47 protein-coding genes and 10 pseudogenes (1 of these 57 running past the window's edge) are annotated in these 57,671 nt (G+C 63.6%); 29 read left to right on the top strand and 28 right to left on the bottom strand.

What is annotated here, in order from left to right:
* The 5 genes and pseudogenes from QMK17_RS23030 to QMK17_RS23010 all read left to right on the top strand — a co-directional run.
* Window positions 1-158, top strand: partial view of an IclR family transcriptional regulator gene (locus tag QMK17_RS23030; RefSeq protein ID WP_283511620.1) — the 3' end only. The gene continues 526 nt to the left of window position 1, outside the view; only the last 158 of its 684 coding nucleotides appear in the window; its start codon lies beyond the left edge, outside the window; its stop codon occupies window positions 156-158.
* Between the two features lie 188 nt (window positions 159-346).
* Window positions 347-1,693, top strand: a complete 1,347-nt coding sequence (locus tag QMK17_RS23025) for an MFS transporter (RefSeq protein ID WP_283511623.1) — start codon at window positions 347-349, stop codon at window positions 1,691-1,693.
* Between the two features lie 44 nt (window positions 1,694-1,737).
* Window positions 1,738-2,239 (top strand): annotated as a pseudogene (locus QMK17_RS23020) (homogentisate 1,2-dioxygenase); the annotation flags it as partial.
* Window positions 2,232-2,495, top strand: a pseudogene (locus QMK17_RS23015) (DDE-type integrase/transposase/recombinase); the annotation flags it as partial. The pseudogenes QMK17_RS23020 and QMK17_RS23015, both read left to right, overlap by 8 nt.
* Window positions 2,496-2,640: 145 nt before the next feature.
* Window positions 2,641-2,814: pseudogene (locus tag QMK17_RS23010) on the top strand (IS30 family transposase); the annotation flags it as partial.
* 82 nt (window positions 2,815-2,896) lie between these two features.
* On the opposite strand, the pseudogene QMK17_RS23005 reads toward QMK17_RS23010, so the two are convergent.
* Together QMK17_RS23005 and QMK17_RS23000 are read right to left on the bottom strand one after the other, a co-directional pair.
* Window positions 2,897-3,593, bottom strand: a pseudogene (locus QMK17_RS23005) (IS6 family transposase).
* Window positions 3,594-3,653: 60 nt separating this feature from the next.
* Window positions 3,654-4,058, bottom strand: a pseudogene (locus tag QMK17_RS23000) (MFS transporter); the annotation flags it as partial.
* Between the two features lie 44 nt (window positions 4,059-4,102).
* On the opposite strand from QMK17_RS23000, the pseudogene QMK17_RS22995 reads away from it, so the two are divergent.
* Window positions 4,103-5,346 (top strand): annotated as a pseudogene (locus QMK17_RS22995) (IS4 family transposase).
* A gap of 1,150 nt (window positions 5,347-6,496) precedes the next feature.
* Here the strand turns inward: QMK17_RS22995 and QMK17_RS22990 are convergent.
* Window positions 6,497-6,853 carry a cold-shock protein gene (locus QMK17_RS22990; RefSeq protein WP_283511619.1) on the bottom strand — a complete coding sequence of 119 codons (357 nt, stop codon included), beginning with the start codon at window positions 6,851-6,853 and terminating at the stop codon, window positions 6,497-6,499.
* Between the two features lie 542 nt (window positions 6,854-7,395).
* Between QMK17_RS22990 and QMK17_RS22985 the strand changes: the two genes are divergently transcribed.
* Together QMK17_RS22985 and QMK17_RS22980 are read left to right on the top strand one after the other, a co-directional pair.
* Entirely contained in the window at window positions 7,396-7,596 is a 201-nt protein-coding gene (locus QMK17_RS22985; RefSeq protein ID WP_283511618.1) for a hypothetical protein, read from the top strand.
* A 44-nt stretch (window positions 7,597-7,640) separates the two neighbouring features.
* A complete protein-coding gene (locus tag QMK17_RS22980; RefSeq protein WP_283511617.1) occupies window positions 7,641-8,648 on the top strand; it encodes a DUF4192 domain-containing protein in 1,008 nt (335 codons plus the stop codon).
* An 87-nt stretch (window positions 8,649-8,735) separates the two neighbouring features.
* On the opposite strand, the gene QMK17_RS22975 is transcribed toward QMK17_RS22980, so the two are convergent.
* Entirely contained in the window at window positions 8,736-8,891 is a 156-nt protein-coding gene (locus tag QMK17_RS22975; RefSeq protein WP_168708374.1) for a hypothetical protein, read from the bottom strand.
* Between the two features lie 304 nt (window positions 8,892-9,195).
* Here QMK17_RS22975 and QMK17_RS22970 point away from each other — a divergent pair, with 304 nt between their 5' ends.
* Genes QMK17_RS22970 through QMK17_RS22960 form a run of 3 tightly spaced genes read left to right on the top strand, consistent with a single transcriptional unit; the run spans window position 9,196 to window position 10,362 of the window.
* Window positions 9,196-9,747, top strand: a complete 552-nt coding sequence (locus QMK17_RS22970) for a DnaB-like helicase N-terminal domain-containing protein (RefSeq protein WP_283511616.1) — start codon at window positions 9,196-9,198, stop codon at window positions 9,745-9,747.
* Window positions 9,744-10,001, top strand: coding sequence for a hypothetical protein (locus QMK17_RS22965; RefSeq protein ID WP_283511615.1), 258 nt, complete (start codon window positions 9,744-9,746; stop codon window positions 9,999-10,001). The genes QMK17_RS22970 and QMK17_RS22965 overlap by 4 nt, the downstream gene beginning before the upstream one ends.
* A 25-nt stretch (window positions 10,002-10,026) precedes the next feature.
* Window positions 10,027-10,362: a hypothetical protein gene (locus QMK17_RS22960; protein ID WP_283511614.1), complete on the top strand. Its 336-nt coding sequence runs from the start codon at window positions 10,027-10,029 to the stop codon at window positions 10,360-10,362.
* Window positions 10,363-10,556: 194 nt separating this feature from the next.
* On the opposite strand, the gene QMK17_RS22955 is transcribed toward QMK17_RS22960, so the two are convergent.
* Both QMK17_RS22955 and QMK17_RS22950 read right to left on the bottom strand, forming a co-directional pair.
* Window positions 10,557-10,760 (bottom strand): hypothetical protein, encoded by a 204-nt coding sequence (locus QMK17_RS22955; RefSeq protein WP_283511613.1) that lies wholly within the window; start codon window positions 10,758-10,760, stop codon window positions 10,557-10,559.
* Between the two features lie 261 nt (window positions 10,761-11,021).
* The gene (locus QMK17_RS22950; RefSeq protein ID WP_283511612.1) at window positions 11,022-11,510 is read right to left on the bottom strand and encodes a hypothetical protein; all 489 of its coding nucleotides are present in this window, start codon (window positions 11,508-11,510) and stop codon (window positions 11,022-11,024) included.
* Window positions 11,511-11,750: 240 nt separating this feature from the next.
* On the opposite strand from QMK17_RS22950, the gene mobF reads away from it, so the two are divergent.
* Both mobF and QMK17_RS22940 read left to right on the top strand, forming a co-directional pair.
* Window positions 11,751-15,788: a MobF family relaxase gene (gene mobF, locus QMK17_RS22945; RefSeq protein WP_283511611.1), complete on the top strand. Its 4,038-nt coding sequence runs from the start codon at window positions 11,751-11,753 to the stop codon at window positions 15,786-15,788.
* A gap of 131 nt (window positions 15,789-15,919) precedes the next feature.
* On the top strand, window positions 15,920-16,963 hold the full coding sequence (locus QMK17_RS22940; protein ID WP_283511610.1) for a hypothetical protein: 1,044 nt from the start codon (window positions 15,920-15,922) through the stop codon (window positions 16,961-16,963).
* 231 nt (window positions 16,964-17,194) lie between these two features.
* Here QMK17_RS22940 and QMK17_RS22935 read toward each other — a convergent pair whose 3' ends face one another.
* The 15 genes from QMK17_RS22935 to QMK17_RS22865 form a co-directional block, all read right to left on the bottom strand.
* Window positions 17,195-17,821, bottom strand: coding sequence for a hypothetical protein (locus QMK17_RS22935; protein ID WP_283511609.1), 627 nt, complete (start codon window positions 17,819-17,821; stop codon window positions 17,195-17,197).
* Entirely contained in the window at window positions 17,818-19,665 is a 1,848-nt protein-coding gene (locus QMK17_RS22930; protein ID WP_283511608.1) for a type IV secretory system conjugative DNA transfer family protein, read from the bottom strand. The genes QMK17_RS22935 and QMK17_RS22930 overlap by 4 nt, the downstream gene beginning before the upstream one ends.
* Entirely contained in the window at window positions 19,662-19,856 is a 195-nt protein-coding gene (locus QMK17_RS22925) for a hypothetical protein (RefSeq protein ID WP_283511607.1), read from the bottom strand. The genes QMK17_RS22930 and QMK17_RS22925 overlap by 4 nt, the downstream gene beginning before the upstream one ends.
* Complete coding sequence (locus tag QMK17_RS22920) at window positions 19,853-21,349, bottom strand: ATP/GTP-binding protein (protein WP_283511606.1); 1,497 nt, start codon at window positions 21,347-21,349, stop codon at window positions 19,853-19,855. The genes QMK17_RS22925 and QMK17_RS22920 overlap by 4 nt, the downstream gene beginning before the upstream one ends.
* A 16-nt stretch (window positions 21,350-21,365) precedes the next feature.
* Window positions 21,366-22,946, bottom strand: coding sequence for an SCO6880 family protein (locus QMK17_RS22915; RefSeq protein ID WP_283511605.1), 1,581 nt, complete (start codon window positions 22,944-22,946; stop codon window positions 21,366-21,368).
* 3 nt (window positions 22,947-22,949) lie between these two features.
* Complete coding sequence (locus QMK17_RS22910; RefSeq protein WP_283511604.1) at window positions 22,950-25,142, bottom strand: hypothetical protein; 2,193 nt, start codon at window positions 25,140-25,142, stop codon at window positions 22,950-22,952.
* 8 nt (window positions 25,143-25,150) lie between these two features.
* Window positions 25,151-25,879 carry a hypothetical protein gene (locus tag QMK17_RS22905; RefSeq protein WP_283511603.1) on the bottom strand — a complete coding sequence of 243 codons (729 nt, stop codon included), beginning with the start codon at window positions 25,877-25,879 and terminating at the stop codon, window positions 25,151-25,153.
* 77 nt (window positions 25,880-25,956) lie between these two features.
* On the bottom strand, window positions 25,957-26,358 hold the full coding sequence (locus QMK17_RS22900) for a hypothetical protein (protein WP_283511602.1): 402 nt from the start codon (window positions 26,356-26,358) through the stop codon (window positions 25,957-25,959).
* A 42-nt stretch (window positions 26,359-26,400) separates the two neighbouring features.
* Window positions 26,401-26,997: a hypothetical protein gene (locus tag QMK17_RS22895; protein WP_283511601.1), complete on the bottom strand. Its 597-nt coding sequence runs from the start codon at window positions 26,995-26,997 to the stop codon at window positions 26,401-26,403.
* On the bottom strand, window positions 26,994-28,676 hold the full coding sequence (locus QMK17_RS22890; protein WP_283511600.1) for a peptidoglycan DD-metalloendopeptidase family protein: 1,683 nt from the start codon (window positions 28,674-28,676) through the stop codon (window positions 26,994-26,996). Before QMK17_RS22890 ends, QMK17_RS22895 begins: the two co-directional genes overlap by 4 nt.
* A 141-nt stretch (window positions 28,677-28,817) precedes the next feature.
* Window positions 28,818-30,911, bottom strand: coding sequence for a cutinase family protein (locus tag QMK17_RS22885; RefSeq protein WP_283511599.1), 2,094 nt, complete (start codon window positions 30,909-30,911; stop codon window positions 28,818-28,820).
* Between the two features lie 38 nt (window positions 30,912-30,949).
* Complete coding sequence (locus QMK17_RS22880) at window positions 30,950-32,263, bottom strand: MinD/ParA family ATP-binding protein (RefSeq protein ID WP_283511598.1); 1,314 nt, start codon at window positions 32,261-32,263, stop codon at window positions 30,950-30,952.
* Window positions 32,260-32,919, bottom strand: a complete 660-nt coding sequence (locus QMK17_RS22875; RefSeq protein ID WP_283511597.1) for a hypothetical protein — start codon at window positions 32,917-32,919, stop codon at window positions 32,260-32,262. Before QMK17_RS22875 ends, QMK17_RS22880 begins: the two co-directional genes overlap by 4 nt.
* A gap of 78 nt (window positions 32,920-32,997) precedes the next feature.
* Window positions 32,998-33,612 (bottom strand): hypothetical protein, encoded by a 615-nt coding sequence (locus tag QMK17_RS22870; RefSeq protein ID WP_283511596.1) that lies wholly within the window; start codon window positions 33,610-33,612, stop codon window positions 32,998-33,000.
* 47 nt (window positions 33,613-33,659) lie between these two features.
* A complete protein-coding gene (locus tag QMK17_RS22865; RefSeq protein ID WP_283511595.1) occupies window positions 33,660-34,952 on the bottom strand; it encodes a hypothetical protein in 1,293 nt (430 codons plus the stop codon).
* 756 nt (window positions 34,953-35,708) lie between these two features.
* Between QMK17_RS22865 and QMK17_RS22860 the strand changes: the two genes are divergently transcribed.
* The 8 genes and pseudogenes from QMK17_RS22860 (at window position 35,709) to QMK17_RS22825 (ending at window position 43,047) form a co-directional block, all read left to right on the top strand.
* Window positions 35,709-36,209: a hypothetical protein gene (locus QMK17_RS22860; RefSeq protein WP_283511594.1), complete on the top strand. Its 501-nt coding sequence runs from the start codon at window positions 35,709-35,711 to the stop codon at window positions 36,207-36,209.
* Entirely contained in the window at window positions 36,206-36,619 is a 414-nt protein-coding gene (locus QMK17_RS22855) for a hypothetical protein (protein WP_283511593.1), read from the top strand. The genes QMK17_RS22860 and QMK17_RS22855 overlap by 4 nt, the downstream gene beginning before the upstream one ends.
* A 44-nt stretch (window positions 36,620-36,663) precedes the next feature.
* Window positions 36,664-37,146 (top strand): hypothetical protein, encoded by a 483-nt coding sequence (locus tag QMK17_RS22850; protein WP_283511592.1) that lies wholly within the window; start codon window positions 36,664-36,666, stop codon window positions 37,144-37,146.
* An 8-nt stretch (window positions 37,147-37,154) separates the two neighbouring features.
* Entirely contained in the window at window positions 37,155-38,285 is a 1,131-nt protein-coding gene (locus QMK17_RS22845; RefSeq protein ID WP_283511591.1) for a DUF6545 domain-containing protein, read from the top strand.
* Window positions 38,282-39,685 (top strand): cytochrome P450, encoded by a 1,404-nt coding sequence (locus QMK17_RS22840; RefSeq protein ID WP_283511590.1) that lies wholly within the window; start codon window positions 38,282-38,284, stop codon window positions 39,683-39,685. The genes QMK17_RS22845 and QMK17_RS22840 overlap by 4 nt, the downstream gene beginning before the upstream one ends.
* 197 nt (window positions 39,686-39,882) lie before the next feature.
* A pseudogene (locus tag QMK17_RS22835) lies at window positions 39,883-41,059 on the top strand (integrase).
* Window positions 41,060-41,295: 236 nt separating this feature from the next.
* A complete protein-coding gene (locus tag QMK17_RS22830) occupies window positions 41,296-42,120 on the top strand; it encodes a TIGR02391 family protein (protein WP_336620182.1) in 825 nt (274 codons plus the stop codon).
* A 204-nt stretch (window positions 42,121-42,324) separates the two neighbouring features.
* Entirely contained in the window at window positions 42,325-43,047 is a 723-nt protein-coding gene (locus QMK17_RS22825) for a hypothetical protein (RefSeq protein WP_283511589.1), read from the top strand.
* Window positions 43,048-43,546: 499 nt separating this feature from the next.
* Here the strand turns inward: QMK17_RS22825 and QMK17_RS22820 are convergent, their stop codons facing one another.
* The 4 genes from QMK17_RS22820 to QMK17_RS22805 all read right to left on the bottom strand — a co-directional run bounded on the left by QMK17_RS22820 (window position 43,547) and on the right by QMK17_RS22805 (window position 49,981).
* A complete protein-coding gene (locus QMK17_RS22820; RefSeq protein ID WP_283511588.1) occupies window positions 43,547-47,047 on the bottom strand; it encodes a DEAD/DEAH box helicase in 3,501 nt (1,166 codons plus the stop codon).
* The gene (locus tag QMK17_RS22815) at window positions 47,032-47,952 is read right to left on the bottom strand and encodes a hypothetical protein (RefSeq protein WP_283511587.1); all 921 of its coding nucleotides are present in this window, start codon (window positions 47,950-47,952) and stop codon (window positions 47,032-47,034) included. Before QMK17_RS22815 ends, QMK17_RS22820 begins: the two co-directional genes overlap by 16 nt.
* A 531-nt stretch (window positions 47,953-48,483) precedes the next feature.
* Window positions 48,484-49,560, bottom strand: coding sequence for a GmrSD restriction endonuclease domain-containing protein (locus QMK17_RS22810; RefSeq protein WP_283511586.1), 1,077 nt, complete (start codon window positions 49,558-49,560; stop codon window positions 48,484-48,486).
* A gap of 349 nt (window positions 49,561-49,909) precedes the next feature.
* Window positions 49,910-49,981: an excalibur calcium-binding domain-containing protein gene (locus QMK17_RS22805; RefSeq protein WP_283511621.1), complete on the bottom strand. Its 72-nt coding sequence runs from the start codon at window positions 49,979-49,981 to the stop codon at window positions 49,910-49,912.
* Window positions 49,982-50,000: 19 nt separating this feature from the next.
* Here QMK17_RS22805 and QMK17_RS22800 point away from each other — a divergent pair, with 19 nt between their 5' ends.
* Window positions 50,001-50,177, top strand: coding sequence for a hypothetical protein (locus QMK17_RS22800; protein WP_283511624.1), 177 nt, complete (start codon window positions 50,001-50,003; stop codon window positions 50,175-50,177).
* A gap of 469 nt (window positions 50,178-50,646) precedes the next feature.
* On the opposite strand, the gene QMK17_RS22795 is transcribed toward QMK17_RS22800, so the two are convergent.
* The gene (locus QMK17_RS22795) at window positions 50,647-50,943 is read right to left on the bottom strand and encodes a hypothetical protein (RefSeq protein ID WP_283511585.1); all 297 of its coding nucleotides are present in this window, start codon (window positions 50,941-50,943) and stop codon (window positions 50,647-50,649) included.
* A 91-nt stretch (window positions 50,944-51,034) separates the two neighbouring features.
* Between QMK17_RS22795 and QMK17_RS22790 the strand changes: the two genes are divergently transcribed.
* The 5 genes and pseudogenes from QMK17_RS22790 to QMK17_RS22770 all read left to right on the top strand — a co-directional run.
* Window positions 51,035-51,241 carry a hypothetical protein gene (locus QMK17_RS22790; RefSeq protein WP_283511584.1) on the top strand — a complete coding sequence of 69 codons (207 nt, stop codon included), beginning with the start codon at window positions 51,035-51,037 and terminating at the stop codon, window positions 51,239-51,241.
* A gap of 278 nt (window positions 51,242-51,519) precedes the next feature.
* Window positions 51,520-51,852 (top strand): hypothetical protein, encoded by a 333-nt coding sequence (locus tag QMK17_RS22785; protein WP_283511583.1) that lies wholly within the window; start codon window positions 51,520-51,522, stop codon window positions 51,850-51,852.
* A 272-nt stretch (window positions 51,853-52,124) separates the two neighbouring features.
* Window positions 52,125-52,523: a hypothetical protein gene (locus tag QMK17_RS22780; protein WP_283511582.1), complete on the top strand. Its 399-nt coding sequence runs from the start codon at window positions 52,125-52,127 to the stop codon at window positions 52,521-52,523.
* A 259-nt stretch (window positions 52,524-52,782) separates the two neighbouring features.
* Window positions 52,783-53,172, top strand: a complete 390-nt coding sequence (locus QMK17_RS22775) for an IS30 family transposase (RefSeq protein WP_283511581.1) — start codon at window positions 52,783-52,785, stop codon at window positions 53,170-53,172.
* 450 nt (window positions 53,173-53,622) lie between these two features.
* A pseudogene (locus QMK17_RS22770) lies at window positions 53,623-53,761 on the top strand (IS6 family transposase); the annotation flags it as partial.
* Between the two features lie 62 nt (window positions 53,762-53,823).
* Here QMK17_RS22770 and QMK17_RS22765 read toward each other — a convergent pair.
* A complete protein-coding gene (locus QMK17_RS22765) occupies window positions 53,824-54,441 on the bottom strand; it encodes a TetR/AcrR family transcriptional regulator (protein ID WP_283511580.1) in 618 nt (205 codons plus the stop codon).
* 143 nt (window positions 54,442-54,584) lie between these two features.
* Here QMK17_RS22765 and QMK17_RS22760 point away from each other — a divergent pair, with 143 nt between their 5' ends.
* A complete protein-coding gene (locus QMK17_RS22760; protein ID WP_283511579.1) occupies window positions 54,585-55,490 on the top strand; it encodes an NAD-dependent epimerase/dehydratase family protein in 906 nt (301 codons plus the stop codon).
* A 243-nt stretch (window positions 55,491-55,733) separates the two neighbouring features.
* Window positions 55,734-57,023: pseudogene (locus tag QMK17_RS22755) on the top strand (ISL3 family transposase).
* A 494-nt stretch (window positions 57,024-57,517) separates the two neighbouring features.
* Here the strand turns inward: QMK17_RS22755 and QMK17_RS22750 are convergent.
* Window positions 57,518-57,671: pseudogene (locus tag QMK17_RS22750) on the bottom strand (XRE family transcriptional regulator); the annotation flags it as partial.

Genomic DNA, 57,671 nt, shown 5'->3' with positions numbered 1-57,671 from the left:
GAGTGGCGGCGGGCGTGCAACTCGCGGCAGGCCCTCACGTCGCATCGAGCGTGCAGTTCAGCGTCGGTGTGGTAGCGATCGATGGCCTCGACACCGGAGCGGCCGCCACCGCGGTGGTCTCGGCGGCGCGCAAAATAGGCGACCTGCTGTCCGCGTAAAGCCTCGCCGCCGCCTACCGTCGACCCATGGTGTCGACGGTTTTTTTGTGTGAACTGCTTGTTCTTCGTAGTGATTCGGGTTACCTTTGTTGTGCGTAGAACGAACAATGTGTGCGTTAAAAGTAAACTGACACATCAGGGTCCGAGGGTCCTGATCCAAGGGCTTCGAAGGAAACATCGTGGAATCGATATCAGGACCAGCGACGGTGGCACCGGTCGCAAAGGGAACGTCGCGTGATCGTGGCTTCAGGCGGGTGCTCGCCGGCGGCATGGCCGGCGCCGTCCTCGAGTGGTACGACTTTGCGATCTACGGAATCCTCGCGGCGACCGTGTTGGGCCCGTTGTTCTTTCCCGGCTCCGACGGAACCGTGAAGCTGTTGTTGGCATTGGCAACTCAGGGGCTCGGCTTCGTGGCCCGCCCGCTCGGCGGTGTGCTGTTCGGGCATCTAGGTGACAGGTTCGGACGCAAACCGATGCTGGTCGTGACGTTCCTTCTGCTAGGTGCGTCCACCGCCGCGATCGGCCTTCTACCCACGTACGGGCAGATCGGGATCTGGGCCACCGTGTCGCTGCTGGTCCTTCGGTTGATCCAGGGCTTCGCGCTCGGCGGTGAATTCGGTGCTGCCGTCCTCTTGGTGAGCGAACACGGCGAAGCCAAGCGACGTGGGTTCTGGGCGTCCTGGCCGCAGGCCGGTGCACCCGCGGGTACGGTCCTGGCCACCGTACTCGTGTCCCTGCTCATCTTTTTCCTGCCGGATGCCCAATTCGACAGTTGGGGTTGGCGTCTGGCGTTCCTCTTCGCAATTCCGCTGCTGATCATCGGATTCTGGATCAGGCGCGGTGTCGAGGAATCACCGGTCTTCCTTGCAGCGCGCGCGAAGGCCGAGCGTACGGCGGTGAATCCGGAAACCCCAGTGGCGCATGGCTCCAGTATCGCAGCAGCACTGGTGAACCCGCGTGCCGTGCTGACCGGCGTCGGTGTCCGTCTCGGTGAGAACGTGGCGTTCTACCTCTACACCATCTTCGTGATTGCCTATGGAACGCAAACCCTCGACTTCGGCCGCGGAGAAATCATTCTTGCCGTGACCTTCGGTTCGATTCTGCAGTTCATCGGAATGCTGGGCGGAGGCGCGTGGTCCGATCGCGTCGGCCGCAGAGTTGCCATGATCGTGCCTGCTGTAGGACTTGCGATCTGGGCGCCGATCTTTTTCTGGCTGATGCACTTCGAAAGTCTTCCGCTTCTCTATCTCGGTGTGTGCGTCGGAACGCTCCTGCACGGGATGCTCGGCGGACCCGAAGCGGCGTTCATCGCGGAGCTCTTTCCGACAAGTCATCGTTACGCGGGCGCCTCGCTCGTGTTCCAGGGATCGTCGATCATCGCCGGAGCGCCCGCACCGCTGATCGCAGTCTGGCTCAACGACAGATACGGTGTCGGATCCGTCGTCGCGTATCTTTTGATCACCATCGCGGTGACCTTGACGGCACTGGTGCTCAGTCGTGAGACCAAGGGTGTCGATCTGTCGACCATTCGGTGAGCGAATAACACCATCACATCACCTCCTGAGAAAGCGGACTTCACGTGGCATATTACCGGCAACTCGGTGCCGTTCCACCGAAACGGCACACCCAGCACCGCGCACCAAATGGGTCGCTGTACTTCGAGGAACTGATGGGTGAGGAAGGATTCTCCTCCGATTCCTCGCTTCTGTATCACCGACACATTCCCGCGGCCATCGTCGACGCATCCGTGTGGGACCTTCCCGATCAGAGCACGACCCCGAATCACCCGTTGATTCCGCGACATCTGTTGTTGCACAACCTGTTCCCAAACGACGTCGTTGCCGGAACAGATGTCGTGACCGGACGCCGGTTGATTCTCGGTAACCCTGACGTGCGAATCTCCTACGTCGTCGCCGAAAAGGTATCACCGCTGTATCGAAACTCGATCGGCGACGAGATGGTGTATATCGAATCCGGCTCTGCGGTCGTGGAAACGGTGTTCAGCGCGGTGACCGGTTGAACCGGCGACTACGTCCTCATTCCCCGATCGACAACACACCGGTGGATACCGGAAGGGCCGGTCCGCCCGGCCACGACGACCTCGTCGACCGTCAGTTCACCGCAGAGGCCGCGGACACGCTGTGGCTCACCGTCATCACCGAACACCGCGCCGACGAAGGCAAGCTCTACCTCTGCGCCATCAAAGATGTGTGGTCCAGCAGGATCGTCGGCTACTCGATCGACTCCCGAATGAAGGCCTCGTTGGCGGTGTCCGCATTGACCAATGCTGTGGCGCAACGCGGCTCGGTTGGGACGATCGTACATTCCGATCACGGGGTGTAAGGCGGATTCAACTGGTCGTCGCAACACCCTGATCTCGGAGGTGTGCGACGTGGCTACGGCAGACTGGAGCAAGAAGGCCAGCGATGTTCCAGAGGGGGCTCGTCGGCAGTGGCGTGCTGATCGTGCGCTTCGGCCAGCGATGCGTTCGCCCGGGCGGCCGGAGCCCTCGCGGGCGGTGCAACGTCAGTTCTGGCGATTGATCGCGACGGGGATGACAACTGCGGAGGCATCCTTGGCGGTCGGCGTGTCGTGGCCGGTCGGGCCTCGGTGGTTCCGCCACGCTGGGGGCATGTCACCGATCAGCCTGCTGGAGGCACTGTCACATTAGTCGAAAAGCGTAGCAGCGAAGCCTGTTTGGGGCAGGCTGTTACAGGACACCGCCGGGCTGTTTACTTTCAGGCGGCGTCGGTCGTCGTGAGTTCCTGCCAGATCGTGAAACGGTCGGCGATCTCGGTATACCATTCGGATGCCGAGAGGCGGTGTCGGCCGGGTCGGAAATGCGGCGAAATGCCCGAGAAGGCGGACAGGAAGCGTTGCGCGTGCCCGACCGAGGTGAACCGTTTCATCGCATGTTCTCGCTGCCTGGTGGGTTGGTGCGAGTTCTCGGCCCGGTTGTTCAAGTATTTCGATCGGCGATGCTCGACCGAGGCCAGCAGTTCGCGGTGCGCGACCTGGTAGCTGCCGAGCTTGTCGGTGACGATCACCCGCGGCACATACCCCAAACCCTTGAGCAGCTTACGGAAGAATCGCTTGGCGGCGTTGCCATTTCGTCGGGACTGGACCAGCACATCGAGCACGTTGCTATGCTGGTCGACCGCGCGCCACAGATAATGCTGGCGGCCATTGATTCGGATGAACACCTCGTCGAGGTGCCATTTGTCACCGGATTGTGGGCGTCGGCGGCGCAGCTCGTTGGCGTAGGCCTGCCCGAACTTGGCGCACCACCGCCGGATCGCCTCGTAGCTGACCATGACACCGCGTTGCAGCATCATCTCCTCGACTTCGCGGAAGCTGAGCGGGAACCGGAAGTACAACCACACGCAGTGGTTTGATGATCTCGACCGGGTAGCGGTGGCCCTTGTACGACGGCATCGGGGTGGTCACGCCATGGATTCTGCCAGTTTGCCGACTTCAACAACGTGACAGTGCCCATCACATAGCATGATCCTTTGATTCCGACAGTTTGATCGTGCAAACGAGGCTGAGCACTGCCAATGCGGACAGCATGACACCGATGGCGATGGATCCGAACGCGTCTGTCAATGGTGCCGCCGCCAAGGGCGGTATCGCTCCACCGAGAATGGCTGAGAGGTTGTATGCGAGCCCGGCGCCGGTGTACCGGTGGCGCGTTGCGAGCAGCTCGGGAAGCAATGCGCCCGTTGGGCCGTACGCAATTCCCATGATCAGCAACGTTCCTACAACCCCCAGTCCGAATGCGAGCTTCGACCCGGTATCGAGAATGGGGAACAGCACCAAGGCCCAGACGATCGCCAGCGCACATGAGGTCATAATGAACTTGCGCCGCCCGATGCGATCGGAGTAGAGGCCAGATAAGACCCAATACCGTTTACTTAGAATGACATGGATGTTATTCTCAATTCATGCCACGTGTGGGATGGGTGAAACCGGATGATTCTCAGCGGTTGACGGATCACATTTCCTTGGGTGTGTTGACGCGGGTGTTTCCACCGGAAGTAGTCGACGAGGTGTTGGTTGAGTGCGGTCGTGTGGAGCAGCGGTCACGATTGTTGCCGGCGCGAGTTGTGGTGTATTACGTTCTGGCACTGGGATTATTCTCCTCCGATTCGTACGAGGAGGTGATCCGCAAGTTGGTTGCAGGTCTCGAGTGGGCGTCGGGCTGGTCGCACCAGTGGACAGTTCCGACGAAAGCGGCACTGTTTCAGGCTCGCAAACGATTGGGGTCCGAGGCGCTGAAGGTGTTGTACGCCCGGGTTGCTCAACCGTTGGCCGATCGCAATGTCGCAGGCGATTTCTATCGTCAATGGCAGCTGACCAGTATTGACGGGTTGACCTTGGATATACCCGACACCGCCGTGAATGTCGAGTATTTCGGTCGGCCACCGTCCTCGCGTGGCGGTGGACGTGGTGGAGCATTCCCGCAGGTTCGCGTCCTGGGCCTGGCCGAGTGCGGCTCCCACGCGATCATCGACGTGGCAGTGGGGACGTACAAGCAGGGCGAGCAGACCCTCACCGAGTCGGTGACCACATCGATGACAGCCGGGATGCTGGTGCTGGCCGACCGGGGCTTCTTCAGCTACTCCCTATGGAATCGATGCGCCGGGACCGGAGCCGATCTGGTGTGGCGAATGAAGTCGAACGCGATACTGCCCGTCGAGACACGCTACGCCGATGGATCTTTCGCCTCACACATCTATCCTGGTACGACCGCGCGCCGCAACGACCGCGACGGTGTCGCGGTCCGCGTCATCGAATACACCCTCGACACCACCGATCCCGATACGAGCACCGACACTGCGATCAACGACGTCGAGCAGCGCACCTACTGCCTGCTGACCACGATCACCGACCCGCAGGACGAACCCGCTGACGAGGTCGCCGAACTGTATGCCCAGCGATGGGAAATCGAGACCGCGTTCGACGAGCGAAAACCCACCAGCGCGGGCCAAGGGTGGTCCTACGATCGAAAACCTGCGACGGCGTCCTCCGAGAAGTCTACGGACATCTCTGCGTGCACTACGCCATCAGATCTGTAATGCATTCCATAGCAAGCGGTTCTGGGCGGGATCCAGACCGGCTTTCGTTCACCCGGACCCTAAGGGCCGCTCGCCGCAGCACGACGAGCCACCCGGGTTTTTCCCCCTGACAACCACACCGACGCACATCGCCGCGTCACCGCAGAAGTCGTCCGCGAACTACTGCCCACCCGAACCCAACGAGCAAACCCTCGCGTCGTCAAACGGAAGATGTCCGTATTTCACGTCAAACACCCACACCATCGAGACGCACCACGCATCGACCACCGTCCTCGTGTCCTCGCTGCACAGTCCTTACCGTCTCCGTAAGTAAACGGTATTGGGGCTAAGACAGCCATTCGACAGTCGTCTTCGCTAATTTACGGAGAAGTTCCGTGGGACGATCCCCTCGTGGAGGATGTGGCGCGACTTGAGCTGAAATTGTCAGGAGTGGTCGCGCAGGTGCGGGACGACGGCAAATTCTGTGTCCTGCGATCAGACCGCCTGCACTGGGCCTCCGATCCACGATCGGGAGCGTGGGGCGAACGCATTGACAATCGCGATTGTCGGTCTCGCAGAGGTGACGCCCGGCGACTCCGATCGGCCGTCGTGGTGGGCCATCGGTGGTAACGCCGCGGTTGATGTTCGCCTCGAAGACGGTGCGAAACCGGCAGTTCACCACCTCGCTCACCTGTGGATCTGCGAATGGTCCAGCATGTGCCAGCCGGCTTTCATCCAACGATCGGACCATCCCGGTTCTGACGATATTCGATTTCGTCGTCTCGCACACTTCCGCCGACTTACCCTGGCGCACTCTAGCCGTTCGTACTTCCGGCGCGGACTGCCGATTACATCGTACGCAATCAGCGTGGACCTTCGACTAATCGCGCACGACACCCTGGCGAGAAATACTGCACGTTTCGAATACTGCACATCCGCCAGTCGAAAGGGTACCGGTGGCGCCTCAGTAATGTCGTTACCAGTGCTGGAGCCTTCAGCCCTTCGGCGTCGCCGACTGAGAAGTGGCGTTCGACGCATCAAAGTTGCATTCAGTCCTGGACCACGATGGGCCGACGGTGGAGTCGGACGGCCGCAGTCCTGAGGAAGTGCGGGCGCGCAGTCAAACGTCTGGGTGACTGGTTGTGCAGATCGCTCGAGAAAACTGCCCCCCATGACGCCATACGGCCCGAGTCCTGCTCAGCCTCAGCATGATCAGATGCATTTCGGCCAGGAATGAGTTCAAGAATCACGCGGACAGCGTGGGGGCGGCCAACGGGAGCCCTACTTTCCCGTTACGGAAATCGCGCGGTATCGGTAACCGTCTTGGTTGCCGCCTGGGTACTTCGCCCCGAGATCTTCGAACTCGAGGGCGACGTCCTGTCCGGCGGTCAAGGTTCGGAAGCCTCTGCCTGCAACGTCGGAATAGTGGACCCAGCAACCGCCGGGCGTGCGATCAGAGGCGATAACTCCCGACCCTTCCTCTGGGTGCCAGTCTTGGACCGTTCCGAGTGTGTGTTCGCTCGTTCGTGGGGAAGGTGGTTCCGACGGTAGCTGTGGTGTGGGTACCTCGCGCCTCGTACCGTCCTCGGTGATCTCACACGACCTGATCACGATGCCGGGGTGCTTGCGCTTGCTCATCTACTCATTGTCCCCCTGGACGGGCATCCTCCTGAAGGACTGCGAACACGAGCTGAAGGCTCGCCATAAAACGGAGCGGACGACTGCCGACCTCGCCGCTTGCTCTAAATCGGCAGGTGCTGCGCAGTACGAGAGCTTCACGGCCGTTACGAATGCAGGGAATACCGCACATTTCCAATGCTGCTTCAGAGGTGGCTTTATGTGCTGGACGTACTCGTGTCGATTCGGTCTGTCGTGGTGCAAGCCGTCCCTGGGGCGTCCCCATGCATTGAGCTGCGCTTCGCTCCGCGCTAGTGAAGAGCAAATTTCTTTCGGCGCATCTGGCTACAGGCGAGCTTGCCTCCGCCGTGCCCGCCGCCGCAACCACTGGCGGCTGACGCCGGCACAAGGCCCCAAAACTCTCAAAGCGCCTTCGGCTGAGACTTTCCGGTCCAGCAGTTGCACCGTCGGGCACGTCGGCGGCCTTCTCTTCTTACGCCAGATGAGGCGAAAGAAATTGGCAGGGCGAAGGTCCGGTCACCGTTTGAGCAGGAAGGGTCGCCATGAGCAACATCGATCGTTTGGACCGAGCACTCGCACAGATCACGCAGGCCATCAGTCGCCTCGACGCAGCAATGTGCAGCGGACTCACCATCGACGTCACCGACCTTTGCCAGACGCTCGCAGCCTGGGACACCGAAGCGCGAGAGCTCGGAGCCACCGAACAGCAGATCGACGACGCACAACTCGCCGGCATTTCCTGATTCCGCGGGCGATCCCACCACATCATCGATGAAAGGCACGGACCATGAGCGACCCCACCACATCCCGCGTATACATCAGCTCCGCAGCAAGCATCGTCGCCGCATTACCTGCAATGATCGGCTTCACCCCGCACAATTCGATCGTTGTCATCTTGCTGGCCAGCGACACCGCACGAAAGGCACTAGTGCGAGCAGTAATTCGGTCAGACTCGGCCGGCGGTCAGACATCCGCCGCCGATATCGCCGCCGCGGCATCACGCCAGCACGCGGACTCCGCGATCGTGATCGCAGTTGCCGAACCCAGCGCGACGGTTCAGGCGCTCGACGGAGTCGACGCAATCAGCCAACATCTCACACAGGTCGGAATCGATGTCCACGCCGCGCTGCATACATTCGAAGTGATAGCCGGTGCACTCTTCAGCGACCTGGGGACCGGCCACGTAGGTACGATCCCGGACCCGACCATCAGCGAAGTCGCTGCAGCGCAGGTACTGTCGGGACGCGTCATCGAGTCCACGCGAGACGCACTGGTACACCGATTTGCCGAAGGAACGGAGATTCCCGAATCGGTCGGGCTGCAGGCAGCGGTCCGGCTCGGAGACGACTTCCTCGCAGTGACCTTCGAAGAACTAGCAGCGACGGTCTACGCGCGGGAGATCCCCAGCGACGACGTGTCCGCGCGCGTCGGAATCACCCTCAGCGGATCCCCGCTCGACGTTCGGGACGCGTACTTGCGGCTGGCGGTCTACGGCGAGGAGTCGGCACTCGATGTCATGACGCACGTCGCGCGAGGCTTGCGAGGAACTGCACGCGCTCAAGCGCTGACGATTGCCGGATACTTCGCTTACCTGGGAGGTGACGGTGCTTCGGCGGGAATAGCATTCGATGCTGCCCAGAATGCTGCCGGGACAGCGGGGGAGACGGTGCCATCGTTCACGGTCTTGCTGGATCGAGCGCTACGAGCAGGGTTCGAACCCGAGGACTGCGCGAGCTCATCCCGGACGCGGACGTCGTCGAGGAATCGACAGGCGCTCGACTGCCCGGATGAATGAGTGGCTACCAGCGGGCGGGTGCAGACAAGTGCGCGCCCGCTGGTGCGCAGCGACTCACCGCCTGCTGAGGAGCGATCCGCACCGGAATCAGTCCGGCAGTGCCAAACGCACAAAAATCAGATCGACCAGGCTGGACGCCCCCGCCGGGGCACGTCCGAACCAGCCTCCCGTTCCGCCGGGCAGACGATCCTCCGAAATCTCCAGAGAATCGGACAGTTGCTGTTCGATGATCGATCGCGTCACGGCCGCAATCGTAGCGGGCTGAATCGAGACGGCACAGAGCCATCCGTAAAGGCTGCATTTCCCAAACATGTAAGGCGTGTGTCGCACTGAAGGAAAATCCATTCAGCTCGATAGCAAAAATTAACTAAAAGTGTTGATCCACAGTCCATTAAGGTCCACCGCGGTATCCCGTGAATGTAGGTATATCCAAATACTGAACCCGGCGATACAGTAAGAATTACGGCGCCAATGAGAAATTCAAAACAGTTGCACGTCAACGAAACCGAGTCATCGTCCCCATCAATATCGAAAGGAGTGGGCCGACGTGACCGCTCTGCATGCAGTGTCCTTCGAGCCGTCCGAAAATTCCGCTGAGGAACTTGTCGAAGATTTGACCGACAATCCTGAGACTGCACCCGAGGCCCTGGCTGTGTGCGCGTTGATGTGGTCGAATGACACGGTCGAGAATCGCCGCATCGCAGCGGCATTGCAGGCGAACGACTTCCTTGAACCCGCCTACCGCCAGCTCTACGGCGTTGCGCAGGACTTGATCCTCGCGTCAGCGCCTCACGACCCGGCGAGCGTGCTGAGCGTGCTCGTTCGTTCGGGATCGAGCGGTCACAAGGGCGCGTTACTGCGGCGGGCACTGACAAACGTCACGACCGCCAATGCGTGCGGTGCGTCGGCAAGTGACTACGCCGGGATGGTCCTGTCGGAGGCTTATCGCCGCAGCTTCCACGATGCCGGTCTCGCGATCACTCAGATGGCTGAGGAAGCGCCGGAGGAGCAACTGTTCGAGCGCCTCGTCGAGATCGGGCGGGCGCAGCGCGACGCAATGAACCGCATCGACGCCTTTCGAACCGGTACGACGCTATGAGGGCCGACCGACCGCCCCTCACCTCCGCAGCGACTCTGCGGCTCACCGAGGAGGTAGCCGAGGGGCTCGAACCGGATGTCATCGACGACCTGGCTGCCGGCCAAACACTCGATTCCGACATGCAGGCCGGCCGGTCATTGCATGACGCCGCTGTTGCAGCCGGCTACGCAGACCCTGCCGCTCGAATCCTCGTCGCCCGCTACCGCACATTCCTCGACGAACAGGCGCATCGCGATCAGCTGCCGCTGTTCTGAACCCATTTCACAGAAGGACACTGTCATGCACATCCGGATCGACACCGATCGCGGCGCACTGTTCGGCCCGAACTTCTCCGAGACACTCGACTACTTCTTCGGCGAAACCAATGACGTCTGGTGGGACTGTCACCGACTCACCGCCGGGTATTCCAGCAGTCGGGTGATTGAGACGACCGCTATACGTGTACGTCACAACGGCGGAATGGTGGTCGCGGCCCGCGTGGCCGCTAGCCGCGTGGTGTCCGCTGTGCCCCCGGACGCAGCGCGATGCCTCGACGGGCGATTCGCTGCCGGTACAACGTGGTGCCCGCAACTTCCGCGCTGGGTCTACGAGTGGGCGCAGCCACTGCTGATGTGAGTACAACCCGCAGGCAACGCAGCACCGGCGTGGTGCCGAGTTGCCTGCGGCCTATGAGCGCACCCGTGTACTGCGTGCAGCAGTCGCACACAGTTGTCGTGTGATGTTGGCGCCACATCACCACGGGACGCGCGATCGAACAACCGGTGCACAGCGGCTCACCCATCGAAGATCGCCCCGGAGACCGTCGGGCCTTAGAACGAGCTGCGCAACGCACTCGACGCAACGCCGAACACGAGAGCCAGTGTGAGAGCGACGAGTGCCACGACGAGTTTGAACGACCACATGACGACAAGTCTGGTTGCACGCAACGGTGCGAAATGCCATCCCGATTCCGATGCCCCTGCATGAGCCAACGCTGCGGTGAACACGACGGCGACGACGATCAGTCCGATCATGTGATCTACCTCCGTTGAGTTAGCTTCACTGTGCAGTGAACTCTGGGGGTCCGACAAGGTCGCTCGAACACTTTCGGAGATTGCGCGCGAATGTTGCTGCACGATTGTCACAGGCAGTCGGCATGGCCGTCGCCAAACATCCCAACCGACGGGATGAGACCACACGGCGGATGGAAGTCCCGCATGACTGGATCTTGCACTGCCAGTGTGTGTTGCATTCGATTCCTACGTCACTCGCGGACGGGTCGTGCTTTGCCCACGCTACGCAACGTCCCTGTCGGATCTGCGCGCATCGCCGGCCCTCGAATCGGCTGGGCGTCCCGGATCTGGGCTGGTGACTGAACCGCGCGCTCCGGTATCTGCCTCGGACTCCGACGCGGCGAGATCGTTCCCGGCGGTGGGAGATTGAGCCGATCTGATCGATCGAATCAGCTTGGTCGCCTCGGCAACAGGGAGATCCACCAACGATGCTATGGCGTTGTAGGTTTCGCCCCAGTCTTTGAGCGACGCTAACGCCGCCACCCGGCGGCTCCTCGCGTCTTGCAGCTTCGTCTGCGCGGCGCGGTGAAGCTTCGCGATCTTCTCGGCGAGGTCGTCCTCGATCTTGTCCTCGTCTCGGGTGGCATCGAAATACGCCACCAAGTCGTCTTCCTGTTTCTTCAGGCGCGCCCGCGCATCCGCTAATCGCTGAGCATTCGCTTTTCGTGCTCGGTCCCGCGCGCTCGATGGCGATCTCGTGTGGTGGTCCATGGCGCCAGGGTACGTCCGAAAGCAGAAACGGCAAGGAGTTTTCACCCACCGCAACACCGCAAAACCATTATTTGCGAACAGCTTTCGTCCCCCTCAGTCCATGGCAGTTCCCGCAGTCCCATTTCGCTGCGACAGTCACGATCCGACAACATTTCGCCGACGCTCAATTTCACGAACCAAACTCCACACACCTCTTGCACTACTAGTGACTATGGGGCGCATAGCCTTTAAGGTGGCAGCATGATGACCGTCCACGCTCTGCACGCGGGAGACGGCTACACCTATCTCACACGTGAGGTGGCAACTGGTGACGCTGCGCGGCAACGCAGTCAAAATCTGACCGACTACTACACGGCTGAAGGCACACCGCCGGGTCAGTGGGGTGGCCGGGCGGCCGACGAACTCGGGGTGTCAGGCGAGGTGCGAGAGGATCAGATGAAAGCTCTGTTCGGAGAGGGCTTACACCCCGAAGCCGACGCTTTAATCAACGAGTCGGTTGCGAACGGAGCCACCGCGCAGGGGGCGGTCGACGAGGTCCGGCTCGGCCGTAAGTTCGCGAGCTTTCGTAACGAGGTTCCTTTGATGAAGCGCACACGGGGTGAGATCGAGCGGCAACGCAAGGCGACAGGGAAGACAGTCAGCGCGAGCGAGTGCCTGCAGATCCGTTACCAAGTGGGCGCGGATGAATTTCACCGTGAGGTCGGGCGATCCCCGGCGAGCGAAGCAGAGCTGCTTCGCTACATCGCCTCCCAACAACGACGCGAACGCCAGCCCGTCGCCGGCTACGACTGCGTGTTCACCCCCCAGAAATCTGTGTCGGTGCTCTGGGGCCTCGGCGACGAGAAGACCAGCCTGGCGATCGAACGGGCCCACAATGCTGCGGTCACCGACGCCATCGGTTGGGTCGAAAACAATGCGTCCTATACCCGTGTCGGCAAAGCGGGCGTCGGACAGATCGAATCGACCGGGCTGATGTACACGCGGTTCGATCACCGGGACAACCGCAACGGCGACCCGAACCTGCACACCCACGTCGCGATTTCCACCAAGGTTCAAGGCGTAGATGGCAAGTGGCGCAGCCTCGACGGGCGCGTTCTGCACAAGCTTGCTGTCGCTGCCTCCGAGCGCTACAACACCCTCATCGAGGAGTACGTCACCCGCGAAGTCGGGGCGGTATTCCACGACCGCCCCGGCACCGGTATCGACAAGAGACCGGTTCGCGAGATCGACGGGATTCCGGCCGAATTGCTGCGCGAGTTCTCGCGCCGCGACGCGATCGAGCGGCGGCTCGAACAGCTCGTCGGCGAGTATCGCAGGACGCACGGCAAAGACCCCTCGACCGCCATCCAAATGCGGTTGGCGGACAAAGCGACGCTGGAAACCCGCGAAGACAAAGCGCCGCCCAAAGCGCTCGGCGCGCAACGCACGGAATGGCGAGAGCGAGCCATCGACGTCGTGGGCACACGCCGCCTGCGCGCCGCGCTCGGCGACAGTGCCGGGCACAGCATCCGCACCACCGACGGTTCGGACATCGACCACGACGAACTGGCACATCGGGTCATCGCCCGAGTCTCCCGGCAGCGTTCGAGCTGGAACCGCTGGCATGTCCAGGCCGAAGTGCAACGCCAAATGCGGACACTGGTGTTCACCACCGCAGACCAGCGAGAGAGCGTCGCCGAACGCGTCACCGAGTCGGCCCTCGGTGGACACTCGATCCGCCTCACCCGGCAGGTCGACGCCGCCCCGGCCGCGCTGCAACGCAGCGACGGTGCCTCGGTCCTGACCGTGCACGGCAACGAGACCTACACCAGCGCCGCCATCCTCGACGCCGAACACCGGCTCGTGGCTGCAGCCCACACGCCCACCGCAGTCATCGCGAACACGCACGTCTACCACGCGGGACTCGCCGCGCACACCCAACGCAAAGGCTGGGAACTCGGCGCCGACAAGAAAGCACTCGTCGAGCACTTCCTGTTCTCCGGAAACATCATCGCCGCCGGCGTCGGACCTGCCGGCACCGGCAAGACCACCGCCATGCGCGTCGTCGTCGACGCCTGGCGCGGAACCGGATACGACGTCATCGCCCTCGGCCCGTCCGCGAAAGCGGCCGGCGTCCTCGGCGGCGAACTCGGCGTCACCGGACGCACCATCGCCGATGTCCTCACCCGCCACGACAACGGACTCGACACCGGCATCACAGCGGGCGCGATGATCCTCGTCGACGAAGCTGGAATGGCCTCCACTCACGACTTGGACCGTCTCACCCGCGCCGCGGCCCGACACGGCGCGATCATTCGGCTCCTCGGCGACCCTCAGCAGCTCGCGGCCGTCGACACCGGCGGAGCACTGCGCTTGATCGCGCGCACCAGCTCGGCCCCGGAACTCGTCGACGTGCACCGGTTTCAGAACAAAGAAGAAGCCGACATCTCACTGCGGCTGCGAGAGGGGGACACCTCCGTTGCAGCGTGGTACGCCGCCAAGGACCGCGTGCAACACGGCATGGCCGACGATCTCGCCGAAAAAGTTTTCACCGCCTGGTCCGCCGATGCGGACACAGACCAGACGTCATTGATGATTGCCAGCAGCAACACCACAGTCCGCGACCTCAACGACCGCGCCCGAACCGACCGCCTCGCCAAAGGACTCGTCGGGCGCGGTGGAAACGATCTCTCCGATGGCCTGCGCGCCAGCGCCGGCGACCGAATCGTCACCCGCCGCAACGACAACACGCTGCGACCGGTCGGCACCCGGGGTGAACGCGTCCGCAACGGGGACCTGTGGACGGTCGATACTGCTCACCACGACGGTTCACTGTCGGTACGCCACGTCGATCATGGTGGCCGCATTCGCCTGCCCGCCGGCTACGTCGAGCAGTACTGCGAACTCGGCTACGCCGCCACCATCCACCGCTCCCAGGGCATGACCGTCGACACCGCCCACGTCCTCGTCGACGACACCATGAACCGCCAAAGCCTCTACGTCGGACTGACCCGAGGTCGCACCGGCAACAACCTCTACGTCCCGATCGACCGCATCGTCGACCCGCACCTGATCCACGTGCACCCGGACAAGAAGATCGCCGACGAAGTGGTCCGCACCATCATCGGCCGCGACGGCGCCGACGTCTCGGCCACCGAACAGCAACAGGACGCGGCGGTCGCGCACCGCAAGCTCGACTACAACGTCGGCGGCTACGACTACGCGAGCGAACTCATCGACGCGCACCGCATCGAAGCGATCGTCCGAGACCAGATGGGCACCGCTCTCGCGGAAAAGATGATCGGCGAAGCCGAATGGGATTCGTTCGTCCGCCAGTACCGGCGCACCGAGCAACTCGGCCTCGATGCCAGCCCTACCCTCGCCGCCGCGCGTGGTCAGCGTGAACTCGGCACCGCCGACTCGGTGTCAGCGGTGATGCACTGGCGACTGGAAAAACACATCGACGACGGCGCCGAGGAAATGGCTGCCTGGTCCGCGACGCTGGCACCCGAGATGCGCCGCCAATTCGGCGAGCACGCCGAGACACTCCTCACCGACGACGCCGCATGGCCCGACCTCGCCGCGCACCTACGTAACGCCGAACGCGCAGGCAAGGACCCACGCGCCGGCATCGTCGAACTCCGCCGCGGTGTGGACGGCGCCGAACCCACAGCCGGCCAGCTCCTCGACGAGGCCGAACGACGGTGGCCACTGGGACGCGATGCCCGAGACCACAGCGCACCGAGCTGGGTTCTGCCGCCCATGCAGGACCGCGACGGTGTCGATCCCGAACTCCTCGACTGGAGCAGGCGCCGCTACAGCGAGATCGCCGAACGCACCCGCGAACTCGGTCAACAGGCCGTCGACGATCAACCCAGCTGGACCACTCATCTGGGCGAGCTCCCCGACTCCGGCGGGGACCGCCTGCGCTGGCAGATCACCGCCGGGCAAGTCGGTGCCTACCGGGAGCAGTTCGGTATCGACACCGACCGCACCCTCATCGGTGATCGACCCGAACACGGCGACGCATCACGGGCGTGGGATCACGTCAACGCCCGCGTCCAGCAACTACCCGCCCGCGCCCCGGCCGCCGCACGCGCCGGCGACGGCGCAACAGCGACACCCGATCCCGCAGCGGTGCATCCGGATCCGATCGTGGCCACCGATCGTGCCCGGAGAGAAGCCGCCGAGCAACATGCCGCCCAGCAACGCCGCGCGGCCGAACAACGCAAAGCCGAACGACGCGAACAACTCCGCCAGCAACAAGCGCGGCGGCCGAACCGCGGTCCGCGGATCTAGACCCACCGGCCGCCCACGACCCCTCACCGCCAGAAGCAGCACCCAGCAAGAAGAACCACCCAGCCAGAAGATCCACGCCGTGCGCGTGCCAGCACTGGTTCGCGTTCTCGTTCTGAGTGAGGAGCTGGGCAATGGCCCGAAATATCAACGCAGACGACCCGTACGAACTCTCACTATTGCAGTACCGACGCACCGGCATTTTGCAGATCGATTCACCGTACCGGGAGTCGGCGCTACCCGATGGTCGTGTTCTGACCGCATGGACGAGCCGGGCACAGCTGGGCCCAGAACTCTATGAGTACGTCGAGGAAAGGCTGGAGGTCGACAGAAGTAGTCCTGACTTCCCCGGACCTGGTGAGCTCAGCCAGGCGGCCTTTCACGGATACGTCGCGTGGCCGAATCTGGAACCCGATGCCCTGTGGCAGTTCGCACCGGGTCCAGAGGAACTTGCAGCTGATCTGCTCCGGGAGCACGGCGCAACCATGCCAGCGTCGATGCGTCACGACCTGTACGCGGACGCCACCCTCGCCCACTACGGCGATCTCCACGTCGACCACATCGGGGCCGTGTTCCAGATGGAGGCGATGCGCCGCGACACCGCCGCGGTGCAACTCACCGAGCCCGCTGAGCGAGCGATGACAGCGGGGAGCCACCTCGCAGTGCTCGAGGACTACAACCGCGTTCTGATCGACGACTTGGCCGCACGGCGCGCGGACACCAGGCAACGAGGGTGCTCACCGCACGAGCTGGTCGGCGCGCAATCAGCCTCCTGGACCCAGCAGGTTCGGGTTCACGAGCTCCGACCGTGGCCTGGCGGAGAACAGGCCAACCGCGCACTCAACGAACTTCTCGGTACCAGAGCCACCTTCGAAAACGGGTCCGCCGGCAACTCGTGGGACAACCACGACACGCTTTACGATCTCGAACAGAACTTCTCGACGAATATGTCTCGGGCGAGAATTGACGACTGGGGAAAACACCGGTCGCACGCAGCCGCGCCGCCGCGACAAGCTGAGATCGCGGCGCGGACGCAGACGATCGATCGCGGTATCCGCCGCGAACCAAAGCAGGCATCGACACCGCACCCGCCCGACGCCGCGGCTGCTGTACGCCGACAACACCGCATCGATACCGCGCCCCCAACGATGATCGATCACCGCCGCCCGTCCATGTAGAAACCGAGAAACAACGAATGCACCAGCCTTTCTGCGGGGCTGGTGCATTCGCTGTTGGTGGCCACCGATCACGTCAGTGCAATCCGGGCGGGTGGATCTGCGCCGCGTGAGCGGTGGCCGGCGGGGCGGCACCGTCTGTGCACTTGCTGGTCCCCACTGGCGTATCCGGGCGGGATGCACGCCTGGGGGGAGCAGCGAGGTCGGTGCCGGCCCGCAGCTTTCTGGTGGCCGCTAGGTCGCGGGTGTCCACGCCCCGAGTCGGGTGTTGTAGGTCCAGTCGATGTCCTCGAACGTCACGGCACTGTCGGGATCGGCGGGGTCGACCGGTTCGGCAAGACCGGCGTCGATGGCCATCTCCATATCCTCCGCCCTGATACTGCGGACCTCCTCGGCGCCGCTGATGTCGGTGACCGGCCCCGGCGCGGCGGGTGTCGGCGCCGGTCTCCCCGCGATGTCGGCGGCCACGAAGTCGTCGAGACCGTCGAGGGTGGTCGGCGGGGTCGAGCGATGCTCGCACCGAGTGTGAGTGCAGTTCTCGAAATCGGTGACCGCTTGCAGTCGGTGGATCACTGGCCAGAACCACTGGGTGTGCCAGGCGGTGAGATCGTCTCGGTATTCGTCGCCGCGGTAGTAGGCGTCGGTCCAGGCCGCCATCAATGCCGTCAGCTCTTCGACGACAGGGCTGTGCCGGTACCAGCACGGCGGGATCTTCGTGTCGAGCTCGTAGCGGCCGCGGATCCAGGTTGTCCAGTCGATCAGATCCGCCCACAGCTGGCGGGACTGCTCCGAGTCGAGATAGCGCCAGGTGAACCGGGACGGTGCAAGCTCGGCGGTCTCGGACTGCGCGGGCGCGGTCACGAGATCTCCGTCCCGTCACTGACCTTGTCGAGAACTATTGCGCCGGAGCCCCGTTCGCGGCGCGGGACGGTCCGAGAACCGGCGATGTCGCCGAACACCGATTGTGAGCGGAGCACCGCCGCACGGGTGTCCTTGTCGTCCCACACCGACGGCAGGTGCACCAGGATCGGCGGTGCTTGGCGGTAGATCAACAAGGCGTGATCGGGTTCCATCTGACGGATCTGAGCGGGCGTCATGATCGGCACTTCCCGCAGGTTCGGGCCGCTCTGCTTGTTGCCGGAGGGTTGCCATTCGAACCGGTCGCCGAGCATCCTCGAAATCGACTGCAATTCCTCTCCTTTGAGGCCGGGAAGGATCAACCGGGCGGGGGAGTTGTCGGCGAACATCTTCCCCGCCACCGGACCCCACCGGAGCTTGTTCTGCTCTTCGTTGTGGGCGTAGGCGTGAATGGTGATCCCGCGCCCACCCGAGTCCGACATCAGATCCGGCAGCCCCGGAATCGGTGCGACGTTGTTGACCTCGTCGAGCTCGAAACGAATCGGCGGATCGAACCGGCCCCCCGGCAAGGTCTGCGAATACCGGTCGGCGAGATAGTGCACCTCGGTGGCCAGGGCGGCGATGAACGGTGCTGCGGAGTTGTCCTTGCCCTTCGACACCAGATACAGAGTGTCGGCGCCGGAGCGAATGAAATCCTCGACGTCGAACGACTCACTCATCGGAACGTCGATGGCGCGCATCAGCGCCGGGGAAGCGAGGGGCGCGAGAAGCCTGCTCGCTGCGCCGATCATGTCGTCGGAGGAGTCGGATCCGGAGTCGAGGATCTGGGCGAGTTCGGTTCCCCAGCCGGGCATCGAGCGGGCCAGGATCGCGCGCGGATCGCGGCCTTTACGGGAGTTGACCCACGTACGCAGCGATTCGACGCCGGCCCCGCTCACCGCTGCAGCGTGCAGATAGCAGCGCAGCAGGACGACGGCTTTGTCTTCCCAGTAGCCTCCGTTGGTGGTATCTCCCATCGGCATCGCCGAAACCAAGCCTTGTGCGCGGCGGATCGCGACGTCCGGATCTTGGCAGCCGGAGAGGATCGACCACCGGATCGGGGACGGCCATCCGGTGATGTTCTCCGGATCGAAGATCGACACGTCGCCGAGGCTGTCGCGGTGCTCGTAGGTCGCCGAGATCAGATCCACTTTTGTGGAGGTCACCACCAACGGGCCGGGAGCATCCATGCATCGCTGGTAGGCCACGCGCCAGGTCTTACCCGAACCGGTGACACCTTCGGTGAGCAGGCAGTCGTTCTGCTTGAGGTAGACCGTGCGGTCGGGGTCGCCGATGTTGGCGCCCAGAGCGATCGCTACCTCGGCGGCGTCGAGGGTCGATGCCCGTGTGCCTGTCAGTGATGCGCGGGTGGCGACTGCCGCTGTGCGAACACTCTTTTCGTCGATACCGGCGCGGGCCAGGTCTTTTCTGGTGGCGAAGCCGCGTTCGCCTTGCCGGCGCCGGAACTGGTGGTCCTCGATCTCGGAGCTGATCCACACACCCACCGCGGCATACAGAGCGCCGAGCACGAGGATGCAGGTCCACGTCACCCAAGCTGATCCTGGCTGCGCGCCGGCCGGCCACGCCGCCGCCGGATCGCCGGGGTGAGCGGCGAGGCCCGCGAAGATCGCCAGCAGCTCGCGCCCGTTGCCCGGCATGGCCAGTACCCTGCCTGAGACGAGCGAGGACACCAGTCCGCCGCCGGCGACCGCGAAGACGAGGCCGGCGGCCAGCGAACCGAACACCCACACTTCGGATGCGATGAGCGGCTCGCTGGGCCGCGCCGGCGGGGTGTGTGTTGCGGTCATCGGCGAAATCCTTTCTTCGGGGCGCCGGGTTTGCTGCCGGAGTCGAGACCTTTGAGGGCAGCGGCTTTCGCGATCAGCACCGTCCAGGTCACCAGAGCGTCATGCTCAGTGCTTATCGGTGCCTTTGATGCCTCGCGATCCGCGGCGGCAGGGATCGAGTAACGCGGGGGATGGGTCGGTGGTGGGTTCATGCTGGGCGTGCCCCTTTGACGGCTTCGTCGGTGTTGGTCAACGTGATCTCTTCGGGGGAGCGGGCGTGTTCCATCAAGATCGGGTCGGCGGAGCCGATCTTGACCAGGCATTCGCCTTGGCCGAGGCCCATGATGATGTCCACCGATCCAGGCGGCAGGTGATACATCTCCGCGGTCTCGCGGGCGTCGTCGAAGCGTTCCTGCGCGAACAGGAACACGATCCCGGCCTCCTGCATCAGCGCGCGGGCGGGGGAGTCCTTCGACATGTCGGAGGGGTGATGGAACGCCGATACCGTCGACAAGCCGAGCCCGCGTGAGAGTTTCATGTTCGAGCGGAAGACGCCGCCGGTGGAGCCTTCGGCGACGTGCCAGCCCTCCTCGACGATGAGGATGGTCTGCTTGGACACCGAGGAGCGTGCGGCGAGCAGGTTCGCCAACCAGGTGTTGATGACCGTCATCACCACCCGCAGCGCCGGGCCTTCGGTCGGCAGGGCCGAGACGTCGAAGTGCGCGAACGGATGCTCGAGCGCCTCTCGCACCTCCGGGGAGGTCTCGGCGTCGACGAGCCCTTTGAGGTCGCGGTCGACGAGCCGCAGCAGCGCCAACCCCGGTTCGTAGCCCCATTCGAGGGACCGATCCGCCCACCGCCCGCCGAAATAGCCGCCATCGTTCTCGTGCGGCTCGACAAGCCTGCGGGCGAGGTCCTCGAGGACCGGTGCACGGCCGGAGAGCGCGGCGTCCTGATTGACCAGCTCCAACTGTCGACCGACCGCGCTCTTCTCCGAGGTCGTCAGGGGCCGTTCCATCGTGTCCGCGAGCACAGCGAGCACGAGGGCTTCCTGGCCTGCCGGGGTGACGCCGTCGAGTCCGCCGGCATGTTCGCCGCCGGTGGTGATGGCGGGATCGAGCAGGTTCAGCCGCGCGCCTCCGCCGCCGGTTTTGAACCGCACCGACTCGACACCGAGCGCGCGGGCGAACACCGAGTATTCCCCTTCGGTGCCTTGGCGTTTCTTGTCGATAGCGACCACCTGGCGGCCGAAGATCATCTGCCGCCAGAAGAACGCGGTCTTGATCAGCGAGGACTTTCCTTTGCCGATGTCGCCGACGACGCAGACGTTGATGTTGGAGATGTCGGTGCCGTAGAGCTCGAACGGGTCGGTGATCACCAAATCCTGTGAGATCCGGTTGAGTCCGGTCGCGGGGCCTTGATGGCGGACGTTGCGGCGGCTGATCGCCAGATTCAATGCTTCACTCTGCCGTGTGGTGGTCCACGCCCCCTCAGTGCGCGGCTCGTACCAGCCGTAGCGGTCGAGGAGCTTGAACCGTTTCGGGGGTTTGCGGCGCGCCACCTTCCGCGGGATCTGCGCGGCGGCGTCGATCACGGTGTTGCCGTCGCCGAGCAGATCGCGGCCGGAGCCGCCGAACAGGCGGCTGCGGGAGCGGTCAGGCTGCGCGGTGTGGGCGGGGGGCCGGTGTGCGGTGCGCTGGCTCATGTCGGGTTCTCCTGGGCTACTTGGTGTAGCGGGTGGCCGCGAGACCACGGGCAAAGGGAAGGGTGGTGAACAGGGCGACGTCGTGATCGTCGTCCTGCCAGGCGATCGTTTTGATCGCCGATTCGTCGCAGGCCTCACTGACCCGCATGCATGCGCGGTCCAGGTCGTCTTCGCCCCGGCCCGTCACCGCGATGGCCATCGAGTAGATGACGCCGTGATGCCCGGAACCGGGCATCAGATCGCCCCGGCGCCGGCCCGAGGCGGTGGCCATCACATCCGCCGAGCCGTCCCCGATTCGGCCTTTACGCCGCTCGGTTTCCTGCGACGCCTGATCTTGGGTGAAGTCCTGTTTCGCGGCCTCGCGTGCGACGGCATCGGGAACGAAATCCATACGGACGCTGACGGTTCGGATCGTCGGCGACGGCGGGGTCTCGTCGTCGCCGGGATCGGGTGCAACTCCGGTGAGCAGCGGCGCGAGCCACAGCGGTCCGAGTTCTACCGGTTCGATACTGGCAGGGGGAATGATCCCGACGCGGGTGTGCCAGCGTCCGGAGACCACGGATTCGCGGCCGCCGATGTAGGAGGGCCAGCAGTTCTCCCAGCGGGCGCCCTGGTGGCGATCGAGCTTGAAGGTCGGATCGACGAACGCCCGGATGACCGCGCAGGTGCGCTGCTCACCGAAGACCTCGACCCGGCCCAGGCCCGAGGAGATCAGTTTGCTGACCGCACGCATCGTCTCATCGCGTACGACCTGCGCGATTCCGCCTTCGAAGCGGGCATCCTTGCCGCCGGCAGCGCGGGCGGCTGCAGCTTCGAACGGTTCGGTCTGCGGCAACTTGAGCACCACGTACGCCCGGTGTTCCTCGGTGTGCGGGCGGATCGTGTCGAGCAGGTTGCCGTAGGAGGCGACCGGCGCGGCCAGGCGTATATCGCCGAGAGCTTCCACCTGGTGTTCGACCCAGTCCTCGTGTTTGGTCAGATCGGCGGGGATGGAGCGGTGAATGAACTGGACACCTCGAATCAGCGAGGACTTGCGTGCCAGAGAGGCACCGAACATGCCGAACTTTTCCGAGGTGCTCGCCCACGCCGCATCGGTGCGTAGACCGCCCGCGAGACCCTGCACCGAGAGAACCACCGTGTAATAGGCGCGTTCGCCCGGGTTGGCGGTGCGGATGATGAACATCTCGTCCAGGCCGGTTCCGGAAACGTCGAGGGGAGCGGTCCGCCCCAGCGGCACCGGGTACTCCCACCCCGGATCGAGGCCCTCCACCCCGTACGCCGGATCACCGCCATGGCGGAAGAGGTGCTCACCGCGGCGAGTGCGTGACCACGTGCGCAGTGAGTGCAGCTTCTCCGAGGCGTAGGAGCGATCCCCGAATTCGAACGTCGCAGCGAACACCCCGAGATACAGGGCGGCGATGAATCCGATGGTCAGGGTGCCGCCGCCGAGGATGAAATACGCGGCGATGCCCACGAATAGTGTCGCGGACCAGGCGATCAGAACCGGCGGGGAGATTCCCGTCAACCCGCGGCGGGCGATTTCGCCGCCGAGAATCGAGGTCCGCTGCACGCTCTCGTGCACGGTATCGGTGGACATTGCTTACCTGCCTTCGGATTCGGATGCGGCCGATTCGGCACTGGACTTGGCTTTGTTCATCGCCGCCGAGGCGGTCTGTGCCGCGATCGGTATCGCGGCCGCCCCCGAGGTCGCCGCGATCGAGGCCGAACCGGTGGCAAGTTTGCCGCCCAGACGGGTCGCCATTCCCAGCTTCGACCCGCCGCCCGCTGTGGCGCCGCCGCCGCCGTGACCAGCCGGCCCGGAGTGAGCTGCGGTCGGTGTGGATCCCGACTTCGCGTGGGGTGCTCGTCCAGCGGCCTCGACACCACTGCCGGACGGTGTCGAACGCGGGGACGCGTTCGAGCCGCCGACACCACTGCCACTGCCGCCGCCGCTGCTGCGACCGCCGCCGCCGCTGCGTCCGCGGAAGAGCGCCGAGCTTCCGGCGCCGCCGATCATCCCGCCGGCGACCGAACCGCCGCCGCTACCGAAACCTTCGGAATCGGCTTTGGTGGGCAGGATCGGTCCCCACTTGAGCAGCCCCCAGGGCGCCAATCCGACGACGACCATCGACGCTCCGATCAGTGCGAGCGCGCCGAGTGAGGTCAGGTCGCCGGATCCGCCGCCGCCGGAGAGCAGTGCATTGTTCGCCCCGGCCAGCACGATCGAGATCAGCAGGAACAGCAACGGTTTGCTGAGCACGATCCCGACGAACGTCATCACCGGCCGCAGAGCTTTGACTCGCCAGCTCGGGTGCACCCACATGCCGTAACCGATCCCGGCGATGCAGGCGGTCAGTGGCAGCCCGATCTGGTGCATCAGCAGACCGAGGTACACCGACATCGCGCCGAGGAGCAGAAGGCCGAAGAAGATCAGCCCGACGACGTTGCCGCCGGTGAGGGTTTCGGAGTTGATCTCGCCGACCGTGTTGTAGATGTTTTCGACCATCTCGGTGACCGTGGACCCGCTGGCCGCGGTGATGCCATCGGTGAGCGCTTTGGCGAGCTCGAGCAGCAACTGGGCGCCGGTGAGGGAGAACAGCATCATCACGATCCCGGCGGGCAGATAGCCGAATACATTGCTCACCAGCTCGGTAGGGGAGCCTTTGTGTCTCGAGCGCATCACTGCGATCAGGACCGCGAACGACATCACTATGATCCCCAGCCCTGTCGAGATCGCGTACCAGGTGATGAACCACGCGGCGGTCGGGTCGAAGTCCCCGGTGCTGTTCAACCCGCGCAGCACTGCGTCGGTCGTGGAGAGCGCACTGGACTTGGTGGCGTTGACCCAGTCGTCGATGACGGTGGAGGGGTCGGAGACGAAGTCGGCGACATCGACTGCCCTGTCGCCGAGCCAGGACCAGGCCTGTACGTAGGCCTTGCCGGCCTTGTATTGCGGCGTGGATTCGATGACCCGGCCCAACGTGTCTTTCGCCCGGTCGGCGGCGCCGGTGTTCTGGTCGATCCAGTTGGCGGTACCGGCGAACAGTCGCCCGATCGCAAGGTTCCAGTCCTGGCATTGACGCACGTCGCGCTCGGCGTTGGCTTTAGCGCAGTCGACGAAGAAGGCGTGCATGCAGTACTGGTCACCCGATCCGCCTGCGCAGGCATCGGACCACGCAGAGTCCGGAACCGCATCCGCTCCCGGCAGTTGCTTGATCGCGGCCAGCGAGTCCGCATCGGGGGCCTGAGTCCATGCGAATCCCCAGGTGCTCCACTCCTTGGTGCCCCACCGAGTCAGATCGCCGGCGCAGGTTCCGGCCGGTGGGTGAAAGCTGGTGTCCCCAGCCGGGAACACTGTCGGGAGAGCACCTTCCTGCGGTTCTACGCCGTCGGCAACAGCTTTCGTCGCCTCATCCGCGATGTCGATCGCGCGGCTCTGACCCCCGGCGGCGAACGTGGCACCGCCGATCATGGTGACCTTCTCCTCATCGGAAGCGGTCCAATACATCAACCGGTTTTCGTTCGAGAGTGCTTGGGAGATATACAGTCCCAGATCTCCGCCCTGTTCTCGGCACTTCCCCGTGAACCACGGGCCGCTCTTGAACTCCTCGGTGCCGCCGATGAACTTCTTCAGATCGTCCGGGAAGTGGGCAGGCAGTCTCGTCGCGGACTGCTGGCCCGCGACCGCCCCCGGCTCCGGAACGGGCACCGGGGCAGCCGTAGCGATAGCGGCCGGGCCGAACAATGCAGCCAACGCGGCTACGACGATAACGAGAACGAGACGACGAATCATGCTCTCTCCTAGTCGATGTAGAAGGTGTAGTACCCGGCGGCCAGTTGACCACCGAGCGCGGAATCAGCGGCCGGGTACGACGCGTCCTCCGGCCGTGGTCCCTGACGGAACGACCAATCGCGGGCCTTCCAATCCCCGTCCTGCCAGACAAGAGAGAGGTCCGTCGTCGAGTAGGTCGTCGAGACTGATACTTTCCCGGTGTCGTTGATCTCGGACTGCCCGACGCCGATCGTCCAGATCGTCACCTCGGCAGCGTCCGAGGTGAACGAGGTGACGGTCACGGCGCCGGGGAGCAGGGAGAGAACGTCGTCGTCCTCGTCGCGATTGCTTTCGCTGTCGAGGGCTGCACCGAGCGTCTGGCCGGGTTCGGCAACGATCATCGACTCACGCACGGCCTCCATGTCGATACGTCCCTGGCCCGCCTGCGCGATCGCCTGAATGGTGTTGACAGCTGCCGTCGACGCACCCTGCTCGTCGCGGGTGTAGCCGCTGGGGACTCCGTTGTTGACCGTGCTCGGCCCGTGCACGGCGCGGATGGCGTCGGCGGAGTTCTCCGTATCCCCGCTACCTGCCAATCCAACGACAAGGGCGATCACCAGAAGGGTCAGTACGGCGGCCGCGATGATCAATGGACGCTTGAAGGGGAAGCCCTGCCCATTCTGGTCCTGCTCGGGTTGCGTGTGGCCGTAGTCAGGCCCGGACGATTCGGCGGCGACGTTGCGGTAGTCAGTGCCCATGTGGGTGTTCTCTCTTTCGCGGCGAGGCCGCATCTGTGGGGTTGCTCGAGGCGGTATCGAGTGGGGTCATGGTGGTCTCAGCCACCGACAAGGAACAGGACGCCGCCGATGATGGGCGAGGCCGCGGCGACGATGCCGAGGACGTAGAGCGACATCTTCCAGTCGTCGGTCGCTTCGCTCAGGTCACTCGACATGCCGCGCTTGCGTGCTTTCTTCAGGCTCAGACCCGAGGTGAGGACGTAGAGGCCGGCGACTGCGATGCATCCGCCCCAGACGGCGGCGAGGATGCGCTTCCAGGTCGAGTTCAGCGCGGGACCGAGCAGACTCAGATCAGGGTTGACGCCGTCGAGGGGATTGGAAATTGTCTGCGCTGTAGCGACGCCGCCGGCGAGAAGCAGGAATGCAGCGGTGAGGGCAACTATGCCGATGATCCGGGGCAGACGGGGACGGGTGGCGGGGGAGGTGGACGCGGCGAACATGGATGATCCTTTCCGAGGTGGGCAAGCCTGGCTGCGAGAAGTTCATTTGTTCTGAATTCGACTCACCTCCCAGCCGCCGGCGCCGCGGCGCAGGACGACGGCGACGATCGACTGCCCGGCCGCAGTTCCATCGAGGCGTTGCACGACGCGGTAGGAGCGGTACGCGGCCGAATCGGTCTGCGGGGGAACGGGTTCGTCGTCGGCGGTGATCTCCGGGACGAGTACCGCCCCGGTCTGCGCCCAGGATTGCCACTGCGCGCCGGGACTGGACTGCGCTGTGGTGGCGGTGATCTCGCGGGCGTAGTCGGCGGTGAGCAGCGGCGCGGTGCGGGCTGCGGCATCGTTGGGTCCGGAGTCGTCGGCAGTGTTCCAGGTGAACCAGATCGACAATGCTGTGGTGGCCACGGCGCTGGGATCGCTGCGGTCCACCTCTGCTGCGGAGGCGGGAAGCGTTTTCGCCGCGCTCGGCGGTGTCCGGACCTGTTCGCTCGCCCCGGGATCGGCAGCGCCGGGTGTCCATTGCTGCGCGGGCATCGCCGGGCCGTTGTTCGTGTCCGGCGCACTGTCGGTGCTCGCGCAGCCGGTCAGTACGGCGGCGCTCAGCGCCAGTGCTGTCAGGGCGGTGCGTGTGGTGTTCATCCGAATCTCCGTGCGCTCAGGCCGCTGGTGGGCGGGGTCCAGTTCGATACTTTGACCACGTCGCCGGACTGCGGGGCCTCGACGACGGTGTTGTTTCCGAGCCAGATGAAGATGTGGCCGGAGTGGGGTTGGATGATGTCGCCGGGCGCCAGCTCGCCGGGAGTGGCGACGATGCGGCCGCGGCTATCGGCGATCTGCGCCGAGTCCTGATGGGGGAGAGGGATCGAGCCGCCGGAGGCCTGCGCGATCGCGTAGAGAACGAGCCCGGAGCAGTCGAAGCCGACCTTGTCGAAGTCGCCGATCATGTCCGCGACTCCGCCGCCGTCGCTGACTCCTTTGGTGGGTCCATTGCGGTCTCCGCCGCCCCAGGCGTATGTGGTGCCGAGCCATGCCGTCGCGGCGGCGACGACGTTCTGCCCGAACGGGCCACCGGGGACCAGTCCCGGACCGTTGTCGGCGATGGCGACGGAGAACTCTTCGGCGGCGCTGCGCGGGATCAGGGCGATGTAGTCGAGGGTTTCGGTGTTCTGGCAGACCTGTCCGCCGGCGAGGGTGTTGCCGGGGCCGCAGTTGTACATCGAGAGATACAGCTCGGTCAGATCCCCGCGCAGTGTCCCGGCGGCGAGGCCGTCTTTAGCGATGGCTGCGAGTTCGCAGTCGTAGGCGGCCTGGCTCATCACCGCGTCGGCGATGCTGCGGGTGTCCTTGCGGCCGTCACCGTCGCCGTCGACGGCCTTCGTCGCCCACGTGGCGGGCATGAACTGCGCGGGACCGTCCGCCCCGGACTGTTCGTTGTGGGCGCCGGTGTTGAAGCCGCTTTCTTGTTTGAGCTGAGCGGCCACGAGCGGGGCGGTGACTTCGGCGCACACGGTGCCGGCTTTGACCACCCACGGTTCGAACTCGGCCGGTACCGACCCGGGGCGTAGTCCGGTGGTGCCGACTGGCTGTCCGCAGCCGGGCTTGACCGCGGCCGCCAGTTTCACGTCCCGGCTCGACGCCGACGACTTCGGTGTCAGGGTCGGGCCGGCGGCAGGGGCGGCGGCGAGTGCGTCGATGACGGCGTCCGGCGGCGACTGCGCGGTGGATCCGGCGAGCCACCCGACGGGGTCGACCGGGCTCGAACCCGGCGCCAATCGGGTTCCGGGCCAGACCTCGAAGTGCAGATGTGGGCCGGTGGATTGTCCTGCGTTGCCGACCGTGCCGATCGGGTCACCGGCGGCGACGATCTGGCCCTGAGAGACGCCGACGCCGTCATCGTTCATGTGGCCGTAGACAGTGGAGAGCGATTGTCCGTCGACGACGGTGTCGATGATGATCCAGTTGCCGAAGCCGGTGGCGTGGCCGGCTTCGGCGACGGTGCCGTCGGTGGCGGCATGGATCGCGGTGCCGATGGGTGCGGAGTAGTCCTGGCCCTGGTGGCCTTCCTGTGCGCCGGTGACCGGGTTGGTGCGCGGCCCGAACCCGCTGGTGGCTTGGTAGGTGCCCTCGCGCAGGGGCATGACCACAGTCCCTGAATGCGGCGCGGTGTTACTGGCGGCCGGTAGGCAGGTGCCTTCGTCTGCTGGCGGTGTGCGATCTCCGGAGAGGGCAGCGAACAGGGCGGCCGCGACGAGGACGGCGACCAGTACGGCGCCGAGCGTGCCGATGCCTTTCCCGCTGCCGTGCTGCGATGCTGCCATGGTGCATGTCCTCACGATCGAGTGCGATCAGTGCCCGCCCGGACACCTTCTGTGCTGCAATGTGTTTCGGTTTCGTGTTACTTCTCGTCTCGGCTGCCCGCCCGGCCGCCGACATGAGGGTGGTGTGTCGTCGAAGAGTGCTCAGCCGCCGATCTTTTGGGTGAAAAAATCAACGAGCCATTGCAGGGCGCTACGGCCGGTGGAGTCGACGGTGAAATCGGCGTAGGACTGGTGCGCGCCGGACGCTAGAAAGGTTGCCGCGTCGACGCCGGCGCCGACGAGTTCGGCCGCGTCGCCGGCGCCCGGTGAGGATGCGAGGGAGACGAGACTGCCTGCCAGCCCGGCGAAGTCGCCGCTGGAGGCTTGCCGGCCGAGAGCGGCGGACTGCCCGGTGACCTGCGTCTGTGCCCCGAGCTGGTTGGGACTGGTCTTCGATGCCGACCCGGAGAGGACACCCACGGCGACGGATGCGAGATCGAGTCCGATCGGGAGGAGTTCGGCGGCGGCGGCGAGGTTGCCGGTTTCGATGATCTTCCACGCCACTTCCTGGATGGCGCCGACGTCGTTGGCGAGGCGAATGACGTCGACGTTGCCGAGCAGACCCAGGGCCAGTGAGGCGATCTGCGCCGATCCGGACGGATCGGGGATCATCGCCACCAGAGCGGAGAGGGTGCGCAGGTCGACCCCGGCCGCCATCTTCACGATCGGGGCGAACTGATTGTTCAGCTCCCCGGCGATCTGGTGTGCACCGTGCACGTCGAGGGCCGCGACTTTCTGCGGCAGAGCGATGAGGTTGTCGATGATGCCCTGGTAGTCCATGGAGGTGAAACCGGTGGCGACGTTGACGATTTGGTTCACCACCGTTTTCGGCTCGAGCAGGGAGAGGACCTGTGTCGCGGAGGTCAACGCATCCGGGGAGACCGACTGCAACGGTGCGATCTGGCCATTGAGGGTCTGCGCGGTGCCTGCGAGTCCGGCGGTGGTGGCGGTGCCGCCGAGCACCGAGGATGCGGAGGCGGCGATCGAGGTGGCCGACTGCACGGCGCCGGCGATGTCGATCTGATCGAGGGCATCGAGAACGGCGGAAGTCTGCGCTTCCGGAGTACCGCCGGGGGCGGTACCCAGAGAGGTGCGGATGCCGGGGTTCGCCGCGATCATCGACTGCACCTGCGCGAGCGGGGTCAAGGTGTTCAGCAGCGAGGTAGCGGAGGCTTCGACACCGGCGACCTGCGACTGGCTTCGGTTGGTGCCCACGGATTCGGGGAGGGTGTCGATGCGCTGTCCGAGGGTGGAGGCTGTGCTTGCGGCGCCGGTGAGATCGACGCGGGAGAAGTCCGAGACGAGCGAGGATGCGAAATCCGCGGTTCCGCCTGCAGTGGTACCGGCTTGGCCAGTGCCAGTGCCCGTGCCTGTGCCTGGGCCCGCAGCGTCGGAGCCGGTCACACCGCCTTGGGTGGGGATCGGCGATGCTGCGCCGGCCCCGCTCAGCGATACCGGCGCAGCGGAGGAGGACTCGGCGGGCTTGTTCGTGATGATCTTGCCGAGTCCGGCGAGTATGCCGTCTTTGCCGGCGTTGGTGGAGCAGTACAGATCGGTCGGGGCGCAGAACTGCTTGACCAACGGTGCCAGCGATCCGAACCCTTCGGGCCGCACGCCGCCGATGCCCTGGCCGTCGACCTTCGGGCCGACCAGGGTGCCCCCGGCTGTGCCTTGGTGTGGGTCGGCGACCAACCCGACTCCGAGGATTCGGGTAGCAGGGATGACGCCGCTGCCGTTTCCGATGTCGGCGGCGATGTCGCCGGCCGCGTCGGCGCCTTGGGAGTAGCCGGCGAGGAGGAACTTCGAGCTCGCGCAGGCGGAGGTGAGGATGTTGTTGATCGAGTTCTTGCCGGTTTGTTTGCTGCCAAAGTAGGTGCGGCCCTGATCGAACGCCGACGCCGAATACGCCGGGTAGTACACCTCGATGGCGTTGCCGTACTTCTGTTTCAAGGAATCACCGACCGGCGCGAGCATGCCCACCGGAGTGCTCGGGTTCGCGGCCGCGTTCGTCTCCCACGTCCCGGGTGTCATGACGGCGACGTACTTCGCGCAGGCTGTCGCCGCGGTCTGCGACGGGGCCGCCTGCACCGGCGCTGCGGCCGAGAGGAGTACCGCCGAGACCGCAGCAGCGGAGGCAGCCGCGCGGGTGGCGCGTCGCCGCTGCGCGCTACCGGCGAGAGGGGTCCTGCGGGTCATGGCGTCTCCTCAGACATATCGGGGTGGGGCTGAATCGGTCAGGCTCCGCGGCGGCTGCGGCGGCGTTCCCACTGCGAGAGCTGCGGGAGGTCGCTTCCGGGATGTCGATACATCGGCTCGGGGGCGAAGGAATCGCTGTATTCGAAGGCGGCCTGGCGCCGCGCGGCGCCGAGAGTGTCCGCGACCAGGGCGGTGACGTTGGTGTATGCCTCGAGCGTGGAGGCAGGCAGATCCTTGTAGTTGATCCGGTCCCCGCGAGCGAGGGCAGGCTCGTACGGCGCGTCGACGAAGTTGCCCTCCGGCACCCCGAGATCGCGGAGATCGTCGTAGATCATCGCCGCCAACTCCGGTGACGAATCCGGTGTCACACACGTCACCACCACCGTGGAAGCCAGCAAGTGGCCGTGGCCGCGGACCGCGATGCCATCGAGCATCTGATAGACCTGCTTGGCCATGTCCATCCGCAGCGGCAACGGCACCACCAGGGCGTCGGAATGCTGGACCGCCCACTGCCAGTTGTCGGCGAGGGGGTTGTTGCCGGTGTCGACGATGATCAGATCCCGGTGCCGGCGCAGTACAGCCATCACCGCGGCGCACTCGTCCCAGCCGATGCTCCGGGACTGGGTTGTCGAATTGTCCGAGGCCAGAATGTCTTCCATCGTGGGTTGGCGGCGCAGGAAGGCGTTCAGCGAGCCGGACACCGCCGAGGACGAGGCCAGCTCACCGGCGCGTCCGAGTAGATCCCACACCGTCAGTTCCGGTTCTGTGGTCCGCGCGGCGCGGTCACCGAGGCTTCCGGTGGATTCGCACGCATCCCACACCGTGACACCCTGGCCGCGATGTTTGCCGAAGGTCGCGCCGAGCATGACCGAGGTGATGGTATTGCCGGATCCGCCCTTCGGGTTGATCACCGAGACGACCGAGCATCCCGGAAGTGGCTGCTGCACAACGCCCACCGACTGACGAAATCGGACTTCGGCGGAGAGGTGCTTGGGGCGCATCGTGGCGCCGAGGGCAGCGTTGAGCCGCCCGCGCAGCCCCCACGTCGCGGGTTCGGCGGTCAGGTCCTCTTCTGTGCGGTCGAACATCCGGGCGCGGTAGAGCGTTTCGGGATCGACGCCCGGTGCCTCGATGGCAGCCAACGCGTCCTGTCCGACGCCGTAGGGGTCGGGGGTGAGATCGCAATCTTCACTGCCGTTGCCGCTGGGTGCGGCGGCGGTGTCGGGGCGCCGCAGACGTTGATTGCGCAGGTTCACTGCCGATTCGGCTTCGTAGCTCGCGACCGGATCGAGGGCCTCGATCGGGGTGTCGACCGGGCTGGCGTCATCACCCTGTGGTGGGCGGGAGGTCATCGCTGCACCGCCGTGTCGTCGACGAGCAGGTCGGTGAGTCGGATGGCTTGCCAGGCGCGATGGCCGGGCGCCTCGCACCACTGCGCGGCGGGGTTGTCGTCGGTGATGTCGAGTTGTTGGAGGTGGACGCCGTGTTTGGCTGTGATTGCCGCCAGGCGGATGCCGTCGACGCCGGGGTTGGAGATATGAAGAATCAGACGGATCGTGGGGACGCCGAGCTCGGCGCGGAGTTTGCCGGTGAGAAATGATGCTTTGCCGGCGGCGGAGTCGTCGGCGGAGACCTGGTCGCCGCGGCGGAAGATGGCGTCCTTGGCATGAAATGTTCCGTACCAGGCTGTCTCCTCGCCGCCGTCGCCGACGACTGCGAAGCTTCCGCGTTCGTCGCCTGCTGCGTAGAGCTCGACGAGAGGCGCCGAGGCTGCAGCGTCGGCGACTTCGCCCGTGACCTGTTCGGCTTCGTGGGCGCGCAGTACGTCGTAGTCGAGGTCGAGTTGCTTGTAGAGCTCGCGTTTGATCTTCGGCCACATCGACCGGGTGAACAGCCCAGCCTCTTCCGCCCATGAGCGCAATGCAGTGGTGTCGGCGGCGCGCAATTGCTCCTGTGCCTCTCGGACTGCGGCGGCGGCCTGATCCCATTCGATCGATGCGCTGGTCATATCTCTGGTGTTCCTTTCTTCGGGCTGCTCACCGCGCCGGGTGGCGGTGTTCTCGCTGATTCGGGCTACTGGCGGCGGTCAGGCATCGTCGATGGAGGCGATGACGTGGCGTCCGTCGACCTCGGTGGTGGTGATGCGTTGGCGGTACTGCACCCCGGGCCCGGCCGGGCCGCCCTCGGTGAGGGTGAGGGTGAAGACACCGGGGCGGAGCGGGTCGATGTCGAGGCAGTACGTCGTATCGGCGGCGACTGTGGCGATACCGGCGTCGAGATTCGCGACGACGGTGAACGGCGCTGTCGACGGCGCTTCGGGAGAGATCAGGGCGTGAGCGGCTGCGCCGGAGCGCTGCACGTAGTAGGCGTGCTCGAACGCTGCGATGGCTCCGGTTCCGCTGTCCTGGTCACCGCGCGGCATTGAGCAATCGGGTCCGGCAGTGGCCGCGGTGGTTGCGGTTGCCGACAGGGTTGTCGTCGGCGGAGTTCCAGCGGATTCAGTAGTCGAGGAGTCCGAGCCGGAGAGCGCGGCGACGAGAGCGCCAGTCAATAGGGCGACGGCGGCGATGACGGCGAAGAGGAGCCGTGGCCGGCGGAGACGGGGGCGGCCGGTCGTTGATCGGGGTGTGCCCGATGGCAACCCCGACCGGGCAGGGCCGGTAGCGGGGGCGATCGGGGATGCCATGGAGCGTCGCGACATCTGGCTGGGTCCTTTCCTGGCAAATGCGTTCTGGCGGGACCGAAGTTCTACGCGGGCAGAAGATTCGCCTGCAGGCCTGCGAGGGCGGCGTTGGCCTGGTCGAGGACAGGTGCGGCGGCGGTGTTCACAGCAGTGACCGTGTCCGCGACGGCGGGCTGTTCCAGGACTGTCGAGGTGAATCCCTGAACCGCTTCGTAGGCCGATTCGTCGGTCCAGACCGACGAATTGGCGACAGCCTCCTCGATGATCGGTGCGGCGCTATCGGCCGCCGTGTTTGCCTGAGCGAGGAGAGCCGGGCCGTCGAGGGTGAGCGGCGCCGGGATCGCCGGGAGTTGATCGGCAGCAAGCCCTGGCAGCGGTGCTTCGAGAGTCGGTGGCGCCTGCGGTGCGGGTTCTTCGATCACCGTTGCTTCGCCACCTGCAGCGGCGGCACCGAGTACACCGCCGGTGACTGCGCCGATCACGGTGCTGCCCAGCACGATCGGTACGGAGACTACCGCCCCGGTCCCTGCCCCCAAGGCGGCTCCCAGACCGGGGATGAACACGTAACCCAGCGGTGCAACGGGGATGACCGGTACGGCGGCGGTCGCGCCGATAGCCAAACCGATTGCTGTGCCGGTTCCGGTGATCACGGCGGCCGGTGCGAGGCCGACCAGCAACCCTGCGGTAGCGCCCCCGATGGCACCGGCGGCCGTGCCGGCAGCGATGCGATCCGCACGCGGCGCATCGGCCAGACCTTGATCGACGAGGAAGTTTCCGCCGTCTGCCTGAACAGCTTGGAGGGTGTCGCTGACCTGACGGGCGAGTGTCGGATCGACCACGGCCGGGTCGTACGGGACGGGATTCGCTCCGACCAGAACGGTGTTCTCCGGCGTTTTGATCGGCACGATCTTCGTCCGCTTGATCGTCGGGGCAGGCGCAGGCTCCGGTTCCGATGCAGGAACAGGGGTTTGGCTTCCGTCGTCCTGGACTAGGCCGTGGACCGGGGCTGGGGCGCTCTCGTAGATGGCTGGGGCGGTGTCGTAGGAGGGTTGCTGGCGGCCCGCGTTGTAGTCGTCGACAGTTCGTGACTCGGAGTAGTCGTAGAGCGGGGTGTAGCCGGGCAAGTACTTCGGCCCTTCGGTGACCACCGGAGCTGGCGTCACGGGTGCGGGCGTGGTGGTCACCCCAGGTTGCGAACCCTGCGGACTGGTCACGCCGGGTTGCGAGGGTGCAGCGTTGGCGGGCCCGGCAACCGTCAGGCTGGCAATCGTAACTACTGCTACCGCCGGAAGAGCCTTGATAACCCGGTCTCGGGTTTTGTGTGAGCGATGCCGTGCGGTTCCTGGATTCGCTGTCATTGAGTCAGTACCTTTTCTGGTGCGACCCGAGCAATGGGTCATTCTGGTGAATACCGTTGATTAGCAACCGGTTCTGGCGACTTTTTTGACGGTCGACTGTGAGTGTCCGTGGGACATGGAGCCCGCGAGAACAGTCCACGGGCAGAAGAAGTTCTCACGGCGACCGACTGATTCGCGGTCTAGTCGAACGGCGCGTTCGACGTCCTGTTGGTCTATTTGTTCGGTGTCTCCCACTGCGCCCGCACTGTGCCATCGACACCAATCAACTGATGTGGGCCGGAACGATGCGGTTCTCGATCGCATAGGTGAGTCGCGCCAGACTGCGAGTTTGCGGACCTCGATCCACAAGCATGCGTCCGATTCGGTGGTTGGCTCGAATGCTGCTGAGCATTCGAGACTGGGTGCTCACTCACCGCTGCGCCCGCTTTAGCTTCAATTTCACAGTCACACCGACGCCCCCCGCGGATCGTTATTGATCGGACCTCTCGAAGCTAGCAAATAAAAGAAGAAAAAAGAAGAAATATTCAAGAATCAACAAAATTCGCAGCGAAAGGGTCGGAATGGTAGTTGAATCTTCTTTTTATTGCCGTTAGGCGTCGAGGCGCATATGGTGATCCGGTGGACGGTCCTGGACGATTGGCTCAATCGGTGTGGAAGCGCCGCGCCGAGTTGGGTCTGAGTCGGACGCAGGTGCGCGATCGAGGAGGTCCATCTGTACCCACCCTGCGCGACCTCGAGTCCACAACCGAGCGGACCGTGTCAGCCACGACCCTGAGCAGGCTCGACAGGGGATTGGATTGGGAGCCCGGCAGCGCATCTGACGTTCTGGACGGCGGCGAACCGCGACCGCGGCAACGCGAAACGCAGGCGAGAGTGGCGATCGGACCCGAGATCATCTCGGTCAGCGTGCCGATTCTGGTTGAGTTACTAACTGTCTCCCAAGGCCTCGAAGCGGTAGCGGCAGACCGACAAGACGTGCCGGAGATCGTACGACTATCGGACAGGTTGGCTGCTGCACTGCACCCTGTTTACGGCGAATATGTGACGGGTCTGTTCGAAGCTAACAAACGCGAAAACGGGTCACTGTCTCCAATTTTCGCCGTATTTGGTCATCTGCTGGACGAGCCCAACGATTCCGACGATCCGACGGCGCGCGAAGAGCGCGCATATCGAAGGTGGCTCGCGGGACGCGAGCAGGAACTGGCAAACGAGACCAGGTTTCGATTCGAACAGCGCTTCGAAGGAGGTACGCGGTGACATCGGATGGTTCGTCGGTACCGTCGCTGAGTACAAGGCTCGACACGCTATTTCGCGTGTGGCTGACGCCGGAGGGCGCAGAGCGCCCGTACTGCGAAGTCGCGGGTGAGCTCCAGCAATTTGGGCTGGACGCCACTGCCGACGACGTACAACGTTGGAGGACAGGTGAGGTCAGCCCTCAACATGACGACCTCATCGGACTGGCCCGAGTTTTCCCTGGCGATGCCAACCTGGACTACCTAACCTCAGATGCACGCGCTTCGGCCGTACATGCGCAGCTGGCGTTGGTGCTCGAACTCGTGGAAGGCAGAGTGAAAGATGTTCGTCTTCGGAGCGAACACGAAGACATCGACCGGCAGGAGTTGACGAAGCTGCTGAAACAGCTACGCGAGCACAGAGTAGCCACCTAGTCGTAACCACCGAGTAAGCCTCTGCGGGGAGGGGATTGGAAGAAGTGGAAGACTTAACGGAGCGTGTGTTCACCCATATGCGCACTATTCGAGAATTGGTTCCGACGCCATGGGTTCGGTACGAGTTCCTTGCTGCCGTCAGTCGTCTCAGGGGCCGCACAATCACACTGACGCCGGTCGAATCTACTGCGCTGCGTCGGCTGCCCTGTGGGTTATGGGTAGCGCTCGACGATCGTGACGAAATCGTGTATGACGCCGCATCCTCCGAGTATCAGATCGACCAAGCCATCATGCACGAAGTTGGGCACATGGTTCTCGATCATCACGCTGTGGGAGAACCGTTCAGTGCGATCGCGGAGTTGCTCCCGGACATCGACTTGACGGCGCTGAAATTTGTGATGACGCGCAGCAACTTCGACGACGAGCAGGAGAGCGAAGCGGAGCTTTTCGCTGATCTCGTAATGTCGAGTGCTGTGTCACCATTCCGGCGGTCGAGTGTTATGACCGATTTCTGGGGACGCCAGTGACATCGTCGGTGCCTACCTGGATCGCATACCCTGTTCTTGCCTTCACTGCACTGGTTGTTCTGGGGCGGGCAGCATTGAATGGCGATGCCCGCTCGTCTCGCCGCGTCACTGCCGCCTTAGGCTTCTTGTTCTTGTCAGGTCTTTTGCGCGAGAGAGCAATCCAGCTCCACGCCGAAAGCTTCACGTCAGCTGTCATCAACGTTCAACTGACTCGTCAAATAAGCACCGTCATGTTGATGCTGGCAATGGTTCCCTTGGTGGTAATGGGTGCACGGTGGGTGATCGGCACCCGCAGCGAGCCTTGGAACCGGTGGATCTACGTGTTGGCGGGACTGTCATCTGCTGCGCTGCTTGCAGTCGGCACCCGCGCACGCGCTTCGGGAAACTACATCGACGTCACCACTGGATGGGAGACGATCGTTTACTTCGGCATCTTTTCAGTCTGGACTGCGGCAATGGCATCGCTTTATTTGGGCGTCGCTGTTCGGGAACTTCGAAGAGGCTCCCTACCCCGACAGTTCATTGTAATGATTGCGGCGCTGGCGCTGCTGTCGCTGTGGGGGGTCGAGGAGTCGATGTCAATCGCCGCGAGTGGAGTAGCCGCAGGAATCGATGTTGCGAGGTCATTTGTGCTGTGGCGGGTTGCCGCAAACGAGAACAACCTGATTTACATCCTCCTCCTCGCCGCAGCATATGCGGCGGTGCCACCTCTGCACCGTGTTTCGGAGTACGGCGGCGTGGACCGGTGGTCGCGCGCCTGCAAGACGCTATCCCCGATGTGGTCAGATCTCACGAGTGCCTGCCCAGAAGTACTCCTGCATCACCTGTCAGCAAACTTGAGTCCTCGCCACAGGGCTCATCGAATGTGTGTCGAGATCCGTGACGCACTCAGCGTTTTGGGCCGCTTCCACACCGTTCGACCAGCTGAGGGTAACGCCGCTGTCTGTTTGGCAATATCAATCGCGGCGTCGGCGGATCGACGACGGTCTGGCGAACTGCCGGGGCAGTTCCATTCCTTCGCAGTAGTTTCAGCAGCACACTTGTCGGACGAGGTGCACGTTCTCGCTGTGCTCGCAAAACACTGGCCTGCTAGTGCAGAGTCATTCGAAAGAATTAAACCGTTGGGGGAGAGCATATGACTATTGATGAACCGAGAGTCATCCGTTCGCGCGACAGGGTTTTGCCGCACCCGTCGCATCGGATACCGATCCTGGGTGACCTGTGGGACTTGCACGTCACCGATTCGAGCCAGTGGGGTATGCGCGGCGCCCAGAAGTACGGTCCGATCTACGAGCGAAAGATTCTTGGCGCTCGGGTGACGTACGTGTCGGGGCCTGATCTCGTTGCGGCCGTCAACAACGAGGCCAATTGGGCCAAGTTCTTGGGCGTTCCCATCCGGGATCTGCGGTCCATAGCAGGGGACGGGTTGTTCACGGCGCACAATTCGGAAGCGAACTGGGCGAAGGCGCACGCAATTCTTGCCCCTGCGTTCACGCAGACAGCGATGCGCACATATCACGATGCAATGGTTCAGACGACCCGAAAACTACTGCAGTACTGGGACAAGCAGGGCGCTGACACCTGGTTCGACATCCCCGCGGACATGAACAAGCTGGCACTCGAAATCATCGGACGAGTCGCGTTCGGCTACGAGTTCGACTCGTTCGCAGACAATGAGCCCCACGACTTGGTGGTGCGGATACTGCGCTCGATGCGATACATCAACCGAGCGGCCTACTCACATCCATTGGTGGAAGCAACAGTATTCCGGGGTGAACGCGACCAACACCGAGAAGACGTGGAGACGATCCACTCGATCGTCGACGACATCGTCGCTAACAGGCGAGCAGGCCGAAGCCAAGGCGCCCAGGGCGATTTGTTGGACCTGATGTTCACGACTGTCGATCCCGAGTCGGGGGAGGGCCTGTCGGATGAAAACATTCGAAATCAGATCCTCACGTTCCTCGTCGCTGGCCAGGAAACGTCAGCGGGGGTGTTGGCGTTTGCACTCCACTACTTGTCGATCCACCCCGAAGTCGCCAACAAGGTCCGGGGAGAGGTCGAAGTCATCTGCCCCGACGGAGACCTAACGTTCGATCAGGTCGGTAAACTGCGGTATTTGCGACGGGTAGTCGACGAGACACTTCGCCTATGGCCGGTGGCGCCAGGCTACTTCAGGAAGGCCCGTCACGACACGATGGTTGGGGACCATCCCTTCGAAGCAGGGGAGTGGGTGTTCATTGTCTTACTACAGTTGCACCGGGACAAGGCATGGGGCGAAGATGCAGAGGAGTTCGATCCGGACAGGTGGACTCGTGGCCAGCGGCCTGCCGACCTTTATAACCTGTACAAGCCGTTCGGGACCGGAATGCGGGCGTGCATCGGCCGACAGTTTGCGTATCACGAGATCCTCGTCGTACTGGCCTCAATTGTGCGAGAGCGCGATTTCGGGCCGCGGCCGGGATATGAGCTACGCGTCGATGAAACTATCTCTTTGAAACCCGCTGATCTCTATACCACGATTATGGGCCGAGATTAGACGTTAAACGAAGGGTCCTGCCCGGCCAAAATCGAGGTGCTATGGCCCTCTTGCCGAAATATGTCAATTGCAAGTTAGCGCAGCCTGCGTGGACGTTAGCGACGTAAATTGCATTTTCCGCACCATCTTCGGTAAAACACCAGTTCAGCACAGTTTTTCTCTCCAGACGAGTCGGTGACCTGCGCTAGGCTGCCCGTATGGACTTCCCGCCAGCCCGAACACCTGCGGTTAGCGCTACCGAAGGCTTCTCTGGGAGCAGCAGGTCGGTGGCTGTCGAACCGGAGATCCCGCCCGCCGTCGCGAAACGGATCGCAGGCGCCGTGCAATCCTCCCGCGCCGAGGGAACACGCAAGACCTACGCGGCCGGATGGCGTCGCTTCACCGGCTGGTGCGAGACGAATGGTCACGTGACGCTACCGCCGCACCCGGTCACCGTTGCGGCCTACCTCGTCGACGCGGCTGACACCCGAACCGAAACAGGGGAGCGGGCCTACGCCGTCGCCACCTTCGGCACCTGGATCGCGGCGATCAACCACCAGCACCGCACCACCGGGCACCTGTCCCCGTCGGCCCACGAACTCGTGACCGCGACCCTGTCCGGGATCCGACGCGAATACGCAACGGCGGGGGGGCCGGCCCCGGACACCGCGGGATCCGCTGCTGGTCGACGACATCAAGGTACTTGTCGCGACGGCGCGGGAGCGGTGCCGGGGTTGGGCAGACGACGTCTTGGAGCGCCGGGATTCGGCGATCCTGCTGCTCGGGTTCGCCGGCGCCTTCCGCCGCAGCGAACTCTCCGACCTCCTCTTGGGTGACCTCTCATTGCACCGCCTCGACGGCATCCATGTTCGGTTACGGAAATCGAAGACCGACCAAGAGGGCAGGGGAGCAGTGAAAGCACTGCCGTACACCGACTCTCACGAGACCTGCCCGCCGTGCTCCTATGTCCGCTGGGCACGGGTTGTCGCGGCATTCGATACCGGCGGCCGCCCGTCCGTGATCTGACTGCTCCGGAAGCGACACCCGTTCGATGCGCATGTGTGCCGTGAGGGACTACCACGCACCGCGGCACGCGCACCGCTGCTCCGGGCCGTCGCCAAGAACGGCAACCTGGGCAGTACTGCACTCTCGGGCGCTGCGATACATCAGACCATCCGCCGCCGCGCAGAACACGCCGGCTTCGACCACGCAGCTATATCCAAACTGGGTGGTCATTCACTGCGTGCTGGGTTCGTCACTCAGGGCACCCGCAACGGCGCTGACGGATCCGCCATCGCCCGCCAAACCGGCCGCGCCAGCCTCGACTCCGTCGAGGTCTACCGCCGTGAACACGCACCCTTATTAGGTAACGCAGTGACGGACATCGGCTTGTGACAAGGCAATTCCGGCAACACCTGTGTTTTGCCAGTGCCCGAGTTCTGGCTATTCGGCGCTCAACACTTGGATTGCCACTAAGGTCGTGCAGGTGAATAGACGCAGCATCAGAAGTCTCACTGAACTCAGAATTGAACTCAACCCGCCACGCGACGGGCGCACACTCGTCCTTGCCCTCGTCGTCCGGGCAGCCCTCGGATAGGTTCTGTTCCAGCACCGAGTGAGACAATCTCGCCATGACATCCCCATCCCTGAAGAGACTCCCTGTGTTCGATCCTCAACTCACCGAGGCAGTCTCGAATATCTTGGCTCAGACTGATTATCCAGGTCTGACGGGAACTGACATAGATACGCTGCTACAGCTAGTAAACGTCACAGATCAAGAGCCTGGCCCGAACAAACGAACGAGGCTTTATTTGACGCTTCACAACACCCAAGTCTCGCAGGGATGCGGCAACGTACTTGGAGGGTTCGTCGCTCGCGCGATGAGACCCTCGCGATACGTAACTGATCAACGCAGGTGGATGCAGTTGCGTGACCAGCTCAATGCAGTGTTAGTTCTATACGGGTACAAGATCAACGAAGAGGGCCGGTTGTCTACGGGTGCGAAAGCTAGCACTCTCACAGAGGCCGCGAGACTGGCGGGGGAGCTACAAACGGAGTTGCACCGAAGAGGTTGTCACGCCGAACTGTTTAAGTACTGCGCGGAGGAAGTGATCGTCAAGGATTTGTTCCACGCAATGAGCGAAGCATCGAAAAGTGCACCGAATAGGGTGCGCGCTCTAACGGGTCTGACCACAGATGGTCAAGAGCTGTACGATGCTGCATTCGGGACCAACACACTTGCACCGATCGTGTTTATCAACGCTTATCGAACGGCGTCGGAAATTAGTGAACACAAGGGATTTAAGAATCTGCTCATCGGAGTACACGGTCACTATCGAAACCCAAGGGCGCACAAAACACGCGAAGGGACTGAAGAGCTATTGGCCGACTTCTACGACCTGTTCGCCCTGATTTCGTACGTACACAGACGGTTGGACGAGAGTCGCCGAACTTAGCACATACAAAGGGTTTCTGGTAACCCTGCATATTCGATTGCTGCATATCCTCCTGGGTCCACAACGAAGCACACCTTCACCGGACGTGAAGCCATGTAGTTGCAGCAAGTCAGGCCGCGAAGTGACAAGGGTGTCATCTCAGAGTAGTTTGGGGGCCTTCGCTTGATGTCGAACATTCGGTGGAGTATCAGGAAGACTTAAACAATGAAAGTTGAACACCTCTTCGTCCACACACTGATCGACCTGGATCAGAAGCTGAGGACCAATCCCAGCGAATACGACCTGTTGAAGGTTTCCGCTCTGCTGCGGCCAATACTGCTGGATAAGCCGCCTCTTCTAGACACCGCGAGCGCCGCGGCATCCCTCGCGCCGAAGTTCCGGGTCGTCAAGCCCGGACCGATTCCGATCCCGGCCGAGCTCAAGAAGCAGATGGACGAAGCATGGGCGAAGCTTCACGAGACGCGTCCAGAAATCAAGCGTGTGGATACCGCCATTGCCCTGCGCTTTGATCTCATGACCGGCCAACTCGGCGACACTGGTAATCCGGGTGACCAGGTAGCGGAGCTGTCGCGTCAAGACTTCCTCAAGGCCAACGTCGGCTTCATACTGAATGACTTTGATTACTCCGTTGAGAGCATGCTGCGTGTCGCGGCCAACTCTCTTGGCGGTGTCCATAACGACGGAAAGCCGAACCGCGACAAGCATGCTGAGGAACTACGCCAGTACATGGAGAATGGCGGGGCAATATGGTGTGGTCGCACAATGCCCGCTGCCATGATCTTCGAGATTGCACGCTGCACCCTCCGAGCCTGCAAGCCGATTGCCGACGAAATGGCCCGCTTGGGGCTGTGTTCCGCTGAGTCGAACGACTGGGTATGGTCGATAGATGACGACGGCAACGGCACTGCCAGGGTCGAATCGACGTGAGACGCGTGAGGCATCTGAAATCAGAGTAGCTGTCGTCGTCGGCCGCAGTGGCTTTTTGCTGGCGGGGTGGGATCACACGTCACCTCTTCGGTCGGAGATGCGTCGTTTGAGGCAGCCGGGCGGCTCAGATCTTGACGGGAACCTCTGGTGAGTATGAGGTTTGAGGTGGGTTACTACAGAGGGTGCGCGGCCGGGCCCTTATTTATCTGATGCAATATGCAGCGGTTTACTGGTAGCCCTGCAAATCAAGACTGGTCGTATTGCTCCACAGTTGGGTGGCGACCGTCTCATCGCGCCATCTATGCTGCCAACGACATGACGATCCAACAGCAAGCAGAGCCCGGAAAACCGGCGTCTTATCGGTAACGAGGTTGTCGACCTCGTACACACTCTGGGCTGAAACCGTAAGTAGCTACCCGGTTTTGCGCCGGCTGCCCGTCAATCCCACGTTGCCGCCGGGCCCCGAGTTGATTATCCCCGGCGTGCAGGGCCGGGTTGGTCACAGAAAGTCATTCTGTCCCGCCGAGGCGCGCATGATGGTCACCGTTGTGCCCTGGAGGACGAAGTCGAGTACTAGGCCGCTCGCGAGCACCGCTGCGACGCCGGCATGATCAGGCGCCACGATAAACCCGCGAATCGCGCGATCGTCGGCCAGGATCCTGAGTTCGTCACCGTCATCCGACGCGACGACGCTCACGGGCAACGGGAAGACCTGCTCGTCGCCGTTGACGAGCCGAGATTGAGCGGTAACAGCCCCCAATTCCATCATCTCGGCCAGCTTGTGCCGGTCTCTCCCTTCGACGTACTGGAGCAGGTCGAGGACATCCGTCGGGGTTGCTTCGAGATTGTCGCGCCATCCGCGGATGTGCTGCTCGCTCAGGTGTTCGCGTAAGCCTTCTTCATCCCAACCGGCTTCTCTTGCCTCTCGCCCTAGGCGCTGCGCCAGCGTCCGGGACTTCACATCTCGGACAAGCAGGTTGATTGCGAGTGGTGAATCTACGCCGTAACGCAGGTGGGCAGCAGCACTAGCGAAAAGAGCCGCTGAACTCAGGCGCAATCGAAGGATGTCGTTTGCTTGGGAGATGACCAGGCCAACGGTCCAGGACAGATAGTGCTGGATCCCCTCACTGATGCCGTCGACCATTTGCTCCAGTCGGAACGCCGTGATGGGAACTTCGGAAAGATGGTCGTTGGCTAGCTCGGTGAGTGTGCGTCCTGCGATCCAGTCACGGACCACGGCATCGGTGTCGACGTCGATGTCCGCGCCCCTGGGTGACTTTCGGAATCGCCAGTATTTACCTGCTTCGGGGAGCGCCAAGAGTTGGGCGTACACGGCCAGGATGGTGAGGACGTCGAGCGTCTCCTGCAAAGTCTGTTCTTCGATGCTGCCGAGTCCTTGCAAATGGTCAGCAACTGCCTCTGCGATTGTCTCGATGACTGCGGCTGATGCCAGGCTGGTTCCAGCTTCTGCCCAGCGCCGACGTGATGCAGGTGGTGTCCGCTCGTACTCGCTCTCGACGAGATCAGCGAGTGTTAGCCACCGTTCCTTGAGGTCGTCAGAGAGCTGGGTGAAGGCGAACAGGCGCTCGACGATTTCCCGCCAGGTTCGGGTGTTTGCGAGGGTGGGTACCTGCTCAAGGACGTGGAGGATGAACCAGACGTAGTTGACGAACCCTCCGGTCTCCTGATCGGGTGTCAACCGCAGAATTGCGTCTTGCGTCTCGGCTACCAATTCCTCGGCCTCGGCAAGCGCATCGAGAGCGGCCGATCTGGCTACGGTCGAGCGAACTTCTAATTCTTCAGGGCTGGGGGTTAGCCGGTCGAAATCACTTACGGTCAGCGCCTTTTGAAGAGCCAGGACGATCCAGCCTTCCGACTCCTTCCCTGCTCGGCCTGCACGGCCGACGGCGTTCAGAAGCTGGGAGGCGCTCATCCGTTGGGCGGGGTTCTGACCCTCGTACTCGGTGGTTGCGATAATGACGGTACGGACGGGCAGATTTACACCGTCGGTGAGCGTGCTTGTTGCGACGACGGCCTTGATCGTCTCGCTACGGATCGCGTCTTCGACGGCCTCTTGCACTTCGACGGGTAACCCGGCGTGGTGGTAGGCCACGCCCTTGCGGACTGTGGCAATGAGAGGATGGTCGTCGCCCAGGCGGGCTACGAGGGCGTCGGCAAGGCCCTGCGAGCGAGGGTCGTCTTCGAGTTCGCCGGCCATCACTTTCGCGGCGTCGCGGGCAGTGGCCCGTTGGGAGACGATCATGAGGAGACTTCCGGCGCGCAATAGCAGTGCGGCCGTCTTGGCGGTCATTGAGTAGGCGCTGGAGGAACCAGAGAGTCGCGTGCTGTCGGGGCCGATAAGGAGCTGGCCGATAGGGGTGTCCTTGCTGGTGGCAAGGTTCTGCGCGGTGGCACTGGTGGGCCGAACCGCGAGGCGCGCACGCAGGTCGTATCGGGTCTTGTTCTTCCCCCCTGCTCGGTGGGCAGGGATGTCTGTGCGGCTTTCCTCGATCTTCTCGGTATTCAGGAGGACGTGGAGCCGACGCGGGGCTCTCCAATCGTCGGTGAACAGCACGTCTGCCTTGTCCTGGGAGGTCCACGCGGCGAGAGATGCAGCGTTGCCGATCACGCCGGAGAGGAGGATGAGTCGTGCGCCGCTGGCGTCGAGCAGCGTCAACAGTCCTTCGAGCAGCAGTCCGCGGCCACCGGATTGGGCGATGAGGTGGACCTCGTCGATGACGAACAGACTGAACCGGCTCAGTGTTTCGTCGGGGTTCTGCCGGAGGGCGTTCATGAGTCGTTCGGGCGTCATGACCTCGACCTGTGGCTGATGGACGGTGTTGTCCTCGTTCGCAATCGTGTCGTCGCCGAATAGGTCCTGGGCGCCGAAGCCGTCGGGGAGGTCTGCGCCGAGGCTGCGATCAAGGTATCGCAGGCGCGGCCGGAGCCCTTGACGCATTTCTCGTCCGAGGCTGCGCAATGGGGTCACGTAGCAGACGTCGCGGTCGTCGCGGGCGGTGTGGGCGCAGATGATGAGCTGTGCGAGCAGTGTCTTGCCGGCGCTGGTCGGGACGGAGACGAGCAACCTGGAGGTTGTCGGGCTAAGAGGGCTGAGCGTCGGATGGGAGATGAGGTCGCGTTGTGGCGGCCACAGGGTCAAGATTGGCTGCGGGTCGAGGGTGAACGCCTGCTTGACCGCTGGGGGGAGGTCGGGTGGTAGGACTGCCCAGATGCTGCTGGCCTCGAGCCCGTCAGCGAGGGTGACGAGGTGTCCGGCTACCCAACGGGTGTCGAGGTCACTGAGGCCGACTTCGTCGGCGATGACGACGCGGAGGTGTCCGCGGGCGGTTTCGAGCGCTTCGCTGCTGCCTTCCCTCAGATACTGGACGAGGCCGGTGACACCGCGAAGGAGCCGTTGGGTCGGGCCGAACATCGTGCCGTCCAGGCTTTCGAGTTCGGTACTGCGGGTTAGCGCGGTCGCGGCGGAGCGCCAGGCGCCTAACCGCTGGTTGAGAGTGGTCATATCGAGCCCGAGGAACAGTATCCCGGCTTGAAGAGCGACGTCTGCGCTGTCGCTGAAAGCGGCCGGCACGTCGACGACAGGGCGCATTCTGCGGTAGATGGCACCGGCGTTGGGGCTCTCGTCGGCGCGGTGGTAGCCGACCTGGGCTGCGAACGCGGTGGCCATCTGCTGAAGGCCGGTTTCGGCTGGGTCATCGAGGAGAAGGTCGTGGACATGAGCGCTGACGGCGAATGCGCGGCGGCGCTGCTCCTGGGGGTACCGGACACCGTCTGCTGTGGATGCGATCCCGTGCAGATACCAGGCGGTGCGACGTAGTTGCGTGAGGTCTGCGCGGAACCCGGTGTCGGTGAGGCCGCGAACGAGCTCGATTTCGAGTCCGGCGATGAGATTGGTGAGCTCATCGACGGTGGGGAGCTCGGTAAGTTGGTCGTTACCGAACGCGGCGTTGAGGTGTTCGGCGGCTAGAGCGCGGTCCACGCGTATCTCCGTACCGCTTCAGCTAGTTCTGTGTAGCAGCTGATGCTGGTGGCCAGTCCGCGTAGCTGACCGGGTTTGCTCAGCCGCGGTAGCTTTTCGCTCATTTTCTTGAATGGCTGCGCTGACAGCGTCTGGTGGGTTGCCACTGATACCCCGGCACCGACGAGCGCATCTCCTTGCACCCACGCGGCGGGCAGCTGGGCGATCAAGTCGAGTATTCCTGCACTGTGCGAGCCCGGCTGAAATGTGCTGACGAGCTTCCCAACGTAACGCTGCCCGTGTTCGTCGATCTGCTTATAGGCGGTGCTCAAACTTCCGGACAGCGGCCCGTTGCCGGTGTTTTTCTTGCTCTCCCAAAGCCGAAACCGCAGCGCGCCGGCGGAATTCTCGTAGATTGAGAACGCGTCGGCGCCGGCATCCGTGACGTCGCCCTTAGGGTCGGGTTGAAGGCGAACGGCTGCATTGTTCTTCGTGAGCAAATGCAGGAGCCACTCGGCGATGTGGCCGTGCAGATGGTGCGTATCTTTCGGCTTCGTCGGTAGCCCGAAGACCGGTTCGATGAACGCGGCGATGACAGCCGTGTCCGGTGGTGACAATTTGGTGCCGTTGAGAGTGTGCGCGCGCCACGAGTAGTACTGAGCAGTGGCTAGGCCGAAGCGAACTCGCATGATCGTGTCGATGAGCACCCATGCGAGCGCGCCACCCTCCTCAGGGGTGAGGCTGGTGCTGGTGTGCGAGCTCCACTCACACTTACCCGCCCCGGGAGCACCGTCATGGGAGGTTCGGGGTAGGTAGTCGTGGACGTTGAGTCGGTGATGGGTGCGGGCATACTCTTCGGACTGCGCAGGGGACAGTCCAGTGAGCGCGGCCACCCATTTTTCGGCGGGTGCCTGGGCTGTGGTCACTGCTGCCTCCGGGTGTGTACGTGCGCAGGTCGCCAGCACTAAGACATCCTTCGACCTGGATCTCTTGGCTGATCAGCAACGTCATTGAGATGCAGTTGCAACCGACACAGTAGTCACAGACCCACGAGGGCACAGCAGCGCTGCTGCAATTGGTTGACACAGCAGCAACGCTCAAGGCCGCCGTCCCAACCCCGACATGAGTCACCACTGGCACACGATTCCGCGCAAGACTATTCGCCGCAAGAACCTTCATAACGATTGACGTAATCTAAGTTTCGACGACGCCGCGTTGAGGAGAAAATTTCGCAAGATCGTCAACACAGCCTGACGGTGCGATAACTGACGTTCGACGAGGTGCGTCATTCGATTGAATGATGCTGCCGCGGTGTAGTACACCGTTTGAATGATCGACCACGAACGAACATCGACGTTGCGCGAGCTACGTCGTCGGGGGTCGAGGAGCACACCGCCCCCGGTTCCTTCTTTGTCGCCGAAGCCGACAAGTCCGTCTGATTGGGGGCATCCACGGCGTTACTCGCAGCCGACGCCGTCTCTGTCACCGTCGAACTTGGTGCTGAATCCGGGTTGTCCGGCTCGGATGGGGGCCGCTCCGGCGGCACGAACTTCCGCGCAATTCTTGTACGACACCCTTGACGGTGCTGGAACAGGTGCAGGTGCTGCTGGCACAGGTTCCGGCGCGGGTGCTGGTGCGGGTGCGATCGGCTGGGCGGCTGGGGCACCAGCGCCGCAGTCTCCGAGCACGCGGGTGATGGCGTCGTGTTCGGGCGGGGTGACCCAGAGCCCGTAGGCGGCTTTCACCGTGACCTGTCGAGCAACGTAGGTGCACCTGTACCTCTTGTTGCTGGGGAGCCAGGTTGCGGCGTCGCCGTCGCTTTTCTGCTGGTTGGCCGGGCCGTCGACGGCTTGGAGGTTGCGCGGGTCGTTCGCCAGGTTCGCCCGTGTGGCCGGGTCGAGTTGCTGCGCACCTGTTTGCCAGGCGTTGCTCAGCGCAACTATGTGGTCGATCTGCACGGCCCTAGAGGTATCGGAGCCACGGACAAAGTCGATGGTGGTTCCGGTGTACGTGTCGGCCAGGGTGCCGGCCTGCACCGCGCACCCGTTGGATCCCGGCTTCAGCACGAGAGCGGTGAGGTCCCGCCGCAAAATATCGTTCCTGGTATCGCAGCCGTTGCGGCCCCCCTCGACCGTGACGTCGTCCGTCCAGGCCTGCCCGAAGAGGTCGCGGTCGTAGCCGGTCTTCGGTGCTCGTCCTTTGATCGGCACGCTCGCCAGCATGCTCAGGGCAGCAGTGTCGCCGTCCGCCTTGTCGACCGGCGATAACGCCGGTAGCGGAACGAGCGGCGACACGGGTACCGCCGGCTCGGAGCTCGGTGCCGCGGTCGGCGCAGCGCTGGTAGCGGCGGTGTTCGAGGTGCTGGTCACCATGGCGGAGGTTGCCGCTACGTCCACCTTCTGCGCCGCGGTGTCCCTCGATCCCGTCGGATCGATCACACCGATGATCAGCACACCGGACACGACTGCGCCGGTGATCCACGGCCACTTTTGTCGCCTCTTCGGTACGGGTGGTGGGTAATCGAAATCCGACATAGCGGTTCTCCAATAGCAAAACACTGACGCGCGAGGTCCGTCGACACCATATCGGGCACCGATGCCAGCCGTTACGTCCGCCGAACTCCGCGCAGCGCGTCAGATGACGGTGTAACCGAGCTGATTTGACGGTGCGGTGACGGGCGTTCACCGCAGGGATAAGTCAGGTCCAATACCGGCATGGCGATATGGGAGTTGTGGGCCTGACTGCCCGGCGATGATCTCGCCGTTGACCGCCTCGCGCCGAAATCGATACTTACCGGCCGCGTCGGTGTGGATCACAAATTTGCATGTCGTGGTGTTCGCCGTCGAGCGCGGTCCTTCGGTGTCTATGCCTCGCAGGCTTTCCTTATGTCTCACATGCGATGCCATCGCGATCACGGTCGAGATCGGTGCTGTATCCCGGGTCACCCTTGTAGATCGGAGCTGCTCCAGCGGCCTTGACTGCCGAACAGTTCGCGTACGAGACGCTCGGGGCCGGAGCGGGTTCGGGAGCCGGTGCCGGAGCGGGTTCGGGAGCCGGTGCCGGAGCGGGGACGGGTTCGGGAGCCGGAGCGGGGACGGGTGCCGGTGCCGGAGCGGGGACGGGTGCCGGAGCGGGTGCGGGTGCGGTGTAGATCGATTCCGGCGTCACCGTCGATGGCAACGGTGGTGCCGAAGGTATCGCAGAGGCGGGTGTCGTTGTGGGGCGCGCTGTTGTGGTGGCCGAAGTGGTGGAGGACGTCGTCGTTGGGGTCTCGGTCGCATCGCCGGAGGAACATCCGGCGGTGAGTGCAACGACAGTCAGAATGGCTGCGGCGGAGCCAGTGATAAATCGGGACGTGTTCATTGTTTTTGCAAGCCTATCCATAAGGAGACCAGACGGTCTTGCGTGGAGGCTAGCTCACTCGTCGCGGAACGTTTAGGCGAATTGTCTTAAGTCGTCGAGGGGAATGATTTGCCGCAGCGCGAAACACCTCCGATCGTTTTTCGCTGATTACGCATGTCGACTCGTGCCGAAGGACGAATGTACGTCAGGAAATCTCGATGTTTCGGCAACTGAATTTCGGGCGCCGCGCCCTGATCGTTGTACCAGAGGTCTGCGGTCTAGATCGTTGCTGGCGGACGGTGTCGGGTCGGACTGCTGCGCCGCCGGTAGCTGTGGGTCCAGGCGCGCCAGTCGTCACCGCGCTCGACCTCTCGCAGCTGGGATCGGCCAATGTCTACCGTGGTGCTCGGCGTGAGGCACCGCTCCGGGTCGATCGCCACCGTGAAGCGGGTGTAGGACAGTACGAGCAGCCCTGTGTGTGTTGGTGGGTGGAGTTCGAGACTGGAGAGGAAGTTCGGTCGAAGCCAGCGGGTGAGATCGACCGGTCCGGTGAACCGGTTGAGCGTGACGGGCACGTGAACGCACCGTGCTCTCAGGACCGGGTCCGTACCCTCGGATGGCGGTGCCGAACCGGCATCGATACCCGAGATGCAAGGAGGCCTATCCATGGCTGGAATCGCTGACAAGCTCGACAAGGCATACGAAGACAAGCCGCTCACCGACCTCGTCGACGCTCCCGTCGAAGCGCTGCAGGGAGTCAGCCCCGGCGACGCTGAGCACCTCAAAGCAGCGTTCAACATCAAGACCATCGGCGATCTCGGCCGCAACAAGTACTTCCTGTGGGCGCAGGCCATCGCCACACTCTCCGAGTAGAGGCACGTGTGCGCGTGGCCACCGACCCAGACTCGAGCGGTCGGTGGTTACGCCGTGTGTCGAACTCGAGATCGTGACGAAGCAGACCTGTGCACAGTTGGCGTCAGGGTTTCTTGACGGGCGGAAATGCCGCTTGACGCACAGCAGTGATGATGCGTCGGAGTTCGGCTGTGAGCTGGTGAGCGATCAGGAGTGTCCGCCGGTGCGAATGAAGGAAATCCCAGGCCCTGCGTGGGGAGATCCCACGGATGTCGGGGCCACCCGATACAGTTCGACACATGCGGGGCGCGACGGGTACGAACACCTCGTACCGCTACGAGTGGGCGCTGTTCACCGACTGGTGCAGCGCAGTCGACCAGACTCCGCTACCGGCACTCCCGGTGACGCTGGCCGAGTTCCTCGCCGACAACCCAGCTGGCGATCGGGTACAGATCCGCCGGATGTCGGCGATCAACCGCGCCCACCTCGATGCGGGATACCCGCCGCCCGGACGAAGCACTGCACTGCGCCAGGCCCTCGACTCCGCCCGAGCGCAGCGCCGCCACCGCCGAGCCAGGCAGTTCGCCGCGGCTGCAGGCGCCCTGCCGACTGTGGGGTCGAGCGAGGCGTAGTTCGGACGCCGCGACGCGGTTCTGCTGATGCTCGCTGCCGCAGGGCTGTCCTACCGCGCGATCGCGGCCCTGGACCGTACCGACCTCACCGTCGACGCCGCCGGCGGTGTGTGGATCGGCGGCGCGCATAGACTCGGCCTCACCGCCGAGCACCATGCAGGTTCCGGCCGGGCCAGGTGTGGGTCCGGTGGGATGCGGTGTTGCGGTTCGCCGACCGGTACCCCTCGACCACCCTGGTGCTTGATCACCTGCGAGGCGATACTTTTCCGGACATGTCCGGGTGGCCGCAGCGTGCGTGCCCGGTGGCGGTGCCGATCGACCGGTGGGGCCACATGCCGCTCCCCGCCGACGGGATGAGTCCGGCCGCTATCGCAGAGATCGTTGATGCACACCGGACGGGATTGCCGCCACGCCGAGGTTTCGTTCCACACAGACGCCGAGAACGCTCCGATGACACACATGACGCCGCACCGTCTGTGTCGGAACATGATTCGATCGACCTCGGTTCGGGTTATTACGAGGCCGGCATTGCGGCACGCCGCACCGCGCACACACTGTTGACCGAGGTACCTGAGCTGTACGACGACGTCGAGGACCGCATCGACGCACTCCTCGCCCGCACGCTCGACCTGCTCGAACAACACACGAACGCCACCGATCAGCACGAGTGACGCCGAAAGCAATCGGCGGGGGAACGGACTGACGTAACAGCGAGTTATCGGTGCGCGACCGGACAATGAAACCATCGTGCCGCCTCGTCGGAATAGGCGCTTCCCGAAATCGGGCAATGTTGGTGCTCACCTCGCCGGCATCCCAACTCGACGTCGCCGATCCGAGTCCGGCGCCCACATCTGCAGTGGACTATTCCCGACGTCAACTACGACCAATTCAGAATCACTGCTCGATTGGCCTCTCACGCAGCACTTACCGATGCCCCAAAGCGCTTCGACGTACCGAAGTGCAGGCCAACAAGCTCCTACAAAGAATGTTGCACGGGAGTATGCACGGATGAATCCGGCGTTGTGTCGGAGTTTGACCTGGGACCGAGGGATGGAACTTGCCGGCCACAAGCTACTTACCGCCTCGACCGGAATCGAGATGTTCTTCGCTGCACCACGCAGTCCCTGGCAGCGAGGAGCGAACGAGAACACCAATAGGCTCTTGCGCCAACAACTTCCGATGGTAACTTACTTAGGAGATTTGACTCAGCAAGACCTCGATTCTCTTACAGCAAAACTGAATATCGGTCCACGAAAGTGCCTTGGATTCAGGTCACCCGCAGAATGCCGTGCCGGGGAGCTTGTTGCGTCGACCGGTTGAACCCGCCCAGTACACCTCGATCGCATTTGCGGAAACGCTTGCGCTCGAGGGTATCGCGGCATCGATCGGTAGCGTCGGGGACTGCCTGTTGACCGGCAAATCCACCCGATTGTTACCGCGAATCGACACGCCGACCCGCGAAATGCTTGATTAGCGGTGACGTTGGGGTTACACCTGTCTCATGATCCGCAGGCTCGCTGCACCAGTAAGCGAGGTAGTCGTTGACCAACGAGTACCTACCGGCCTGAGCCCCGGACCATGTCCAGGCGACATCAGTGCCGGGTTCGGTAGAGATCTACGATGCCTATCTGGTGCATCTGCAGCGACGGCATCGAGGCAACCCCGCCTACACCCAAGCTTCCCGATCCTTCCTGCGCCGATGGCCCAATGTTGCAGACTGGAACACGATCTCGCTCGCATGATTACGCAAGCCCACCAGTATCGACCCCCTTCCTGTCCGCGTTCAGCGGCATCTCGCCGCATTTCCGGCCCAACCGACACGGACTCTCGGCGCCCGAATGGCGTACCGAGATGGCCGACCCGCTTCGTGGTCTGGCAGGAAGTCACCGCGACCAATGTCGCCGCCTGAAAGTGAACGGCCCGGCGGTGTCTCGTAGTAGTCGTTCCGAAACTAGCTGTGCCGCTACGTTTTTAAATTACCGTGACAGTTACCCGCAGGGCGGCTTGCGCAGCTTCTTCGATCTGCTTGGTGAAGCGGGCTTTCTTGCCGGTGATGTCATAGCCGAGGGTGAGCTCGAGATGCGCGTCGCCCAGGACCAGGCTGATGAACGTTGCGGCCCGCAACGCCGCGGTGGGTTCGTCGTAGACACTCCGCAGGATCTGCGCGGCCAACGCCCGCACCAGTTTGGGCCCGTTGTCGTAGAAGAGCCGGCCGAGGTCGGGTCGACGTTCGGCGTCGGCAACGATCGCACGATAGAGACGCAGGCTGTTGGCCGAGGTCAGGTTTCGGATCAAGGTCCAGCCCAGTTCTGTCAACTGCTCGTGCGGTGAGCGGTCACTGATAGCCCTAGGGCTTCCGACAAGCGCGCCGTTGGCACACATCAAGGCGATCAGGGCCTCGAACAGAACTTCTTTGGATGCGAAGTGGCGGTACACCGTCTGCTTGCCGACACCAGCGGCTGCAGCAACCTCGTCCATTGTCGTCAGGGCGTAGCCACGTCGAAGGAAGACCTCCTCGGCCCCCGTCAGGATCGCCGCGCGTTTCCGGCGCTGCAGGGGACTCAAATTCTCCGGTGTCAAAACCTCCATTCAGTAGGTATATCAGCCCGGAGTACTCCTTGACAAGACTGACGAGTCTCGTTAACGTTGTGACCAGAACGAGACTGCGAAGTCTCACGGACTGATCTTACGGCGACGATAGTCGACCGCGACCCAGCGCAAAGGAGATCAAGATGCGTGTATTCCTGACCGGTGCAACAGGTTTCATCGGTAGAGGTGTCGCCCGCGCCGCGGTCGACGCAGGCCACGACGTGACAGCTCTGGTGCGGACGACGACGTCGCCTGTCGCCACCGAGCTGGTCGATCTCGGCGTGACGATCCATGAGGGCGACCTCGCCGACCCTCGGTCGTTCGTCGCTCTGGCCGGGAGCGCCGATGCGGTCGTGCATGCCGCGTCGACCAATGACGAAAACGCTGGAGCCGTGGACGAGGCCGCGGTCACAAGCATGCTGTCGGCGATGGCTGCTGGCTCGGTCCTGGTCTACACCTCCGGTGCCTGGGTCTACGGCGATACCGGGCAGACCCCGGTGTCGGAGTCTGCCGAGCTACATCCCACCCCGCTGGTGGCCTGGCGCCCGGCGGTAGAACAGCACGTCCTGGCACTGGCGGCAGAGCGCTCGATCGCCGCGGTGGTAGTGCGCCCGGCGATGGTGCACGGCCACGGTGGCGGCGTCTTCGCGATGATGGCTGGTACGGGACGCGCCGGCGGAGTCATTCGGATCGCCGGCGACGGCAACAACCGGTGGCCAACGGTGCATGTCGATGACCTCGCGGTCGCCTATGTCTCCGCGCTCGAGTCGGCGGCCGCCGGCAATCCTGAGGTCTGTGGCCGCATTCTCAACATCGTGAGCGAGGAGGCCGTCGAAGTGGCGAAAATGGCCGAAGCGATTCGCGGCGCCATCGGAGCGCAGAGCGTGACGCCCTGGCCGGTCGATGACGCACGCACTGAACTCGGATTCTTCGCCGACGCACTTGCACTCGATCAAAGCATCGACGGCACCTCGGCCCAGCGTGTGTTGGAGTGGGCACCTCAACAGGCCGACGCAGTCAGTGACCTGTCCGCCTGGCCGGCACCGTAGGGCGACTTATTGCTGTTTTCGCGCGCCTCGGGGTCGCCAACCCCTGTCGCCCGGCGAGGGTGCGGGGAGCGGGCCCTCCGGGCGTGGCGTCACGTTGTTCGACACTGCCGACATGTACGGCCGTGACGACACGATCGGTTTCATCGAACTGCGTTGCGTAGGAGTAGATCCTTACAACACGACATAGCGACAAGTATCGGCCATCTAGCCATTGAACAGCAACTTCCGCACCGTCAGGACTCCTTGACGGAGCGGAAACTGTGCTTATGGCGCACTGTGTTGGGCGTCGAAAACACAGTCGTCGAGGACGTCGAATTCCTCGACTACACACAGGCGATCGTGGCCCATGCCAGACCCACACGGGCGAACCATGGCCGAGTGGCGTCTGCGGATCGAGGGCCTCCTCGTACGACCAAGGGCACGGCCGGCGGCAATGGCGCGGCCTGGACTCGGGAACCGTTCAGGTCTTCCTCGAGGCTGACGCCCCGCGGGTCGATTGTGCTACCCACGCGCCGACAGTGCGCCAGGTTCCCTGGACCCGACACGGCGGCTGGACACACCCGTACATTCGATCAGCAGGTCGCGTGGCTGGCCACCCAGTGCTCCAAGAAGGCAATCACCGAATTGACGCGGATCGCCTGGCACACAGTTGGGTCGATCATCGCTCGGGTGTGGGCCGACACCGCGGCCGGGATCGATGCGCTGACCGGCCTGACACGAATCGGGATCGACGAGATTTCGTACAAACGCGGCCACAAATACCTGACCGTCGTCGTCGACCACGACACTGGACGCCTGGTGTGGGCGCATCCGGGCCGAGACCGCGCGACCGTCCCGCACTCGAGTCCTCGGGTGCGGGACGGTGTGCCCGCATCACTCGTGTCACCGCTGACGGGGCGCTATGGATCTCCGATGTGGTCGGCGATCGATGTCCAGGCGCGATCCGTTGTGCCGACCCCTTTCACGTCTTAGGTTGGGCTACCGAGGCACACGACGGGCGTCCGCCGCCAGGCATGGTCAGATGCGCGTCGTGGCGGACATACTCGATCGCACGGGTGGATCAACGGACGACGCTCCACCGTCTCCACCGGCCCTGCCAGGGCACTTCTTCGTTCCCGTTACGCGCTGTGGAAAAACCCGGAGAATCTCACGGACCGCCAACGTGTGAAGCTGCGGTGGATCGCGACAACCGATCCTCGCCTCTACCGCGCCTACCTGCTCAAAGAGGGCCTACGAACGGTCTTCAAGCTCCCCATCGACCAGGCCGCCGATGCACTCGAACGCTGGATTCAGTGGGCACGACGCAGCCGTATCGAATCGTTCGTCACCCTGCAACGTCGCATCGTCGGGCACCGCGAACAAATCCTCGCTGCCATCGAACACGGACTGTCCAACGGACTCGTCGAATCCATGAACACCAAGATCCGACTCCTCACTCGCATCGCCTTCGGCTTTGTCCATCCCGAAGCGCTCATCTCCTTGGCCATGCTCACCCTCGGAGGGCGCCGACCATCGCTACCCGGCCGCCGATAACCCCACACATCAGTCACAAGGGCCATATCTCTTGACGGTGCGGTAAGTGTCGTTCACCCACCGCGTCCCCGGCTATGTCACTACCCGAGTTCAGCTAGGGCGACTCGTCGTCGTGACCACTTTGATCACGACAGTAGGGGTCCCGGAAAACGGGGTCGCGGCAGAGCGATGCCGCGGCTGCCGAAGATGGCAGGCAGCATTGGCGCAACTCGCCACGGCTGGTTTATGAACAAACTAGACAGATTGTTTCGCGAGCTTCCGCTCTACGAGGACGCTCGCCGAGCGAATATGGTCCCGTATGGTGCTCGACGTGATCGGTTATCGCTCATGCGTATTCGTGAGCAGACGCCTGGGTTGCCTCCGTTTGGTCATCGGCCGCGAACCGGGCCGATAGTGCCGTTGCAAGACACGTGCGATGCTCTCACCCGACATGCGCCGCGCGGCTTGTCGAAAACACTGAGCGCGTGTCCGGTCGCCGAACACTCGACGCGGCCTCAGTCGTTGGTTGCCGGTTCTTGTGATCCGGCGCGGATATGAGCGCGCTCGCCCTGTTTCCCGATGAGGCTGAGGAATTCGACGGGCCCTGAACTCGTCGCGCCGAACCAGTGTGGGGTACGGGTGTCGAACTCGGCGGCCTCCCCGGGTTCG

The organism is Rhodococcus sp. G-MC3, from assembly GCF_030063335.1.
Classification (GTDB): domain Bacteria; phylum Actinomycetota; class Actinomycetes; order Mycobacteriales; family Mycobacteriaceae; genus Rhodococcoides.
Note: the sequence above shows the minus strand (reverse complement) of the source record. Positions and strands in the feature narration are given on the sequence as shown.

Coding starts and splice junctions, on each gene's coding strand:
- QMK17_RS22960 (WP_283511614.1), top strand. CDS start 10,027: ATGCACATCCGGATCGACACCGATCGCGGCGCACTGTTCGGCCCGAAC.
- QMK17_RS22955 (WP_283511613.1), bottom strand. CDS start 10,760: ATGATCGGACTGATCGTCGTCGCCGTCGTGTTCACCGCAGCGTTGGCT.
- QMK17_RS22985 (WP_283511618.1), top strand. CDS start 7,396: ATGAGCAACATCGATCGTTTGGACCGAGCACTCGCACAGATCACGCAG.
- QMK17_RS22875 (WP_283511597.1), bottom strand. CDS start 32,919: ATGACCAGCGCATCGATCGAATGGGATCAGGCCGCCGCCGCAGTCCGA.
- QMK17_RS22760 (WP_283511579.1), top strand. CDS start 54,585: ATGCGTGTATTCCTGACCGGTGCAACAGGTTTCATCGGTAGAGGTGTC.
- QMK17_RS22825 (WP_283511589.1), top strand. CDS start 42,325: ATGAAAGTTGAACACCTCTTCGTCCACACACTGATCGACCTGGATCAG.
- QMK17_RS22920 (WP_283511606.1), bottom strand. CDS start 21,349: ATGAGCCAGCGCACCGCACACCGGCCCCCCGCCCACACCGCGCAGCCT.
- QMK17_RS22925 (WP_283511607.1), bottom strand. CDS start 19,856: ATGAACCCACCACCGACCCATCCCCCGCGTTACTCGATCCCTGCCGCC.
- QMK17_RS22865 (WP_283511595.1), bottom strand. CDS start 34,952: ATGACAGCGAATCCAGGAACCGCACGGCATCGCTCACACAAAACCCGA.
- QMK17_RS22915 (WP_283511605.1), bottom strand. CDS start 22,946: ATGTCCACCGATACCGTGCACGAGAGCGTGCAGCGGACCTCGATTCTC.
- QMK17_RS22790 (WP_283511584.1), top strand. CDS start 51,035: ATGGCTGGAATCGCTGACAAGCTCGACAAGGCATACGAAGACAAGCCG.
- QMK17_RS22885 (WP_283511599.1), bottom strand. CDS start 30,911: ATGACCCGCAGGACCCCTCTCGCCGGTAGCGCGCAGCGGCGACGCGCC.
- QMK17_RS22870 (WP_283511596.1), bottom strand. CDS start 33,612: ATGTCGCGACGCTCCATGGCATCCCCGATCGCCCCCGCTACCGGCCCT.
- QMK17_RS22980 (WP_283511617.1), top strand. CDS start 7,641: ATGAGCGACCCCACCACATCCCGCGTATACATCAGCTCCGCAGCAAGC.
- QMK17_RS22965 (WP_283511615.1), top strand. CDS start 9,744: ATGAGGGCCGACCGACCGCCCCTCACCTCCGCAGCGACTCTGCGGCTC.
- QMK17_RS22830 (WP_336620182.1), top strand. CDS start 41,296: ATGACATCCCCATCCCTGAAGAGACTCCCTGTGTTCGATCCTCAACTC.
- mobF (WP_283511611.1), top strand. CDS start 11,751: ATGATGACCGTCCACGCTCTGCACGCGGGAGACGGCTACACCTATCTC.
- QMK17_RS22905 (WP_283511603.1), bottom strand. CDS start 25,879: ATGGGCACTGACTACCGCAACGTCGCCGCCGAATCGTCCGGGCCTGAC.
- QMK17_RS22780 (WP_283511582.1), top strand. CDS start 52,125: ATGTCCGGGTGGCCGCAGCGTGCGTGCCCGGTGGCGGTGCCGATCGAC.
- QMK17_RS22895 (WP_283511601.1), bottom strand. CDS start 26,997: ATGAACACCACACGCACCGCCCTGACAGCACTGGCGCTGAGCGCCGCC.
- QMK17_RS22785 (WP_283511583.1), top strand. CDS start 51,520: ATGCGGGGCGCGACGGGTACGAACACCTCGTACCGCTACGAGTGGGCG.
- QMK17_RS22840 (WP_283511590.1), top strand. CDS start 38,282: ATGACTATTGATGAACCGAGAGTCATCCGTTCGCGCGACAGGGTTTTG.
- QMK17_RS22900 (WP_283511602.1), bottom strand. CDS start 26,358: ATGTTCGCCGCGTCCACCTCCCCCGCCACCCGTCCCCGTCTGCCCCGG.
- QMK17_RS22880 (WP_283511598.1), bottom strand. CDS start 32,263: ATGACCTCCCGCCCACCACAGGGTGATGACGCCAGCCCGGTCGACACC.
- QMK17_RS22890 (WP_283511600.1), bottom strand. CDS start 28,676: ATGGCAGCATCGCAGCACGGCAGCGGGAAAGGCATCGGCACGCTCGGC.
- QMK17_RS22775 (WP_283511581.1), top strand. CDS start 52,783: ATGCCCCAAAGCGCTTCGACGTACCGAAGTGCAGGCCAACAAGCTCCT.
- QMK17_RS22765 (WP_283511580.1), bottom strand. CDS start 54,441: ATGGAGGTTTTGACACCGGAGAATTTGAGTCCCCTGCAGCGCCGGAAA.
- QMK17_RS22940 (WP_283511610.1), top strand. CDS start 15,920: ATGGCCCGAAATATCAACGCAGACGACCCGTACGAACTCTCACTATTG.
- QMK17_RS22950 (WP_283511612.1), bottom strand. CDS start 11,510: ATGGACCACCACACGAGATCGCCATCGAGCGCGCGGGACCGAGCACGA.
- QMK17_RS22910 (WP_283511604.1), bottom strand. CDS start 25,142: ATGATTCGTCGTCTCGTTCTCGTTATCGTCGTAGCCGCGTTGGCTGCA.
- QMK17_RS22990 (WP_283511619.1), bottom strand. CDS start 6,853: ATGAGCAAGCGCAAGCACCCCGGCATCGTGATCAGGTCGTGTGAGATC.
- QMK17_RS22810 (WP_283511586.1), bottom strand. CDS start 49,560: ATGTCGGATTTCGATTACCCACCACCCGTACCGAAGAGGCGACAAAAG.
- QMK17_RS22930 (WP_283511608.1), bottom strand. CDS start 19,665: ATGACCGCAACACACACCCCGCCGGCGCGGCCCAGCGAGCCGCTCATC.